Source organism: Arhodomonas sp. KWT2, from assembly GCF_041949875.1.
Taxonomy (GTDB): domain Bacteria; phylum Pseudomonadota; class Gammaproteobacteria; order Nitrococcales; family Nitrococcaceae; genus Arhodomonas; species Arhodomonas aquaeolei.
The window spans coordinates 1-53,345 of sequence record NZ_JBHFPQ010000053.1 but is presented as its reverse complement, the minus strand read 5'-3'; the positions used below and the strand labels follow the sequence as shown (position 1 = coordinate 53,345).

The 53,345-nt window shown below is 70.3% G+C and carries 59 protein-coding genes (1 of these 59 running past the window's edge); 28 read left to right on the top strand and 31 right to left on the bottom strand.

Annotated features, from left to right (window positions below):
• The 4 genes from ACEZHJ_RS17805 to ACEZHJ_RS17790 form a co-directional block, all read right to left on the bottom strand.
• A protein-coding gene (locus ACEZHJ_RS17805; protein ID WP_375036748.1) for a ribonucleoside triphosphate reductase crosses the window boundary here: on the bottom strand, positions 1–1,264 show its 5' portion. It extends 812 nt beyond the left edge of the window; 1,264 of the gene's 2,076 nt are visible here — the first part of the coding sequence; its start codon is at positions 1,262–1,264; its stop codon lies beyond the left edge, outside the window.
• Between the two features lie 147 nt (positions 1,265–1,411).
• On the bottom strand, positions 1,412–2,293 hold the full coding sequence (gene ubiA, locus ACEZHJ_RS17800; RefSeq protein WP_259202322.1) for a 4-hydroxybenzoate octaprenyltransferase: 882 nt from the start codon (positions 2,291–2,293) through the stop codon (positions 1,412–1,414).
• Positions 2,290–2,844: a chorismate lyase gene (locus ACEZHJ_RS17795; protein WP_259202323.1), complete on the bottom strand. Its 555-nt coding sequence runs from the start codon at positions 2,842–2,844 to the stop codon at positions 2,290–2,292. The genes ubiA and ACEZHJ_RS17795 overlap by 4 nt, the downstream gene beginning before the upstream one ends.
• A 211-nt stretch (positions 2,845–3,055) precedes the next feature.
• Positions 3,056–3,778: a double zinc ribbon domain-containing protein gene (locus ACEZHJ_RS17790; RefSeq protein ID WP_163143394.1), complete on the bottom strand. Its 723-nt coding sequence runs from the start codon at positions 3,776–3,778 to the stop codon at positions 3,056–3,058.
• An 84-nt stretch (positions 3,779–3,862) separates the two neighbouring features.
• On the opposite strand from ACEZHJ_RS17790, the gene bioC reads away from it, so the two are divergent.
• The 5 genes from bioC (at position 3,863) to ACEZHJ_RS17765 (ending at position 8,980) form a co-directional block, all read left to right on the top strand.
• Positions 3,863–4,735, top strand: coding sequence for a malonyl-ACP O-methyltransferase BioC (bioC, locus tag ACEZHJ_RS17785; RefSeq protein WP_259202325.1), 873 nt, complete (start codon positions 3,863–3,865; stop codon positions 4,733–4,735).
• 123 nt (positions 4,736–4,858) lie between these two features.
• Complete coding sequence (locus tag ACEZHJ_RS17780; RefSeq protein WP_259202326.1) at positions 4,859–5,362, top strand: DUF2244 domain-containing protein; 504 nt, start codon at positions 4,859–4,861, stop codon at positions 5,360–5,362.
• A gap of 40 nt (positions 5,363–5,402) precedes the next feature.
• On the top strand, positions 5,403–6,278 hold the full coding sequence (gene coxB / locus ACEZHJ_RS17775) for a cytochrome c oxidase subunit II (RefSeq protein WP_259202327.1): 876 nt from the start codon (positions 5,403–5,405) through the stop codon (positions 6,276–6,278).
• Positions 6,279–6,297: 19 nt separating this feature from the next.
• A complete protein-coding gene (gene ctaD / locus ACEZHJ_RS17770; RefSeq protein WP_163142817.1) occupies positions 6,298–7,878 on the top strand; it encodes a cytochrome c oxidase subunit I in 1,581 nt (526 codons plus the stop codon).
• A 238-nt stretch (positions 7,879–8,116) separates the two neighbouring features.
• Complete coding sequence (locus tag ACEZHJ_RS17765; RefSeq protein WP_259202328.1) at positions 8,117–8,980, top strand: cytochrome c oxidase subunit 3; 864 nt, start codon at positions 8,117–8,119, stop codon at positions 8,978–8,980.
• Between the two features lie 28 nt (positions 8,981–9,008).
• On the opposite strand, the gene ACEZHJ_RS17760 is transcribed toward ACEZHJ_RS17765, so the two are convergent.
• Complete coding sequence (locus tag ACEZHJ_RS17760; protein ID WP_163144086.1) at positions 9,009–9,227, bottom strand: twin transmembrane helix small protein; 219 nt, start codon at positions 9,225–9,227, stop codon at positions 9,009–9,011.
• A gap of 111 nt (positions 9,228–9,338) precedes the next feature.
• Between ACEZHJ_RS17760 and ACEZHJ_RS17755 the strand changes: the two genes are divergently transcribed.
• The 7 genes from ACEZHJ_RS17755 to gcvT all read left to right on the top strand — a co-directional run bounded on the left by ACEZHJ_RS17755 (position 9,339) and on the right by gcvT (position 17,841).
• On the top strand, positions 9,339–10,067 hold the full coding sequence (locus tag ACEZHJ_RS17755) for an SURF1 family protein (RefSeq protein ID WP_259202329.1): 729 nt from the start codon (positions 9,339–9,341) through the stop codon (positions 10,065–10,067).
• Positions 10,054–10,686 carry a hypothetical protein gene (locus tag ACEZHJ_RS17750; RefSeq protein WP_163143784.1) on the top strand — a complete coding sequence of 211 codons (633 nt, stop codon included), beginning with the start codon at positions 10,054–10,056 and terminating at the stop codon, positions 10,684–10,686. The genes ACEZHJ_RS17755 and ACEZHJ_RS17750 overlap by 14 nt, the downstream gene beginning before the upstream one ends.
• Positions 10,687–10,718: 32 nt before the next feature.
• Positions 10,719–11,726: a heme A synthase gene (locus tag ACEZHJ_RS17745; protein ID WP_163141639.1), complete on the top strand. Its 1,008-nt coding sequence runs from the start codon at positions 10,719–10,721 to the stop codon at positions 11,724–11,726.
• A complete protein-coding gene (gene cyoE / locus ACEZHJ_RS17740) occupies positions 11,723–12,664 on the top strand; it encodes a heme o synthase (RefSeq protein WP_163141636.1) in 942 nt (313 codons plus the stop codon). The genes ACEZHJ_RS17745 and cyoE overlap by 4 nt, the downstream gene beginning before the upstream one ends.
• A 169-nt stretch (positions 12,665–12,833) precedes the next feature.
• On the top strand, positions 12,834–13,694 hold the full coding sequence (locus ACEZHJ_RS17735) for a LysR substrate-binding domain-containing protein (protein ID WP_018718697.1): 861 nt from the start codon (positions 12,834–12,836) through the stop codon (positions 13,692–13,694).
• A gap of 128 nt (positions 13,695–13,822) precedes the next feature.
• Entirely contained in the window at positions 13,823–16,726 is a 2,904-nt protein-coding gene (gene gcvP, locus ACEZHJ_RS17730) for an aminomethyl-transferring glycine dehydrogenase (RefSeq protein WP_163141633.1), read from the top strand.
• On the top strand, positions 16,723–17,841 hold the full coding sequence (gcvT, locus tag ACEZHJ_RS17725; RefSeq protein WP_375036747.1) for a glycine cleavage system aminomethyltransferase GcvT: 1,119 nt from the start codon (positions 16,723–16,725) through the stop codon (positions 17,839–17,841). Before gcvP ends, gcvT begins: the two co-directional genes overlap by 4 nt.
• A gap of 61 nt (positions 17,842–17,902) precedes the next feature.
• Here the strand turns inward: gcvT and lipA are convergent, their stop codons facing one another.
• From lipA to ACEZHJ_RS17710, 3 genes are all read right to left on the bottom strand, one after another.
• On the bottom strand, positions 17,903–18,907 hold the full coding sequence (gene lipA / locus ACEZHJ_RS17720) for a lipoyl synthase (RefSeq protein WP_259202331.1): 1,005 nt from the start codon (positions 18,905–18,907) through the stop codon (positions 17,903–17,905).
• 122 nt (positions 18,908–19,029) lie between these two features.
• The gene (locus tag ACEZHJ_RS17715; RefSeq protein WP_375036746.1) at positions 19,030–20,385 is read right to left on the bottom strand and encodes a TrpB-like pyridoxal phosphate-dependent enzyme; all 1,356 of its coding nucleotides are present in this window, start codon (positions 20,383–20,385) and stop codon (positions 19,030–19,032) included.
• Between the two features lie 303 nt (positions 20,386–20,688).
• Positions 20,689–20,853: a hypothetical protein gene (locus tag ACEZHJ_RS17710; RefSeq protein WP_018718702.1), complete on the bottom strand. Its 165-nt coding sequence runs from the start codon at positions 20,851–20,853 to the stop codon at positions 20,689–20,691.
• A 92-nt stretch (positions 20,854–20,945) separates the two neighbouring features.
• Between ACEZHJ_RS17710 and ACEZHJ_RS17705 the strand changes: the two genes are divergently transcribed.
• Positions 20,946–21,179, top strand: a complete 234-nt coding sequence (locus tag ACEZHJ_RS17705; RefSeq protein ID WP_018718703.1) for a sulfurtransferase TusA family protein — start codon at positions 20,946–20,948, stop codon at positions 21,177–21,179.
• On the opposite strand, the gene ACEZHJ_RS17700 is transcribed toward ACEZHJ_RS17705, so the two are convergent.
• Positions 21,166–22,113, bottom strand: a complete 948-nt coding sequence (locus ACEZHJ_RS17700; RefSeq protein ID WP_169509151.1) for an alpha/beta fold hydrolase — start codon at positions 22,111–22,113, stop codon at positions 21,166–21,168. The two genes, ACEZHJ_RS17705 and ACEZHJ_RS17700, sit on opposite strands and share 14 nt — an antisense overlap.
• Before the next feature lie 262 nt (positions 22,114–22,375).
• Here ACEZHJ_RS17700 and ACEZHJ_RS17695 point away from each other — a divergent pair, with 262 nt between their 5' ends.
• Positions 22,376–22,954 (top strand): ankyrin repeat domain-containing protein, encoded by a 579-nt coding sequence (locus ACEZHJ_RS17695; RefSeq protein WP_163141621.1) that lies wholly within the window; start codon positions 22,376–22,378, stop codon positions 22,952–22,954.
• A 76-nt stretch (positions 22,955–23,030) separates the two neighbouring features.
• Here the strand turns inward: ACEZHJ_RS17695 and ACEZHJ_RS17690 are convergent, their stop codons facing one another.
• Entirely contained in the window at positions 23,031–23,264 is a 234-nt protein-coding gene (locus ACEZHJ_RS17690) for a hypothetical protein (RefSeq protein WP_018718706.1), read from the bottom strand.
• A 139-nt stretch (positions 23,265–23,403) separates the two neighbouring features.
• Here ACEZHJ_RS17690 and purE point away from each other — a divergent pair, with 139 nt between their 5' ends.
• The 3 genes from purE to rdgC all read left to right on the top strand — a co-directional run bounded on the left by purE (position 23,404) and on the right by rdgC (position 26,006).
• Positions 23,404–23,895, top strand: coding sequence for a 5-(carboxyamino)imidazole ribonucleotide mutase (gene purE / locus ACEZHJ_RS17685; RefSeq protein ID WP_018718707.1), 492 nt, complete (start codon positions 23,404–23,406; stop codon positions 23,893–23,895).
• Positions 23,892–25,028 (top strand): 5-(carboxyamino)imidazole ribonucleotide synthase, encoded by a 1,137-nt coding sequence (locus ACEZHJ_RS17680; protein ID WP_375036745.1) that lies wholly within the window; start codon positions 23,892–23,894, stop codon positions 25,026–25,028. Before purE ends, ACEZHJ_RS17680 begins: the two co-directional genes overlap by 4 nt.
• A 69-nt stretch (positions 25,029–25,097) precedes the next feature.
• The gene (gene rdgC / locus ACEZHJ_RS17675; protein ID WP_163141615.1) at positions 25,098–26,006 is read left to right on the top strand and encodes a recombination-associated protein RdgC; all 909 of its coding nucleotides are present in this window, start codon (positions 25,098–25,100) and stop codon (positions 26,004–26,006) included.
• Positions 26,007–26,044: 38 nt separating this feature from the next.
• Here the strand turns inward: rdgC and ACEZHJ_RS17670 are convergent, their stop codons facing one another.
• Positions 26,045–26,674, bottom strand: coding sequence for an arylesterase (locus ACEZHJ_RS17670; RefSeq protein WP_163141612.1), 630 nt, complete (start codon positions 26,672–26,674; stop codon positions 26,045–26,047).
• Here ACEZHJ_RS17670 and ACEZHJ_RS17665 point away from each other — a divergent pair.
• The 4 genes from ACEZHJ_RS17665 to fabI all read left to right on the top strand — a co-directional run bounded on the left by ACEZHJ_RS17665 (position 26,673) and on the right by fabI (position 31,149).
• The gene (locus ACEZHJ_RS17665; RefSeq protein ID WP_259202337.1) at positions 26,673–27,368 is read left to right on the top strand and encodes an ABC transporter ATP-binding protein; all 696 of its coding nucleotides are present in this window, start codon (positions 26,673–26,675) and stop codon (positions 27,366–27,368) included. The two genes, ACEZHJ_RS17670 and ACEZHJ_RS17665, sit on opposite strands and share 2 nt — an antisense overlap.
• Positions 27,365–29,854 (top strand): ABC transporter permease, encoded by a 2,490-nt coding sequence (locus ACEZHJ_RS17660; RefSeq protein WP_375036744.1) that lies wholly within the window; start codon positions 27,365–27,367, stop codon positions 29,852–29,854. The genes ACEZHJ_RS17665 and ACEZHJ_RS17660 overlap by 4 nt, the downstream gene beginning before the upstream one ends.
• Positions 29,855–29,918: 64 nt before the next feature.
• Positions 29,919–30,347 carry a MaoC family dehydratase gene (locus ACEZHJ_RS17655; protein WP_259202545.1) on the top strand — a complete coding sequence of 143 codons (429 nt, stop codon included), beginning with the start codon at positions 29,919–29,921 and terminating at the stop codon, positions 30,345–30,347.
• Positions 30,348–30,375: 28 nt separating this feature from the next.
• Complete coding sequence (fabI, locus tag ACEZHJ_RS17650; protein ID WP_259202542.1) at positions 30,376–31,149, top strand: enoyl-ACP reductase FabI; 774 nt, start codon at positions 30,376–30,378, stop codon at positions 31,147–31,149.
• 14 nt (positions 31,150–31,163) lie between these two features.
• Here fabI and cysQ read toward each other — a convergent pair whose 3' ends face one another.
• Together cysQ and nudE are read right to left on the bottom strand one after the other, a co-directional pair.
• Entirely contained in the window at positions 31,164–31,991 is an 828-nt protein-coding gene (gene cysQ, locus ACEZHJ_RS17645) for a 3'(2'),5'-bisphosphate nucleotidase CysQ (RefSeq protein WP_163142858.1), read from the bottom strand.
• 12 nt (positions 31,992–32,003) lie between these two features.
• A complete protein-coding gene (nudE, locus tag ACEZHJ_RS17640; protein WP_163142861.1) occupies positions 32,004–32,552 on the bottom strand; it encodes an ADP compounds hydrolase NudE in 549 nt (182 codons plus the stop codon).
• A gap of 175 nt (positions 32,553–32,727) precedes the next feature.
• Between nudE and ACEZHJ_RS17635 the strand changes: the two genes are divergently transcribed.
• Positions 32,728–33,459: a hypothetical protein gene (locus tag ACEZHJ_RS17635; RefSeq protein ID WP_375036743.1), complete on the top strand. Its 732-nt coding sequence runs from the start codon at positions 32,728–32,730 to the stop codon at positions 33,457–33,459.
• A 3-nt stretch (positions 33,460–33,462) separates the two neighbouring features.
• On the opposite strand, the gene ACEZHJ_RS17630 is transcribed toward ACEZHJ_RS17635, so the two are convergent.
• From ACEZHJ_RS17630 to ACEZHJ_RS17600, 7 genes are all read right to left on the bottom strand, one after another.
• Positions 33,463–34,428, bottom strand: a complete 966-nt coding sequence (locus ACEZHJ_RS17630) for a histone deacetylase family protein (protein WP_163143101.1) — start codon at positions 34,426–34,428, stop codon at positions 33,463–33,465.
• Between the two features lie 40 nt (positions 34,429–34,468).
• A complete protein-coding gene (locus tag ACEZHJ_RS17625; RefSeq protein ID WP_163143103.1) occupies positions 34,469–34,900 on the bottom strand; it encodes a DUF4426 domain-containing protein in 432 nt (143 codons plus the stop codon).
• Between the two features lie 75 nt (positions 34,901–34,975).
• Positions 34,976–35,572 carry a methionine biosynthesis protein MetW gene (metW, locus tag ACEZHJ_RS17620; protein ID WP_040409539.1) on the bottom strand — a complete coding sequence of 199 codons (597 nt, stop codon included), beginning with the start codon at positions 35,570–35,572 and terminating at the stop codon, positions 34,976–34,978.
• Positions 35,573–35,577: 5 nt separating this feature from the next.
• Entirely contained in the window at positions 35,578–36,732 is a 1,155-nt protein-coding gene (locus ACEZHJ_RS17615) for a homoserine O-acetyltransferase (protein ID WP_018718721.1), read from the bottom strand.
• A gap of 192 nt (positions 36,733–36,924) precedes the next feature.
• Positions 36,925–37,500 carry a YggT family protein gene (locus ACEZHJ_RS17610; protein ID WP_018718722.1) on the bottom strand — a complete coding sequence of 192 codons (576 nt, stop codon included), beginning with the start codon at positions 37,498–37,500 and terminating at the stop codon, positions 36,925–36,927.
• A complete protein-coding gene (gene proC / locus ACEZHJ_RS17605; RefSeq protein ID WP_018718723.1) occupies positions 37,500–38,327 on the bottom strand; it encodes a pyrroline-5-carboxylate reductase in 828 nt (275 codons plus the stop codon). The genes ACEZHJ_RS17610 and proC overlap by 1 nt, the downstream gene beginning before the upstream one ends.
• A 22-nt stretch (positions 38,328–38,349) precedes the next feature.
• On the bottom strand, positions 38,350–39,048 hold the full coding sequence (locus ACEZHJ_RS17600) for a YggS family pyridoxal phosphate-dependent enzyme (RefSeq protein ID WP_018718724.1): 699 nt from the start codon (positions 39,046–39,048) through the stop codon (positions 38,350–38,352).
• Between the two features lie 91 nt (positions 39,049–39,139).
• Between ACEZHJ_RS17600 and ACEZHJ_RS17595 the strand changes: the two genes are divergently transcribed.
• A complete protein-coding gene (locus ACEZHJ_RS17595; RefSeq protein WP_018718725.1) occupies positions 39,140–40,177 on the top strand; it encodes a type IV pilus twitching motility protein PilT in 1,038 nt (345 codons plus the stop codon).
• A gap of 59 nt (positions 40,178–40,236) precedes the next feature.
• Entirely contained in the window at positions 40,237–41,355 is a 1,119-nt protein-coding gene (locus ACEZHJ_RS17590; protein ID WP_018718726.1) for a PilT/PilU family type 4a pilus ATPase, read from the top strand.
• A 12-nt stretch (positions 41,356–41,367) separates the two neighbouring features.
• Here ACEZHJ_RS17590 and ACEZHJ_RS17585 read toward each other — a convergent pair whose 3' ends face one another.
• Genes ACEZHJ_RS17585 through gshB form a run of 11 tightly spaced genes read right to left on the bottom strand, consistent with a single transcriptional unit; the run spans position 41,368 to position 49,680 of the window.
• Entirely contained in the window at positions 41,368–42,069 is a 702-nt protein-coding gene (locus tag ACEZHJ_RS17585) for a hypothetical protein (protein ID WP_163141362.1), read from the bottom strand.
• A complete protein-coding gene (locus ACEZHJ_RS17580; protein ID WP_018718728.1) occupies positions 42,066–43,355 on the bottom strand; it encodes a dihydroorotase in 1,290 nt (429 codons plus the stop codon). Before ACEZHJ_RS17580 ends, ACEZHJ_RS17585 begins: the two co-directional genes overlap by 4 nt.
• Positions 43,355–44,323, bottom strand: coding sequence for an aspartate carbamoyltransferase catalytic subunit (locus ACEZHJ_RS17575; RefSeq protein WP_018718729.1), 969 nt, complete (start codon positions 44,321–44,323; stop codon positions 43,355–43,357). The genes ACEZHJ_RS17580 and ACEZHJ_RS17575 overlap by 1 nt, the downstream gene beginning before the upstream one ends.
• Positions 44,320–44,829 (bottom strand): bifunctional pyr operon transcriptional regulator/uracil phosphoribosyltransferase PyrR, encoded by a 510-nt coding sequence (gene pyrR / locus ACEZHJ_RS17570; RefSeq protein WP_163140874.1) that lies wholly within the window; start codon positions 44,827–44,829, stop codon positions 44,320–44,322. The genes ACEZHJ_RS17575 and pyrR overlap by 4 nt, the downstream gene beginning before the upstream one ends.
• Positions 44,826–45,272: a Holliday junction resolvase RuvX gene (ruvX, locus tag ACEZHJ_RS17565; protein WP_163140873.1), complete on the bottom strand. Its 447-nt coding sequence runs from the start codon at positions 45,270–45,272 to the stop codon at positions 44,826–44,828. The genes pyrR and ruvX overlap by 4 nt, the downstream gene beginning before the upstream one ends.
• The gene (locus ACEZHJ_RS17560) at positions 45,265–45,828 is read right to left on the bottom strand and encodes a YqgE/AlgH family protein (protein ID WP_375036742.1); all 564 of its coding nucleotides are present in this window, start codon (positions 45,826–45,828) and stop codon (positions 45,265–45,267) included. Before ACEZHJ_RS17560 ends, ruvX begins: the two co-directional genes overlap by 8 nt.
• Before the next feature lie 53 nt (positions 45,829–45,881).
• A complete protein-coding gene (locus ACEZHJ_RS17555) occupies positions 45,882–46,790 on the bottom strand; it encodes an energy transducer TonB (protein ID WP_163141372.1) in 909 nt (302 codons plus the stop codon).
• Positions 46,777–47,331: a Gx transporter family protein gene (locus ACEZHJ_RS17550; protein ID WP_163141375.1), complete on the bottom strand. Its 555-nt coding sequence runs from the start codon at positions 47,329–47,331 to the stop codon at positions 46,777–46,779. The genes ACEZHJ_RS17555 and ACEZHJ_RS17550 overlap by 14 nt, the downstream gene beginning before the upstream one ends.
• On the bottom strand, positions 47,328–47,687 hold the full coding sequence (locus ACEZHJ_RS17545; RefSeq protein WP_163141378.1) for a NusG domain II-containing protein: 360 nt from the start codon (positions 47,685–47,687) through the stop codon (positions 47,328–47,330). The genes ACEZHJ_RS17550 and ACEZHJ_RS17545 overlap by 4 nt, the downstream gene beginning before the upstream one ends.
• Positions 47,684–48,730: an FAD:protein FMN transferase gene (locus tag ACEZHJ_RS17540; RefSeq protein ID WP_163141381.1), complete on the bottom strand. Its 1,047-nt coding sequence runs from the start codon at positions 48,728–48,730 to the stop codon at positions 47,684–47,686. Before ACEZHJ_RS17540 ends, ACEZHJ_RS17545 begins: the two co-directional genes overlap by 4 nt.
• Positions 48,730–49,680: a glutathione synthase gene (gshB, locus tag ACEZHJ_RS17535; protein WP_375036741.1), complete on the bottom strand. Its 951-nt coding sequence runs from the start codon at positions 49,678–49,680 to the stop codon at positions 48,730–48,732. The genes ACEZHJ_RS17540 and gshB overlap by 1 nt, the downstream gene beginning before the upstream one ends.
• A 267-nt stretch (positions 49,681–49,947) precedes the next feature.
• Here gshB and pilG point away from each other — a divergent pair, with 267 nt between their 5' ends.
• The 4 genes from pilG to ACEZHJ_RS17515 all read left to right on the top strand — a co-directional run.
• Positions 49,948–50,325: a twitching motility response regulator PilG gene (gene pilG / locus ACEZHJ_RS17530; RefSeq protein WP_040409542.1), complete on the top strand. Its 378-nt coding sequence runs from the start codon at positions 49,948–49,950 to the stop codon at positions 50,323–50,325.
• A 62-nt stretch (positions 50,326–50,387) separates the two neighbouring features.
• A complete protein-coding gene (locus tag ACEZHJ_RS17525) occupies positions 50,388–50,753 on the top strand; it encodes a PleD family two-component system response regulator (RefSeq protein WP_018718739.1) in 366 nt (121 codons plus the stop codon).
• Between the two features lie 7 nt (positions 50,754–50,760).
• Positions 50,761–51,306: a chemotaxis protein CheW gene (locus ACEZHJ_RS17520; RefSeq protein ID WP_018718740.1), complete on the top strand. Its 546-nt coding sequence runs from the start codon at positions 50,761–50,763 to the stop codon at positions 51,304–51,306.
• Between the two features lie 45 nt (positions 51,307–51,351).
• Positions 51,352–53,345, top strand: a 1,994-nt coding sequence (locus tag ACEZHJ_RS17515) for a methyl-accepting chemotaxis protein (RefSeq protein WP_375036739.1), incomplete at its 3' end; no start/stop codon positions are given.

Sequence of the window (53,345 nt, the reverse complement as noted above, 5' to 3'; positions counted from 1 at the left end):
CGGTCTGTTCCGCGCTGCCGAACAGGCCGTTGCCCCGCTTGAGCAGCTCGTTGAGATCGAGCTGGAGCCGGCAGCACATAGAGCGGACCATGTGCGGCTCGAGGTCGGAGTTGATGAAGTTCTGGAAATACGGCAGGCCGTACTTCGCGGTCATCGCGAACAGTCGTTCCGCGTTCTCCGATTCCCAGGGAAAGTCGTCGGTGATGTTGTAGGTGGGGATGGGGAAGGTGAACACCCGTCCGCGGGCGTCGCCAGCGGTCATGACCTCCATGTACGCCCGGTTGATCATGTCCATCTCGTCCTGGAGCTCGCCGTAGGTGAAGGGCATGGGCTCGCCGCCGATCACCGGTGTGTCCTCGCACAGGTCTGCCGGACAGATCCAGTCGAAGGTGAGATTGGTAAAGGGCGTCTGTGTGCCCCAGCGCGAGGGGACGTTGAGGTTGTAGACGAGCTCCTGTATCGCCTGCCGGACCTCGGGGTAGGTGAGGCTGTCCTTGCGCACGAACGGGGCCATGTAGGTGTCGAACGACGAGAACGCCTGGGCGCCGGCCCACTCGTTCTGCAGCGTACCCAGGAAGTTCACGATCTGGCCCACGGCGGAGCCTAGGTGCCGTGGCGGGCCGGCCTCGACCTTGCCGGGGATCCCGTTCAGGCCCTCATTGAGCAGGTTGCGCAGCGACCAGCCGGCGCAGTAGCCGGCAAGCATGTCCAGGTCGTGGATGTGGATATCGCCGCGGCGGTGAGCCTCACCGATCTCCGCGGGGTAGACATGGCTGAGCCAGTAGTTGGCTACGACCTTGCCGGAGACGTTCAGGATCAGTCCGCCGAGGGAGTAGCCCTGGTTCGCGTTGGCGTTGATCCGCCAGTCTTCGCGTCCGAGGTATTCGTTGATGGTCCGCTCGACATCGACGAGCGTGTGCCGGTCCCGCCGCAGCCGGGCGTGCTGTTCGCGGTAGGCGATATAGGCGCGTGCGGTGGTGAAGTGTCCGGTCCCGGCGAGTTCGCGTTCGACGGCGTCCTGGATGGTCTCGACGCCGATTTCGGCATCCCCGTCCCCTGTCTCCGCGAGCCGGGCGATCACTTCTCGAGTGAGGGTCGCCGCGGCCTCGTTGCCGAATTCGCCGGTTGCTGCACCGGCCTGGCGTATCGCCGTGTGAATCTTGTCGGGGTCGAACGGCGCGTGGTTGCCGTCGCGCTTGACGACGCGGGCCGCCGGGGACGCATCGCCGGAGTCCTTCCGGCCACAGCGCGGGTGTTGGGGCATGAGTGATCTCCGCCGTGTCGGACGATGGGTCGAGCATGGCGGCAATCAATATGTGGCACATTGACTTGTGTCAGAGCACTATATGTAGTTACTCGTGGCCGGCGTGGTGCGGGGGTCTCACGCGCAGCGTCTCCGCGGAGACCGTGCTCAGCGGTACATGTAGTGCAGCACGATCCCCACGAAGATCACGCCGCCGTACCAGTTGTTGTTCAGAAAGGCCTGGAAGCAGGGGCCGCGCTCGCGCTCGCGGATCAGCCACTGCTGGCGGACGAACAGCAGCGCACCGAGGGCCACCGACGCGTAGTAGATCGCCGATAGCTGTGCGGCGATGCCGATACCGACGAGCGTGACCGTCATCAGCACCTGCAGCAGGCCGATGATCATGCGGTCCTGGTTGCCGAACAGGATCGCCGTGGAGCGCACGCCGATGCGCAGGTCGTCATCCCGGTCGACCATGGCGTACTCGGTGTCGTAGACCGTGGCCCAGATCACCGCGGAGAGGAACACCAGCCACGCCAGCGGCGGCAGCGCGCCGGCCTCGGCGGCGAAGGCCATGGGCACTGCCCAGCCGAACGCCGCCCCCAGGTGGACCTGGGGCAGGTGGGTGTAGCGCTTGGCGAACGGGTAGGTCGCCGCGAGGGCCGCGCCGGCGAAGGCCAGCGCGATGGTGAGGCCGTTCATGGTCAGCACCAGCGCGAAGGCGACGGCGCAGAGCACGGCAAAGACCCCCAGGGCCTCGCGCTCGCCCACCCGGCCGGTCGCCAGCGGCCGTTCCTGCGTCCGTTTGACGTGACCGTCAAAGTCGCGGTCGGCGAAGTCGTTGATCACGCAGCCCGCCGCGCGCATCACCAGCACCCCCGCGATGAACACCGCGAGCACGAGGGGGCGCGGCGGACCCTCGGCGGCGAGCCACAGCGCCCAGAGCATCGGCCAGAGCAGCAGGAAGTTGCCGATCGGCCGGTCGAACCGGGCCATGCGTGCATAGTCGTGCAGCCGGGTCAGCCATCCAGTGGGCGTGTTCGTGCTCATCCTGCATCCTCCTCGGCGCGAAGGAGCGCCGGCAGAAAGACCTCGGCGACCAGCAGGGCGCGTCCGCCGGCACGGAATACCGAGCGGCGCGCCCATTGCGCGGGGGCCTCGCCGTGGTGCTCGGCATCCCGGCGCAGGCCGTCCCCGGGGCGCAGCCGGGCGACCTCGATGGGACCGCGGCGCAGGGGGTAGCGCCCGAAGAGCACGCGGCCCAGGGGCGTGTGCCCGAGGGCGCGGAGCCGGCGCAGGGTGCCGCCGAGGGTGGCGGTCGGGATGATGCTCCGGGCGTAGATCCACGGCGTGTCGCCGTTGCAGAGCATGACCTCGCGGACCCAGGCCAGGCGGTGCTCGCGGACCCCCACGGGGCGGCGTTCGTCCCGCCAGGGGCGCTGCCAGTACTGGCCCACGACCTCCACGCGGAAGGCACCGTCGCAGCGCCGGCGCATGCGGGCGGTCAGCGATCCCGGGGTCTCGATCCAGGGTCTCAGCGCCGGCGGGACGTGGCCCCCGGCCGGGGCGCCGATGGGACGCCAGTTACGCGCTCCAGGCAAGCCGTTCCTCCCTGCGGATCCGTGCACGACCGCCGGGGCGTCTCCGGTGGCGGTCGTGTGCCGCCCGGCGGGGTCGTCTAGTGCGCATGTAGGTCGCGGGGCCGTTGGTGCCGGCGCCCGGGGCCGGTATTCTGGCACGCCGGTGGCGGGGCGGCCAGTGAGCCCGCGGAGCGGGCCGCCAGCGGGTGGCCATAGTGGACCGCGCCGGCATTCAGCGGCGGTTTCGTGCGCCGTCGGGGAGCGTTCGTGCCGGGGCGCAGACCCAGACCGTCCCGACGCCGGCGCGGCGGAGTGCCTCTGTGACCGCCGTGAGGGTGGCAGCGGTGGTGACGACGTCGTCGACGACCAGGACCCGCCGCGGCAGGCGCCGCGGATCGGCGACGAAGGCGCGACGCACGTTGGCCCGGCGGCGCCTCGCGTTGCCGCCGCGCTGGTCCGGTCCGGGGGCCGGGCGCTGGAGCGATCCGTGCAGGGTGCGGCCGGGCAGGCGCCGCGCGATCTCTGCGGCCTGGTTGAAGCCCCGTTCGCGCAGCCGGCGCCGGTGCAGGGGGACGGGCAGGATGGCGCCCGGGCATTCCGACGGCAGGGCGCCGGCGAGCAGGTCCGCGAGGAGGCGGCCGGCGGCTAAGTCGCCGTCGTCCTTGAAGGCGTGGACGAGGCCGCTCACCGGTGGCGTGTAGGCGAGCGGGGCGATCAGGCGCTGCCACGGGGGCGGCCGGCGGAGGCAGTGCCCGCAGGGCGCGTCTGGTCGTCCCGGCGGTAGCGGCAGGCCGCAGCCGGGGCAGGGCGGGTCGATCCACGGCAGCGCGGCGCGGCAGTCGCGGCACAGCTCCGCGGCGGCCTCGGGCGGCTCGCCGCAGAGCCGGCAGGGAGCGGCCATGAGGTGCCGCCCGATACCCTCCCACAGTGCCGCGAGGTCCATGCCCGGTATCATGACGGCCTCCCTGCCGTGCCCGTAATGACCGCATCATACGGTAGGATGGCGGCGGTTCGCAGCGCCGGAGAGGACAGTACAGTCATGGCCGAGACCGACCACGGGGTGCGGGTGCGGGCGGCACGTTTCGATGCCGCGGCCGCCCATTACGACGAGGCCGCCGTCCTGCATCGCGAGGTAGGGGCGCGCCTGGTCGAGCGCTTCGAGCTCATCCGCATGGAGCCGGCCACGGTGCTGGACGTCGGTGCCGGTACCGGCGCGGTGACCCGCGAGCTGATGACGCACTACCGCAAGGCGCGCTTTACCGCGCTCGACCCGGCGCCGGCGATGTTGCGCCTGGCGCGGGGGCGGGCGCCGCGGTGGCGCCGCCTGCGCGGCGTCGCCGGTCGTGCCGAGTCGCTGCCCATCGCCGACGATACCTTCGACGTGGTGTTCTCGAACCTCGCGTTGCAGTGGGTCACGGACCTGCCGGCGGCGTTCGCCGAGGTCCAGCGCGTGCTGCGCCCGGGCGGCGTGTTCATGTTCTCGTGCTTCGGTCCGGACACGCTTGCCGAGCTCAGGGCGGCCTGGGCCGGTGCCGACGCCCATGCCCGCGTGAACACCCTGGTGGACATGCACGACATCGGCGATGCGATGGCCCGCGCGCGGCTGGCGGAGCCGGTGATGGACATGGAGTACTTCACGCTCACCTATCCGGAACCCCGCGCCCTGCTCCGGGAGCTACGCGCCCTCGGTTCCCATGCGATTGATCCGGGCCGTCCCCGCGGGTTGACCGGGCCGGGCCGGCTCCGCGCGATGATTGCCGCCTATGAGGCCGGGCGGGACGACGAAGGCCGCATCCCCGCCACCTACGAGGTCATCTACGGCCATGCCTGGGGTACCGGCAATATCTTCCGTGCCGGTGAGCGGGCCGCCGCGCAACCGGCCGCCGGTACACCCGGCAGCTCCGCGACTTGATCCAGATCATTGCAGCGACGAGAATTGAGTCCGGAGCGACGGCTTGCGCGTCCATCGCGATTCCCTAGAATACGGTGCGGTTCGCGGTAGGCCGGCTCCGTCACGGCTCGGGAGGTGCGCGTGATGGCGGTGACCGCAGACCCTGTCGGCACCGACGGTGCCCGGCGGTTTGTCCTCAAGCCGGCGTTTGGCGGACACTGGCACGAAACGGTTGCGGTGTTCCGTGCCGTCGCCGCGGTCAGCCTCGGCATCGCCTTGGTATTAACGTGGTACGGGCTCTGGCCGGTGCTGCCGTTCGCGGGTCTGGAGCTGTCACTGCTTGGCTGGGCTCTGTACGTCTCGGCACGGCGGGCGCTGGACACCGAGGTGATCACGGTGTCCGATGACTGGGTGTGCATAGAGAAGGGGCGCGGCCGGCCTCAGAGGTGGTGGCGGTTCGAGCGCTACTTCAGCGAGGTACGTGTGCCGGCGCCGGATGCGCCGGGGCCGCGGCTGATGATCCGTTGCCGCGATGAGTGCGTCGAGCTGGGGGATTTCCTGGCGGCCGGCGAACGCCGGCAACTGGCCCGGGAGCTGTACCGCTGCATCGGGCCGGTGGCTGCCGGCGGAATGCGCCCGGCCGCCTGAGCGCGATAGCGGTCTCAATCGATTCGGGAGACTTCGAGGGATGATTCGAAAAAAGCTTAACGCCGTCATCGGCTGTGTTCTGGCGATGGGGCTCCTGGCCCTGGCGCCCCCGGTGCTGGCCGACTGGGCGTTGAACATGACGGAGGGGGTGACGCAGACCAGCCACGACGTGTATGGCCTGCACATGACCATCTTCTGGATCACGGTGATCATCGGCATCGTGGTCTTTGGCGCGATCTTCTACTCCATCTTTGCGCACCGGAAGTCCCGGGGTGTGAAGCCGGCGAAGTTCCATCACAACACCGCGGTGGAGATCGTCTGGACGGTGATACCGCTGCTGATCCTCGTCGGCATGGCCATCCCTGCCACCGGTGTACTCATTGACATGGACGACACCGGCGAGGCCGAGATGACCGTCAAGGTCACCGGCTACCAGTGGAAGTGGGGCTATGAATACATGGGCGAGGGCGTGAGCTTCTACAGCGAGCTCGCCGAGAGCAGCAACAAGGCCCGGCAAAGGGGCTCCGGCGTGGACCCCGCCTCGGTGAACAATTACCTCCTCGAGGTCGACAACCGCCTCGTGGTGCCCACGGACACCAAGATCCGCTTCATGATCACCTCCGCGGACGTCATCCACTCCTGGTGGGTGCCCGCCCTCGGCTGGAAGAAGGACGCCATTCCGGGCTTCATCAACGAGACCTGGACCCGGATCGACCAGCCGGGTGTGTACCGGGGTCAGTGCGCCGAGCTCTGCGGCCGCGGCCATGCCTTCATGCCGGTGGTGGTCGAGGCCGTCAAGCCGGAGGAGTTCAAGCGCTGGCTTGCGGAGCACAAGAGCGACGGTGGCGCCGACGGGGCGCAGACCGCCGGGGCCGGGGATGCGGGCGAGCCCGTGGTCGCCTCGGCTAACGAATGATCGCTAGGAGGACGATTTCATGAGTGCGACATCACACGACGTGGCGCACGGACACGAGCACAGCCAGGGGTTCATCCGGCGCTGGCTGATGTCCACGAACCACAAGGACATCGGCACCCTCTACCTGGTGACCGCGCTGATCGCGCTGTTCTCCGGCGGCACCATGGCCATGGTCATTCGTGCGGAACTCTTCCAGCCGGGTATCCAGCTGGTGGATCCGTACTTCTTCAACCAGATGACCACCATGCACGGCCTCATCATGATCTTCGGCGCGGTGATGCCGGCGTTCGTGGGCCTGGCCAACTGGATGATCCCGATGATGGTGGGCGCGCCGGACATGGCGCTGCCGCGGATGAACAACTTCAGCTTCTGGCTGCTGCCCGTGGGCCTGCTGCTCATCGCCTCTACGCTGCTGATGCCCGGCGGCGCGCCGGCCGGCGGCTGGACGATGTATCCGCCGCTGGTGCTGCAGACCGGCCAGGCGTTCCCGTTCCTGATATTCGGCATCCATATCCTCGGCATCAGCTCGATCATGGGCGCGATCAACGTCATCGCCACCGTGCTCAACATGCGTGCGCCGGGCATGACGCTTATGAAGATGCCGATGTTCGTGTGGACCTGGCTGATTACCGCGTTCCTGCTGATCGCCGTGATGCCGGTGCTCGCGGGCGCGATCACGATGCTGCTCACCGACCAGTACTTCGGTACGACCTTCTTCAATGCCGCCGGCGGCGGTGACCCGACGCTCTACCAGCACGTGTTCTGGTTCTTCGGCCACCCCGAGGTCTACATCATGATCCTGCCGGCGTTCGGGATCATCTCGGAGATCGTGCCGACGTTCGCGCGCAAGCCGCTGTTCGGCTATGCCTCGATGGTCTACGCCACGGCCTCGATCGCGTTCCTGTCGTTCATCGTATGGGCGCATCACATGTTCACCGTGGGCATGCCGCTGGCCGGTGAGCTGTTCTTCATGTACGCGACCATGCTCATCGCCGTGCCCACGGGCGTGAAGGTGTTCAACTGGGTGGCCACGATGTGGCGCGGGGCGATGACCTTCGAGACGCCGATGCTCTTCGCCATCGGCTTCATTATCCTGTTCACCATCGGTGGCTTCTCCGGGCTGATGCTTGCGATCGCCCCGGCGGACTTCCAGTACCACGACACCTACTTCGTGGTGGCGCACTTCCACTACGTGCTGGTCACCGGTGCGCTGTTCTCCATCATCGCCGCCGTCTACTACTGGCTGCCCAAGTGGACCGGTGTGATGTACAACGAGCGTCTGGGCAAGACGCACTTCTGGCTGTCCGTGATCTTCGTGAACGTGCTGTTCTTCCCGCAGCACTTCCTCGGGCTGGCCGGCATGCCGCGGCGGATCCCGGACTACTCGGCCCAGTTCGCCGACTGGAACATGATCTCCAGCATCGGCGGCTTCGGCTTCGGCCTCACGCAGCTGCTGTTCGTCTATCTCGTGATCCGCAGCATGAGCGGCCGTGGCGAGCCCGCGACGGCGGGCGTCTGGGAGGGCGCGAAGGGCCTGGAGTGGGAGGTGCCCTCGCCGGCGCCGCACCATACCTTCGAGACCCCGCCCGAGGTACGCTAGCGCTACGGGGTGCCGCCTTCCGCGGGAGGCGGCACCGTGAACGGATCAGGGAGAGCGCGTTCCATGCAGGAAGGCGATAACCAGGCCAGACGCCGGCGCGGGGTGCGAATCACCGTGTTCGTGCTCGCGGTGGCGGCACTGGCCGCCTACGTGGGGACCTTCGTCGCGAACATGTAGAGGCGCACCGCGGTCGCGCCGGCGCGACGGGTCGTTACTGGACGATTAGAGGATGGGATCGATGGCACACGCACAGGGTGGGGGGTATTACGTCCCCGACTACAGCTACTGGCCGCTGGTGGCCAGCGCCGGACTGGCCTGCATGGGCGCCGGCGGGGCCGGCTACCTGCAGAGCCTCTCGTGGGGGCCGTATGCGCTTGGCATCGGCCTGGCGATCATGGTCGTGGTCTTTTTCGGGTGGTTCGGCAGTGTCATCCGCGAGGGGCTGTCGGGGCTGTACAGCGACCAGGTGGACATCTCCTTCCGCTGGGGGATGATCTGGTTCATCTTCTCCGAGGTGATGTTCTTCGGCGCGTTCTTCGGCGCGCTGTTCTATGCGCGGATGCTCTCCGTGCCGTGGCTCGGCGGTGCCGACCCGGCCACCAGCAAGGTCCTGTGGGATTCGGTGGCCCTCAACTGGCCGACCGCCGGCCCGGGCATGACCGGGCTCGAATTCGAACCCATGGGTGCGTGGCCGCTGCCGAGCATCAACACCATCATCCTGCTGACCTCCGGCGTGACGCTGACTATCGGTCACCACGCGCTCAAGGCCGGTGAGCGCGGCAAGCTGGTGCTGGCGATGATCGCCACCATCCTGCTCGGTGCCTCGTTCGTGAGCCTGCAGGCCTACGAGTATTTCGAGGCCTGGACCCACATGAACCTGCAGCTCGGTACCGGTATCTACGGTTCGACGTTCTTCATGCTCACGGGCTTTCACGGCGCTCACGTGATCATGGGCACGATCATGCTCACCGTGATCGCACTGCGCTGCATGCGGGGCCACTTCAATCCGGACCAGCATTTCGGCTTCGAGGCGGTGGCCTGGTACTGGCACTTCGTGGACGTGGTCTGGCTGGGGCTGTTCGTGTTCGTCTACATACTCTGAAAAGCGCCGTGCCCGGGCGCGGGCCCGCTCACGACAGCGGGCTTGCGTTCGGGTGCAGGACCCCGGTGAACAGCGCCAGCAGGATCAGCGCGAACAGCACGACCGACAGGGTGATGCGCACCGTCAGCGCGTTGAGCGTGCGCCGGGTGCGGCTACCGTCACGGATGAGGAAGAACAGGCCGGAGCCGAGACTGGCGATGATGGCCAGCATGGTGATAACGATTCCCGCCTTGATGAACAGCGTCATTGGCAGCTCCCGCTGGTTGGCGTCTCGGATCGCGGCTGCCGACAGCTGGCGCGCGAGTGGGTGCCGTCCCTATTCTACGCGAGATGCCGGAGCGCCGGGGCGCACCGCCTGATGCGTGTCGGTCCGTTCGTCTTCCGGCCGGGGCGCTGGCCGACGCTGGTCACCCTCGTGCTCCTGCCGGTGCTGATCGCCCTGGGCTTCTGGCAGATCGATCGGGCGCACCAGAAGGAGGCGCTGATCGCCGCCCGGGAATCGGCGGCGGCCGCGCCGGTGCTGGCGCTCAACGCCGGTTTGCCCACTCCGGAGGCGGGGCTGCACCGGCTGGCACGCGCGCGCGGGCGCTACGACGCCGGGCATCAGTTCCTGCTGGATAACCAGACGCGGGACGGCGTGCCCGGCTACCGGATCATTACGCCGCTGCGCCTCGAGGGCACCGACGCCGCCGTGCTGGTGGACCGCGGCTGGGTGGCCGCGCCGCCGCGCCGCTCGCAGCTGCCGGACATCGCGGTGGCGGCGACGCCGCGCACCGTACGTGGCCGTCTCGGTGACGGTCCGTCCGTGGGCCTGCGTCTCGGCGAGGCGTATCATGGCGACGGCAGCTGGCCGAGGCGGATCCAGTACCTGGACTTCGATGTCCTGGCGAAGGCCCTGCCGTACCCGGTGACGCCCTATCTCCTGCGCACCGGGGCGGCGGCGGAGAAGGCGCGTCCGGAGACGATGCGCTTCGGACCGCGTCGTCACTACGGCTACGCCGTGCAGTGGTTCGCGCTGGCTACCGCGCTGCTGGTGATCTACATCGGCGTCAACACCCGATTGAAGGGCAGGCATGAACGCGACTGAAACCCGTCGTTCCGGGTCGCGCTGGCCGATCATCGTGCTGGCCGTGATGTTCTTCGGCCCGGCCATCCTGGCCTGGGTCATGGTGATCAATGGCTGGCAACCCGGGGCGACCACCAACAATGGCGTGCTCGTGGATCCGCCCGTGAGCCAGGGGCACGAAGGCTGGCGCATGGCGAATGGCCGGGCGATGCCGGCGAAGTGGTTCGAGGGCTACTGGACGTTGCTCGTCCCCGTCGACGGGGACTGCGGGGCGGAGTGCCGCGCCATGCTCGACGAGCTCCGGCGTGCGCGCGTTGCGCTCAACCGCGATGCGGACCGGGTGCGCGTGCTGCTGCTTCAGCCGCGGGATGCCGCGCCGTTACCCGCCCGCCAGGCCTTCGGCGGGCTCGTGCGGGCGAGTGCGCCGCGCGAGCGTGTCACGGCCCTGCTGGACGATGTCCCGGGGGGCGGCGACGCCGGCCGCGGGGTCTTCATCGTCGATTACCTGGGCTTCCGGATGATGGGGTATCCGGTCCCGCTGGACGGCTCGGGGCTGCTTGACGACATGGAACGTCTGCTCAAGGCCGCCGAGGAGCGTATCGAGGACCATCTCCAGCACAGCAAGCCCGACGCCGGCTGACGACGCCAACCGTCAAGCAAGAGGAAATCCGCGTGTCCCGTTCCCCGTGGTTCCGGCGACTGTCCCTCATCGCGACCCTGCTGACCCTCGTCGTGGTCGTGCTCGGCGCCTACGTGCGCCTCTCCGACGCCGGTCTCGGCTGTCCCGACTGGCCGGGCTGCTACGGCCAGATCAGCGTCCCGGACGCCCCGGAGGAGATCGCGAGCGCCAACGCCGCCTACCCGGACCGGCCCGTGGAGGCGGCGAAGGGCTGGAAGGAGATGGTTCACCGCTACGTGGCCGGCACACTCGGGCTGCTGGTCTTCGCGCTCGCGGTCCTGGCCTGGCGTAACCGGCGCGAGCCCGGCCAGCCCCTGGCCGTGCCGCTGGCTCTGGTGGCCGTGATCGTCTTCCAGGCACTTCTGGGCATGTGGACCGTGACCTGGAAGCTCAAGCCGCTGATCGTCATGGCCCATCTGCTGGGCGGGCTCACGACCCTGTCGCTGCTCACCTGGCAGACCCTGCGTGTGTTTGGCGGTGCCGGCGCGCTGCGCCTGCCGCGGGGCTGGCGCGTCGCCCTGGTGGCGGCGCTCGCGCTGCTCGCCGGCCAGATTGCCCTGGGCGGCTGGACCAGCGCGAACTACGCCGCGCTCGCCTGCAACGAGTTCCCGGCATGCACGCCGGGTGAGGTCTGGCCCGAGGTAGCGGACTTCCCGGCCGGCTTCGACCCCTGGCACGGAATCGGGCCCGATTACGAGTATGGTACCCACCTCAGCCGCGGGGCCAAGGTCGCGATCCACTTGGCCCACCGGGCCGGGGCGGTGGTGGTCTTCCTCGCTCTGTTCGGCCTGGGGCTGGCGCTGATCCGCCGGGGCGGCCTCGCCGCCGCGGGCGGGGCCGCGCTCGCCGCGGGCGTCACCGCGCAGTTCGCCCTGGGGGTCAGTAACGTCCTGTTCAGCTTGCCCCTCGGCGTGGCCGTGGCGCACAATGCAGGCGCCGCGATACTGCTCGCGGTGCTCGTCGCGCTGAATCACTTCGCACATCCGAGCCGACTGTCATGAATCACACCGCCTCCGTCGCCGCCAGCGAGGATCTACCGGTGCATCGCCACCTCATCCGTCACTGGCGGGACTACTACGAGCTCTGCAAGCCCGGCGTGGTCGCGCTGATGGTGTTTACCGCGGTGGTCGGCGAGCTGCTGGCGGTGACCACCGAGGTGCCCTGGCGGGCGCTGACGATCGGCAACCTGGGCATCGCGCTCGCCGCCGCCTCGGCGGCGGCGGTGAACCACCTGGTCGATCGCGGCATCGATGCGCGCATGGCGCGCACCCGCGGCCGGCCCATCCCCAGCGGCCACATCCGGCTGCCCCACGCGATCGCCTTCGCCGCGCTGCTCGGCGTCGCCGGCCTCGGCCTGCTGTACTACCTTGTCAATCCGCTCACCGCGCTGCTGACCTTCGGCTCGCTGCTCGGCTACGCGTTCGTCTACACGATGTTCCTCAAGCGGGCGACGCCGCAGAACATCGTCATCGGCGGCGCGGCGGGTGCCGCGCCGCCGGTGCTTGGCTGGACGGCGGTGACCGGCAGCGTCGATCCCAACGCGCTGCTGCTGTTCCTGATCATCTTCACGTGGACGCCGCCGCATTTCTGGGCGCTGGCCATCCACCGTCAGGCGGACTACGCCCGCGCCGACATCCCGATGCTGCCGGTCACCCACGGCGACCGATTCACCCGCTGGCATGTGCTGTTCTACACCCTGCTGCTGGTGGCGGTGACGGCGCTGCCCTTCGCGACCGGGATGAGCGGCTGGCTGTACTTCGTCGGTGCGATGGTCCTTGGCGTGGTGTACCTCGGCTACGGCGTGGCCATGCTGGTGAGCGATTCGGCCTCGCTGCCGATGCGCTCGTTCGGCTACTCGATTATCTATCTGATGGCGCTGTTCGCGCTGCTGCTGCTGGATCACTACCTGCCGATCATGGCGTCCGCGCTCGGCGGCTGACCGCCGCCGGGCGCCGTTACGACCGCTGTCCGCGGCGGAGGATGTACTAGTCTTCCCTCGACGGCGTTGCGTTTGCTTGACGTGAGCCCCGCCACGCCGGCGCGAACGCGCCTTGCCCCCGAACCGCTCCGGCGTTCTGACACACGGCAATCCCTCTGGGAAGATGAGTATGGATTACATCCCCACCGAGCTGCTGCGCAGCTTCGTGCTGGTTGCCGAGGCCGAGGGCTTTACCCGCGCGGGCGAGCGCCTGGGCCGCTCCCAGCCGGCGGTCAGCCTCCAGATGAAGCGCCTCGAGGAGCTCACGGGCCAGTCGCTGCTGGTGCGCGACGGCCGCCGCCTGCGTCTCACGCCGGCCGGGGAGACGCTGCTCGACTATGCCCAGCGGATCCTCGCGCTCAATCGCGAGGCAATGGGGCGGCTGGCCACCCCGGAGCTTGCGGGCACGGTCCGCCTGGGGGTGCCCAACGAGTTCGCCAGCTCCTTTCTCCCGGAAATCCTCGGCAAGTTCGCCAAGGCCCATCCGAACGTCACCCTGGAGGTTACCTGCGACCTCAGCAACCGGCTGCTTGCCCGGCGCGAGCGCGAGGAGCTGGACCTGGTCTTCGCGCTGCACGCCGATGCCGAGGACGTCGCCTCCGGAGCGGGCTGGACGGAGGAACTCGTGTGGGTCACGAGTCCCCGTCACGACAGCCACGTGCGCACGCCGGTGCCGCTGGTGGTGGCCCCGGAGGGCTGCGTCTACCGCGGCCGGATCCTCTCGCACCTGGAGCGTGAGGCGGTGCCGTGGCGGGTGGCCTACACCTGCGCGAGCTTCGGGGGGATCCGCGCGGGCGTACTCGCCGGTCTCGGCGTGACGGTGCTCGCACGCAGCATCGTCCCGAACGGACTGCGGGCGGTGACCGCCGCCGAGCATCTGCCCCGCCTCCCGCCAGTGCAGGTGCGCCTGCACTATGACCCGGCGCGCACCACCGAGGCCATCGACGCGCTGGTGGCCTATATGTCCGCCAACCTCGAGAGTCGCCTGTAGTCGCATTTGAGAAATTTATGCGACCATTGGGAGTATTGATTTAACAAATCGATATGCCCGGGCTACGGTTGCGGGACTGATCGCTCCCGGCAGCGCATTGCCGCCACGATAGAGAGTGAGGCGACCCCATGAGCGAACCGCATACCCCCCTGACGGCCCTGGAGGGCCACGACGAGTTCCTCGGCCGGCACATCGGGCCGGACGCCGGGGAGCGCCGGCGTATGCTGGAGACCGTCGGCGCCGAGGGCATGGAGGCGCTCATCGCCCGGGCGCTGCCCGAGGACATCCGTATGGACGCCCCGCTGGCGCTGGATGGTCCGCGCAGCGAGGCGGAGGTGATTGACGAGCTCGGCCGGATGGCCGCGCGCAACGAGGTCAAGCGCTCCTTCATCGGCGCGGGCTATTACGGCACCCACACCCCGACGGTCATCCAGCGCAACGTGCTGGAGAACCCGGCATGGTACACGGCGTACACGCCCTACCAGCCGGAGATCTCCCAGGGCCGGCTCGAGGCGCTGCTGAATTTCCAGACCATGGTGATGGACCTCACTGCCATGGAGATCGCCAATGCGTCGCTGCTCGACGAGTCGACCGCGGCGGCGGAGGCAATGACCCTGTGCCAGCGTGTGAACCGGCGCAATCGCGGCAACGTCTTCATCGTGGACGCCAACTGCCATCCGCAGACCATCGATGTCCTGCGCGGCCGCGCGGCGCCCCTGGGCATCGAGGTGGAGGTCCGGGATCCGGGGCAGGGCCTGCCCGAGTCCGGCTTCTTCGGCGTGCTGCTGCAGTACCCGGGGACCGACGGCGCCGTCCGTGACCCGAGCGCCGCGATCGAGGCGGCCCACGCGGCCGACGCCATGGCCGTGGTGGCTACGGACCTGCTCGCGCTGACCCTGCTCACGCCCCCCGGCGAGATGGGGGCGGACGTGGTTGTCGGCAGTGCCCAGCGCTTCGGCGTGCCGCTGTTCTTCGGCGGTCCGCACGCCGCCTTCATGGCCACCCGCGATCGCCACAAGCGGGCCCTGCCCGGGCGGCTGGTGGGCGTATCCGTGGACGCCCACGGCGACCCCGCCTACCGCCTGGCGTTGCAGACCCGCGAGCAGCACATCCGCCGCGAGAAGGCGACCAGCAACATCTGCACGGCGCAGGCCCTGCTCGCCGTCATCGCTGCGATGTACGCGGTCTACCACGGCCCCGACGGGCTGACTCGCATCGCGCGCCGGGTGCACCGCCTGGGTGCCATCCTCGCCCAGGGCCTGCGCGAGCTCGGCTGGGGCGTGGTGGACGCGCCGTTCTTCGATACCATCGCGGTCGACGCCGGTGACGCCGCCGACGGCCGCCTCGCGGCGGCGATGGATGCCGGCTACAACCTGCGCGACCTGGGTGCGGGTCGGATCGGCATCGCCCTGGATGAGACCGCCACCCGCGAGGACGTGGCCGCGCTGCTGGCGGTGTTCGCGGACGACGCGGCGGTCCCGGAGGTCGCGGCGCTCGACGAGCGCGTGGCCGATGCGCTGCCCGCCGGTCTGGCGCGGCAGAGCGCATTCCTCACCCACCCGGTGTTCCACCGCTATCGCTCCGAGACGGAGATGCTGCGCTACCTGCGCCGCCTGGCGGACTACGACCTGGCGCTGGACCGGGCGATGATCCCGCTGGGCTCGTGCACCATGAAGCTCAACGCCACCACCGAGATGCTGGCCGTCTCCTGGGCGGCGTTCAGCGGGATTCACCCCTTCGCCCCCGCGGCGCAGACCGGGGGCTACCGCGAGCTGTTCGCCGACCTGGAGCGCATGCTCTGTGCGGTCACCGGCTACGACGCCGTGTCGCTGCAGCCCAATGCCGGTGCCCAGGGCGAGTACGCCGGGCTGCTCGCGATCCGCGACTATCACCGCGACCGTGGCGAGCCGGAGCGCGACGTCTGCCTCATCCCGTCGTCCGCCCACGGCACCAACCCGGCCTCCGCGCAGATGGCCGGGATGCGCGTGGTGGTGGTCCGCTGCGACGGTGACGGCAACATCGACATGGATGACCTGCGCGCCCGGCTCGCCGAGCACGGCGAGCGCCTGGCCGCGATCATGATCACCTACCCGTCCACCCACGGGGTGTTCGAGACCACCGTGCGCGAGGTCTGTTCACTGGTCCACGAGCACGGCGGGCAGGTCTACATCGACGGCGCCAACCTCAACGCCATGGTGGGCCTGACCCAGCCGGGCGAGTTCGGCGGCGACGTCTCCCACGTCAACCTGCACAAGACCTTCTGCATCCCCCACGGCGGGGGCGGTCCGGGCGTCGGCCCCATCGGTGTGCGCGCCCACCTGGCGCCGTACCTGCCCGGGCACCGCTACGGCGGGGTCGAATCCGGTGGCGTGCCGGTGGCGGCGGCGCCCTGGGGCAGCGCCGGCATCCTGCCCATCTCCTGGGCCTACATGCGGCTGATGGGGGCCTCGGGTCTCACCGACGCCACCGAGGTGGCCATTCTCAACGCCAACTACATTGCCGCACGACTGCGCGATGCCTACCCGGTGCTCTACACCGGGCGCGATGGGCTGGTCGCCCACGAGTGCATCATCGACCTGCGCCCGATCAAGGACGAGACCGGCGTCACCGTGGACGACGTCGCCAAGCGCCTGATCGACTACGGCTTCCACGCCCCGACCATGTCTTTCCCGGTGGCGGGTACGCTGATGATCGAGCCCACGGAGAGCGAGTCCCAGGCCGAGCTCGACCGCTTCTGCGACGCCATGCTGGCGATCCGCGAGGAGGTGCGGGCCATCGAGCGTGGCGACCTCGCGGCGGACGACAGCCCGCTGCGTCATGCCCCGCATACGCCGGCGGACCTGGTGGGCGAATGGGACCGCGCCTACTCCCGGGAGAGTGCAGTCTTCCCGATGGCCGGGCAGCGCCAGGGCAAGTACTGGTCGCCGGTGGCGCGGATCGACAACGTCTACGGCGACCGCAATCTCGTCTGCGCCTGCCCGCCGATGAGCGAGTACATGGACGAGCCGCAGCGCGAAGGGGTTGGGTCATGAGCGACGATACGGATCTCCGCCGGGTGCCGCTGGATGCCCTGCACCGGGAGCTCGGGGCCAGGATGGTCCCCTTTGCGGGATACGCCATGCCCGTGAGCTACCCGCTCGGGGTGATGAAGGAGCACCTGCATACCCGCGAGCGTGCCGGGCTGTTCGACGTCTCGCACATGGGGCAGGTCTGCCTGTACGGCGCCGACGCCGCCGGGATGCTGGAGTCGCTGACCACGGGCAACATCGCCGGGCTCAAGCCCGGGCGCCAGCGCTACACGCTGTTCACCGACGAGCGCGGCGGCATCCTCGACGACTTCATGGTCTGCAATGCCGGTGATCACCTCTACCTGGTGGTCAACGCGGCCTGCAAGGATGACGACCTTGCCCACCTGGAGGCCCACGCGGGCGCCGGGGTCCGTGTCGAGTCCCGCTTCGACCGGGCGCTGCTTGCCCTGCAGGGGCCGGCTGCCGCGGAGGTCATGGCCGAGCTCGCCCCGGACAGCCGGGAGATGGTCTTCATGGATGCCCGGCCCCTCGAGGTTGCCGGCGTGCCGTGCTTTGTCACTCGCTCCGGCTATACCGGCGAGGACGGTTTCGAGATCTCCGTGGCCGCGGAAGACGCGGACACCCTGGCCCGGCGCCTGCTCGCCTACGAGGCGGTGGAGCCCGTCGGCCTGGGGGCCCGCGACTCGCTCCGCCTGGAGGCAGGGCTGTGCCTGTACGGGCACGATATGGATACCACCACCACGCCGGTGGAGGCCGCGCTGGAATGGGCCGTCTCCAGGGTCCGCCGGCCCGGGGGCCGCCGCGAGGGCGGTTACCCCGGCGCCGACGTCATCGCCGGGCAGCTGCGTGACGGCGTCGACCGCCGCCGCGTGGGCCTGCGCCCGGAGGGGCGGGCGCCGGTGCGCGAGGGTGTGGAGCTGCAGGACGGCGACGGCCGCGGTGTCGGCCGGGTGACCAGTGGCGGTTTCGGTCCCAGTGTCGGGGCGCCGGTGGCGATGGGCTACGTCGAGACCGGTTTCGAGGCGGTGGGCAGCCGTGTCACCGCCCTGGTGCGCGGACGTGGGATCCCGGTGACCGTGGCGGAGACGCCGTTCCTGCGCCCGGGCTACCGCCGCTGAAACGACAAGGCCCCCGCCGGAGCGGGGGCCTTTCTTACGGATGCCGGGGCGGCCGCCGGCCTCAGCCGGAGGCGGCCTCGTCCAGCCCGCAGTTGTTCTTCTCCAGTACCCGCTCGGCACGGTAGCTCGAGCGCACCAGCGGCCCCGAGACCACCTCGAGGAAGCCCTTCTCCAGGCCCCACTCGCGATACTGTGCGAACTGCTCGGGCGTGACGTAGCGCTCCACCGGCAGGTGGTTGGCCGTCGGCCGGAGGTACTGCCCGAAGGTGACGATATCCACGCCGATGGCGCGGAGGTCGTCCATGGTCTCCAGGATCTCCTCGTCGGTCTCGCCGAGGCCCACCATCAGGCTGGTCTTGGTCAGGACCTTCGGGTTGTGGTGCTTGGCGTGCTCGAGCACGTCAAGGGTGCGCTCGTAGCTTGCCCGTGGGTCGCGCACCGGGTGGGTGAGCCGGCGCACGGTCTCCACGTTCTGCGCGAAGACCTCCAGGCCCGCGTCGATGACGCGCTCCACCCACTCGTGAACGCCCTGGAAGTCCGGCGTCAGGGCCTCGACGGCCGTTTCCGGCGTGCGCTCCTTGATGGCGCGGATGCACGCCGCGTAGTGGCCGGCGCCGGCGTCGTCGAGGTCGTCACGGTCCACGGAGGTCAGCACCACGTACTTCAGGCCCATGAGCTCGACGGTCTCGGCGGTCTGAACGGGCTCCTCGTGGTCAAGCCAGCCGTGGGGGTTGCCGGTGTCCACCGCACAGAAGCGGCAGGCACGGGTGCAGGTGTCGCCCATGAGCATGATGGTGGCGGTGCCGTGGCCCCAGCACTCGGCGATGTTGGGGCACATGGACTCCTCGCACACCGTGGACAGGCGGTGCTCGCGCACGGTCTGCTTGACCCGGCTGTAGCCCTTGCCCGTGGGGATCTTCACGCGCAGCCAGTCGGGCTTGTCGCCGCGGGCGACGGGGGCGTTGTCCCGGCGTGCCTTGATGCCGTTCTTCACGGCGCGGAAGCCGTGGGGCTTGTCCACCTTGCTGCCGCTGACGACGACGGGGATTCCCTTGAGTTCACTCATTGCTGCCATCCCGGTGGGTGACTGTGACGGCCCAGTGTAACAGCCTCCGGCGTGTCGGGCCGCTCACAGGGGTGCTGAGCTCTGGTTGAAAGTGCCGGCGGTCCGCGCGCCGCCGGCACGCCTCATCCGCCGATTTGCGGGAGGTTGTCCAGCGCCCGGTGGATCGCCGCCTCCGGGTACTCGTAGTTCTCCAGCTCGCCGGCGAAATAGCGGTCGTAGGAGGCCATGTCGAAGTGGCCGTGCCCGGAGAGGGTGAACAGGATGGTGCGCTCGCGCCCCTCCTCCTTCGCCCTTAGGGCCTCGTCCACCGCGCCGCGCACGGCGTGGCAGGATTCCGGCGCCGGGATGATCCCCTGGGTGCGGGCGAACAGCACACCGGCCTCGAAGGTCGCGAGCTGCGGCACCGCCACCGCCTCCAGCACGCCGGCGTCGTAGAGCTGGGAGACCAGCGCCGAGTCGCCGTGGTAGCGCAGCCCGCCGGCGTGGATGCCGGGGGGCATGAAGTCGTGGCCGAGGGTGTACATCTTCATGATCGGCGTCAGCCCGGCACTGTCGCCGTAGTCGTAGGCGTAGTGGCCGCGGGTCAGCGTCGGGCAGGAGTCGGGCTCAACCGCCACCAGGCGCAGGTCCCGGCCCGCGGCCTTGTCCGCGAGGAACGGGAACATCATGCCGCCGACGTTGGAGCCGCCGCCGCAGGGCGCGAGGATGACGTCCGGGTAGGCCCCGGCGATCTCCAGCTGGCGCTTCGTCTCCTGGCCGATAACGGTCTGGTGCAGCAGCACGTGGTTGAGTACCGAGCCCAGGGCGTAATTGGTGTCCTCGCGGCCGGCGGCCTCCTCGACCGCCTCGGAGATCGCCAGGCCCAGCGAGCCCGGGTTGTCCGGGTCGTCGGCGAGGGCCTTGCGGCCGGTCTCGGTGAGCGGCGAGGGGCTGGGAATGACCTCGCCGCCCCAGGTCTGCATCATCGAGCGCCGGTGGGGCTTTTGCTCGTAGCTCACCCGGACCATGTAGACCCGCACGTCCAGGCCGAAGAGGCTGCCCGCCAGCGCCAGTGAGCTGCCCCACTGGCCGGCGCCGGTCTCGGTGGTCAGCCGGGTGATGCCCGCCTCGCGGTTGTAGTAGGCCTGGGCTACCGCGGAGTTGGGCTTGTGCGAGCCCGCCGGGGAGACCCCTTCGTACTTGAAGAAGATCTTCGCCGGTGTGCCCAGGGCCTCCTCCAGCCGGGTGGCGCGGATCAGTGGCGAGGGTCGCCACAGCCGCAGGGCCTCACGCACCGGCTCGGGGATGGCGATCCAGCGCTCGGTGCTGACCTCCTGCTCGACGATCGCCGGCGGGAATATGGCGGTCATCGCCTCCGTCGGCACCGGCTGGCCGTCGGGGCCGACGTACGGCGCCAGCGGACCGGGGAGGTCCGGGATGACGTTGTACCAGTGGGTCGGGATGTCCGATTCCGGAAGCAGGATCTTGGTGTCGCTCAAAACGGGGCCTCCAAGGGGGTACTGATCTTCTCAGAGGTATTGCCATGCGTCAGCCGGTCTGTGTGTCGATGGGGCAAGGCGCGAGGCGCACGGTGTAGCCGGCACCATAAGCGGCGAGCAACGCAGCCCCATCGGCGCACAGAGCGGCCCAAAGGGAGCGCCAGAGCGCTCCGGTTGCGGCGTTGCGCTCGCATGAAGTGACCCGGCCACACCGGCACGAGCGCGCCTTGCCGCCCGAACCGCTCTGGCGCTCTGACACAGGACAATACCTCTGAGAAGATTGGTATGTCGGCGGGCGGTCGATCAGTCCTTGCCGTAGTCGTTGTCGAGCACGCTGAACCAGTCCTGGTGGGTGCGGTCGGCCTGGTCGCGCCAGTGTCGCACCTGCTCGCTGGTGTATTCCTCGCGCAGCTCGCTGTCGGTGACGGGGCGCGGGTCGAAGTCCGCGTCCGGCTGCTTGTCGCTCATCGCTCCCTCCATCGCCCGCGTGGCCTTGCCGCCGCCGGGCTTAGTAGAATCCCTGATGTCAGGGCCGATAGTGTAACGCGTCAGGATATCCCATGGCTCACCCGTTCGATTCGGATCTGGACGTGCGCGGGCTCAACTGCCCGCTGCCGATCCTCAAGACCAAGAAGGCGCTGATCCCGCTGCCCGCCGGTGCAGTGCTGCGGGTGCGCGCGACGGATCCGCACTCGGTGATCGACTTCACCGCCTTCTGCGACAAGACCGACAACACTCTTGTCGCCCGGGACGAGGACGACGGTGTGCACACGTTCTACGTCAGCAAGGGCTGATACCCGGCCCGTCCTCCGCCAGGAACCCCGTCACCGCGTCGCCGAATGCCGCCGGTGCCTCCTCCGGGGGCAGGTGCCCGACGCCGGCCAGGGGGTGCACGCGGGCGTGGGGCAGCAGCGTGCGCCAGTGTCCCAGCACCCGCGCGCCCAGTGCCGGGTCGCGCATACCCCAGGCCAGCAGCGCGGGCGTGTCACCAAGGCGTGGCAGGTGGTCCCGCAACGCCGCCAGCCACGCCCGGGCGGCGAGCATCTCCCGGGGCAGCGCGGCGAAGCCGTCGCGCGCCGCGGGCGTGGCGCGCACCGTCCGATAGCACCGATGGGCCGTGGCGGACAGCCGCTGCCGGTCGCCGACGGCCAGCGGCAGGGCGCGGACGAGGGCGTCGTGGTGCCGGATCAGCCATCGGCCGGGCGGTCCGCCGGCCAGGGCGGCGAAGGCCGCCAGGCGGGGATCCCGGTGCACCGGCCACGCCCAGGTGTTACTGAGCACCAGCGCGGCGACGTTGTCGGGGCGGCTCGCGGCGTAGGCGAGCGCCACCGGTCCGCCCCAGTCGTGACCGACCAGGACGATCCGCCGCAGGCCGAGGGTCTCGACCAGCCGGGCCAGGTGTCCCGCGTGCTCCGCGGGGCGGCAGGGACGATCCGCCGGTGTGCCGGAGAGGCCGAAGCCGAGGTGGTCCGGTGCCACGCAACGGTGCGTCGCCGACAGCCGGGCGACGAGGTCGCGGAAGAGGAACGACCAGGTCGGGTTGCCGTGGACCATGATCACCGCGGGTCCGTCGCCGGCGTCGAGGTAGTGCATCGGGCCGGCGGGCAGGTCGAGGCGACGTCCCGCCCCGGGGAGGACGGTTGTGGCGGCGGGCGGTGCCGCTGGTGGGGGAAGGTGCCTGCTTCCGGGCATGACCCCGAGCAGCGGGTCGGTGTGTCGTCCCGCCATTGCCGCCCTCCGAGCACCGTACTGGCTGACGATGCCCCAGTTTCCCGGCCATTCCGCCATGGCGGCAACCATCGCCGCCACGGCGTGATCTGGGTCATGGATGACCTCCATGCGGGGTCTAGCATCGACACGGATGAATGGCTCCGCGGATGAGGCAGACCATGAGCCGGAACCGCCTTCTCTCCAGAACCGCCTTTCGCCCGACCGATGGCAGGGCGGAACCGTGAGTACCCGCTGGCGCCCCGGTCCCCTTGGATCGGGGATGCTCGCGGCCGCTGCGCTAGTGGCGGCGATCGCCGGTGCGGGGTACTGGCTCGCCGGGTCCCGGGGTGGTGCGCCGGCCGGTGAGCCGCCTCTCATCGCCGCCGCCCGGGACGGCGACCTGGCGCGGGTGAATGCGCTCCTTGACCGTGGTGCTGCAGTCGATGGCGAGGACGCCTGCGGCTGGACGCCGATGATGCGGGCGGCGGCGATGGGCCACCCGGCGGTGGTGACGCGGCTGCTGGAGGCCGGGGCCGACCTCCATGCCCGTGACGAGCTCGGCTATACGGCGCTCCACGCCGCGGCCATCAGTGGCCGGCCGGAGGTCGCGGGACTGCTGCTCGCCCGGGGGGTGGCGGTGGATGTCCGCGAGACGGAGGCGGGGCGCACGCCGCTCATGTGGGCGGCGCGGGAGGGCCACACCGGAGTCGTGCGGGTGCTGCTCGACGCCGGCGCATCGGTGAACCTCCGCGACCACGATGGACGCACGGCGCTGGATCACGCCGGCGATAACGCCCGCCGCGACGTGGTCGAGCTACTTCAGGCGCGGGGTGCAATGTCGATGGACGGCATGGACTGAAGGGCGTGCCGCCGGTTGCGAGGCGGCAATGGAAAAGGGGGACGGGTGCCGCGGTGGTTTGAGCCGCGGGCGGGGCTCAGGCGCGGGTATCGATCAGCGAGCCCGACGTTTCGTCGGCCGCGCGTACCACCTGTGTCGCCGCGGCGGCCTGATTCTCTGCCGTCACCGCCTCGACCAGCGCGGTCTCGACCGTGCGGTCCTCCGCCAGCCCGCCACTGCGCCGGGCGATGGTCTCGGCGCTGCGTGCAGCGGTCTGGTTGGCGTTCTGAAACCCGCGGAGCCCTGAGTTGAAGGCGCTGTTAATGTCCACGGCCGATCCTCGGCTGTCACCCGTATGTATGAAATCATAGCAGAACCACCGGCGGTGTGAGTGGTCACTCGTCGCACAGGGCTGCGCCGCTGCCCGCTGCAGGTGGTAGACTCCGCGGTTTTCCCTCGGGAGGAGCACCATGGACGAGGCACAACCCCTGGTAGGGGTGATCATGGGCAGCAAGTCCGACTGGGAGACCATGCGTCACGCCGACGAGGTGCTGAGCGACTTCGGTGTCGCCCACGAGTGCCGCATCGTCTCCGCCCATCGCACGCCGGAGCTCATGCGCGACTATGCCCGGGAGGCCGAGTCCCGCGGGCTGCAGGCGATCATCGCGGGCGCCGGCGGCGCCGCCCACCTGCCGGGCATGGTCGCGGCGCAGACGCTGCTGCCGGTGCTCGGCGTGCCGGTGGAGAGCCGTGCCCTGCAGGGCATGGACTCGCTGCTGTCCATCGTGCAGATGCCCGGCGGCGTGCCCACGGCGACCTTCGCCATCGGGCGCTCCGGGGCACGCAACGCCGCCCTTTTCGCCGTGGCCATGCTCGCCCGGGAGCGCCCGGCGCTGCGTGATGCGCTGGAGGCCTTCCGTGAGCGTCAGGCCCGCAAGGCCGTGGAGGATGAGCTCAAGTGACCGGCCCGATCCTGCCCGGGGCCACCCTCGGGGTGCTCGGCAGCGGCCAGCTCGGCCGCATGTTTGCCATCGCCGCACGGCGCATGGGTTACCGTGTGCACACCCTGTCGCCGGCGTCCGGCACGCCCACCGGCCAAGTCGCCGACCGCGAGGTGGTGGCGGCGTATGACGACCTCGACGCCGTCGCCGACTTTGCCCGGCGGGTGGATGCGGTGACCTTCGAGTTCGAGAACGTGCCGGTTGCCGCCGCGGACTGCGCCGCGCAGCACTGTCCCGTGCGCCCCCGCGGCGAGGTCCTGCACATCGCCCAGAACCGTCTGCGCGAGAAGCGTGCCCTGGCCGAGGCGGGGTTCCCCACCGCGGCCTTCGAGCGCGTGACCGGGTCGGAGGAGCTGGTGCAGGCGCTGACGCGCATTGGCACGCCGGCGGTGCTCAAGACCGCCGGTTTCGGCTACGACGGCAAGGGCCAGGCGGTCATCCGCGAGCCCGGCGAGGCGGCCTCCGCCTGGGCCGAGGTCGGTGGCGGCGAGGCCGTGCTGGAGGCGTTCGTCGACTTCGAACGCGAGGTCAGCGTGGTCGCGGCCCGGGGCGTGGACGGCGCGTTCGTGCACTACGGGGTCACCGAGAACCGCCACCGCAACCACGTCCTCGACGTCTCCCTGCCCGGCACGGTGCTCGCCGGCGGTGGTAACGGGCGGGCGGTTACCATCGCCCGGGACATCCTCGAGGCGCTGGACGTGGTCGGCGTGCTCTGCGTGGAGTTCTTCGTCACCCGCGACGGAGACCTGCTGGTCAACGAGCTCGCCCCCAGGCCCCACAACTCCGGGCACTTCAGTGTGGATGCCAGCGTGACCTGCCAGTTCGGCCAGCAGGTGCGCGCCCTGTGCGCGCTGCCCTTCGGCAGCACGGCGCTGTTGCAGCCCGCGGCCATGGTCAACCTGCTCGGCGATCTCTGGTCACAGGGGGAGCCGGACTGGGCCGCGGCCCTCGCCGACGACCGGGTCAAGCTCCACCTCTACGGCAAGGACGAGGCCCGGCCCGGGCGGAAGATGGGCCATATCACCGCCTTCGGCGACGACGCCGACGACGCGGCCCGCCGCGCGGAGGCCGCCCGCGAGCGCCTCGTCGGCTGAGCACGTCGTCCGCCACCCGCCCCGCCGGGGCGGGACCCGAACAACCGAATACCGATCCGGGGAAGCTTCATGTGGTTCCGTAACCTCTGCGTCTACCGCCTCAACGACACCTTCGAGCACAGCGCCGAGGAGCTGGCCGCGCGGCTGGCGGACTTCGCGTTCCAGCCCGTCGCCAGCACCGAGGCCCTGTCCCGGGGCTGGGTGCCGCCGGGCCCGGACGGCGAGGGTCTGGTCTATGCCACCGGCAGCCAGTACCTGGTGTGCCTGCAGGAGGAGTCCCGGCTGCTGCCGGCGTCGGTGATCCGTGAGGCACTGGACGAGCGGGTCGCCGAGCGGGAGGCCGCGGAGTACCGCAAGCTCGGGCGCAAGGAGAAGAACCGCCTCAAGGAGGAGATCACCCTGGAGCTGCTGCCCCGGGCATTCACCCGGGCTAAGCGGCTGTATGCCTGGATCGACACCCGCAACGGCACCCTCGTGGTGGATACGGCCACCTGGCGCCAGGCCGAAGAGGTCACCGAGCTGCTGCGCGCGGCCCTCGGCAGCCTGCCCATCCAGCCGCTGACGGCGGCGAGCAACCCCCAGCCGCTGATGACCGAGTGGCTCTCCCGCCAGAGCGAGCCCTCGGACGTGGAGCTCGGTGACGAGGCGGTCTTCGAGGACCCGCAGAACGAGGGTGCGGAGGTGCGCTGCAAGCGCCTGGATCTGCATGCCAGCGAGATCACTGCCCACATCACCGCGGGCAAGCTGGTGCGCCGCCTGGCCCTGACCTGGGACGAGCGCATGAGCTTCGTGCTCGACGCCGACCTGTCGGTGAAGCGGCTGAAGTTCCTGGACGTGGTCCAGGAGGGGCACGAGGACTTCACCCCGGAGTCCGCCGCCGAGCGCTTCGACGCGGACTTCGCCATCATGACCCTGGAGCTGGGGCGGCTGCTGCCGCGGCTGACGGGGATGTTCGGCGGCGAGCCCGCCACCGGCTGAGGCCTCCCCTCCCGCCTGGGGAAACGCCGGGTGTCTCCCTAGCCGGAGCCGGCGGCGTCCGCCCCCAGCAGCGGCGCGAGCGCCGGCCAGACGTTGTCGAGCAGCCGCGGCTGCGCCTGCGCGTTCGGGTGGATGCCGTCCGCCTGCATGAGCTCCGGGCGCTCGCCGACGCCGGCGAGCAGCTTCGGCACCAGCGGCACGTCCGCGCCGCTGGCCACATCCCGGAAAACCTGCTGGAATCGCTCGATGAATGCCGCGCCGTAGTTGGACGGCAGGCGCACCCCGATGAGGAGCACACGGGCCCCGGCCTGCCGGGCACGCTCGACCATCGCCTCGAGGTTGCGCCGGGTCTCGGCCAGCGGCAGCCCGCGCAGGCCGTCGTTGCCGCCGAGCTCGATGATCACCACGTCGGGGTCGTGGGTCTCCAGCGCCTTCGGCAGGCGGGCGCGGCCGCCGCGGGTGGTGTCGCCGCTGATGCTGGCGTTGACCACCCCGGCGTCGATCCCGCGGGCGGCCAGGCGCTTGCGCAGCAGCGCGACCCAGCCATCCGCCGGGTCCAGACCGTAGGCGGCGCTCAGGCTGTCGCCGACGACGAGTATCGTCGTCTGTGCCGCTGCGGCGGGCGCGGCGGCGAGGAGCATCATCGCAAGAAGGAGTCTGCGGATCATGACGGCCAATCCCGATGGCTGTGTGCTGGTCGCCGAGGGCCTGGGCATGCGCTTCCGCTCGCCGGAAGGCACGATCACGCTGTTCAGCGACGTGGATCTTAACATCCGCCACGGCGAGGCCGTGGCCGTGCTCGGTGCCTCCGGCTCCGGCAAGTCCACCCTGCTGGGGTTGCTCGCCGGTCTGGACCAGCCCAGCGAGGGCCGTGTGCTGCTCGACGGCCACGATCTCTCCCGCCTGGACGAGGACGACCGTGCCGCGGTGCGCGCGGGCCGGGTCGGCTTCGTGTTCCAGGCCTTCCATCTGCTGCCGGGCATGACCGCGCTGGAGAACGTCATGCTCCCGGGCGAGCTGGCCGGGAGCGGCGGTGTGCGCGAGCGCGCGGCGGCGGCCCTGGAGCGGGTCGGGCTCGCCGGGCGCGGCAGCCATTACCCGGCCCAGCTCTCCGGCGGCGAGCAGCAGCGGGTGGCGCTGGCGCGGGCGTTCGTCGACGAACCGCGGGTGCTGTTCGCCGACGAGCCCACGGGCAACCTCGACCGGCATACCGGCGAGCACATCATCGACGCCATGTTCGCGCTCAACCGCGATAACGGCACCACCCTCGTGCTGGTTACCCACGACCCGGCGCTGGCCGGGCGTTGCGGACGGATCATCCACGTGGAGGAGACCGGGCTACGCGAGGAGGTGGCGGCGTGATCCTGGCACTGCTCTGGCTGTGGCGGGACTGGCGCGGCGGCGAGCTGCGGCTGCTCGCCCTGGCGGTGGTGGTCGCCGTGGCCGCGGTGACCTCGGTGTCCTGGCTGGCGGAGCGCGTCGGTGCCGCCACCGAGGCGCGTGCGGCGGACCTGCTCGCCGCGGACCGGGCGGTGGAGCGCCCCGAGCCCATTCCCGGCGGCTGGGTGCGCCGGGCCCGCTCCGAACACGGCCTTGCCACCGCGCGGACCGCGGAGTTCCCCAGCGTGGTGGTTGCCGGTGAGCGCACCCAGCTCGTCTCGGTGAAGGCGGTCACGCCGGGCTACCCCCTGCGCGGGGAGTTGCGTGTGAGTGACGGACTCGACGGGGCCGAGCGGGCGACCACGGAGACACCGGCACCGGGGTCGGTCTGGGTCGCCCCGCGGCTGCTGCGCCTGCTGGGGCTGTCGGTCGGTGACCGCCTGGCCCTCGGGCAGGGGGAGTTCCGCATCGCCGGGGTGATCACCCTGGAGCCGGATCGTGGGAGCTTCTTCAACAGCCTTGCCCCGCGGGTCCTCATACCCTATGCGGACCTGGAGGGGACCGGCCTCATCGGACCGGGCAGCCGGGTTCGCTACAAACTGCTGGTGGCCGGTGACCGCGCGGCGGCGACCGCGTTTACCGACGCCCTCGCCGCGGAGCAGGGCAACGCGGTGGAGATCGAGACACCGGAGGACCAGGGGCGCGGCGTCGGCGAGGTGGTGGACCGGGCCCGGCGTTTCCTGGGCCTGGGGGCGCTGCTCACGGTGGTGGTCGCCGGTGTGGCGGTGCTGCTGACCGTCCGCCACTATGCTGAGCGCCAGGTGCTCGCGGTTGCCGTGATGCGGGCTGTGGGGGCGCGGCGCCGGCGTCTGACGGCGCTGTTCGTCGCCCGGCTGTTCTGGCTGGCCCTGTTCGCGGGGGCCGTCGGAGCGGCGCTCGGGTTCGTGGTGCATGCCGGGATGCTGGCACTGGTGGCCGACCTCATCGGCCGGGATATCCCACCGCCGGGCTGGCGGCCGCTGGCGGTGGGGTGGCTCACAGCCGCGGCGGCGCTGTTCGGCTTCGCCCTGCCCACGCTGCTGCGGCTGCGTGATGTCCCGCCGATGCGGGTACTCCGGCGCGAGGCCGCGGCGGGTCTGCTGCGCGCGGGTGTGCCGGTGGCCGTGGCCGCGGTGGTGGTTTTCGCGCTAATGGGCTGGCAGGCCGGGGATTGGCGTTTGGCCGCCTACGTGGTCGCCGCGCTCGCCGCCACCGTTGCGCTGCTGGCGGTTGCGGCTAGGGCGAGCATCGCCGGTGTACGTGCGCTGGTGCGCCGTCGTGGTGGCCGGCTGCTGTGGCTCAGCGGCTTCACCCGGCGGCCGTGGACCGCAGTGGTGCAGATCGTCGGCGTGGGCACGGGGCTGATGGCGCTGTTCCTCCTCGCCGTGGTCCGCAATGATCTCCTGGATGCCTGGCGGGACCGGATCCCGGACGATGCCGCCAACCAGTTCCTGATCAACATCCAGGCGGACGAGCGCGCTGGCGTCCGCGAGCGTCTGGCGCAGGCGGGCATCGATGCCGGGTTCGCGCCCATGGTCCGCGGGCGGCTGGTGGCGCTCAACGGCGATCCCGTGGCGGAGGCCGCGGACGAGCCGGCGGATGACGACGTGGGCCGACGCCGGGGCCGGCGGGAGTTCAATCTCACCTGGTCGGCCGAGCCCCAGCAGGGCAACGAGGTGGTTGCCGGCGAGTGGTGGGGTGCGACGGGGGATGCCGGCGAGCTGTCGGTGGAGACCGGCTTCGCCGAACGCTACGGCATTGCCCTGGGTGACCGTCTGACCTTCGATATCGCCGGCCGGCAGGTGAGCGCACGGGTAACGAACCTGCGCGAGGTGGACTGGGAGAGCTTCCGGGTGAACTTCTTCGTGGTCGCCTCACCCGGCACCCTGGACGGACTGCCGGCCACCTGGCTGACGAGCTTTCATCTGCCGGACACCCGCGAGGGCGTGATCGTGGATATCATTCGGGACTACCCGAGCGTGACCGCGATAGATGTCACCACCATCCTGCGCACGGTGCGCTCGATCATGGACCAGGGCAGCAGCGTTGTGGAGCTGATGTCGCTGCTCACCCTCGCCGCGGGCGTGCTGGTGCTGCTCGCTGCATTGCAGATTACCGGCGAGCAGCGACGCTTCGAGGGTGCACTGCTGCGGGCCCTCGGGGCCAGCGGACGGCGAGTCCGGCGGCTCGCGCGCTACGAGTTCTGGCTGCTGGGTACCGTGGCCGGCCTGATCGCCGGCGGAGTGGCCACCGGTGCCGGGGTGTTCGTCGCCGAAGGGTTGTTCGGCCTGACGTACCCGTTCCGCCCGGTGACGCTTCTCGCTGGTGCGGCGGTGGGGGCGGTGACCGTCTGGGGGGCGGGCGGGCTGGCCGCCCGCCGCTACGAACGCAGCTCGCCCATGCGGCTGCTGCGTGAGGGCGCCGACTGAGCGGCGCCGTGGGTGATCCGCACCGTATGCGGGCCCGTAAGACTGGACAACGGCCGGGGGATTGATGGACGGCTACTGCCTGGAAGACCTGAGCGAGGGGATGACCGCGCGACTGCGCAAGACCGTCACGGAGGCGGATATCGGGCTGTTCGCCGGTGTGACCGGCGACTTCAACCCGCTGCACGTGGATGCGGAGTACGCCGGGGAAACCCCGTTCGGCGGGCGCATCGCCCATGGCATGCTCACTGCCGGGCTGGTCTCGGCAGTGCTCGGCACGCGGCTGCCGGGGCCCGGATCGATCTACGTCAGCCAGTCGATGCGCTTCCGTGCCCCGGTCTACCCCGGGGACACGGTCACTGCGGAGGTCGAGGTCCTGTCCATCGAGCGCGACCGTGGCTTCGTGACCCTGGAGACACGGGCGCGTGTCGGCACCCGGGCAGTGCTCTCCGGCGAAGCGGTGCTCAAGACCCCGTCCCGCAGCGATATGCAGTGACCCGGAACAGCGTGAGAGGACATGAGCGATGAGCCAACCGTTTTCACTCGAGGGCAAGCGCGGGCTCGTGATCGGCGTGGCGAACGAGTCCTCCATTGCCCACGCCTGCGCCAGGGCCTGTCATGAGCTGGGTGCCCGGCAGATCCTGACCTATCTCAACGACCGGGCCTATCCCCACGTCGCGCCCTGCGGTGAGGCGGTGGCGGCGGAGCGCCTGCTGCCCTGCGATGTGCGCGAGCCGAACCAGCTCGAGCGGGTCTTCGAGGCGGTGGCCTCGCACTGGGGCGGGCTCGACTTCCTCATCCACTCCATCGCCTTCGCGCCCCGGGAGGACCTACACGGCCGGGTGACCGACTGCTCCCGGGAGGGGTTCATGGAGGCCATGGACGTCTCCTGCCACTCCTTCATCCGCATGGCCCGGCTCGCCGAACCATTGATGACGGCGGGCGGCAGCCTGCTCACGGTGAGCTTCTACGGCGCGGAGAAGGTGGTGGCCCACTATAACCTCATGGGCCCGGTGAAGGCGGCCCTGGAGGCGAGTGTGCGCTACCTCGCCGCCGAACTCGGCGACGGCGGCATCCGGGTGAACGCGCTCTCGCCCGGGCCGCTGCGCACGCGGGCGGCCTCGGGGATCGACCGTTTCGACGAGCTCCTGGAGCGGACGGTCTCGCGCACCCCCGAGGGCCGGCTCGCCGATCCGGACGACGTCGGCGCCCTGGCGGCGTATCTCGCCGGTGATCGTGCCCGCACGGTCACCGGCGAGGTGGTCCACGTGGATGCCGGCTACCACGTCATGGGCTAGGGCCTGTTACCGGCCTAGCGCTCGTTGACGGGAAAGCCCTCGAACAGCGCCGTCCAGTCCACGCCCGGGTCGCCCACGGCGACGAAGTCCGGGTTGAGCAGCGAGGCCTTGCGATTGTAGACGAGGGGCGAGGCGTCGAGGCGCAGCACCGCACCGCCCGCCGCCTCGACCACGCACTGCGCCGCGCCGGTGTCCCACTCCGAGGTGGGTCCGAAGCGGGGGTAGAGGTCGGCGCTGCCCTCGGCGACCAGGCAGAACTTCAGCGAGCTGCCCATGGAGGTGGTTTCGAAGCCCGGCAGGCGCTCGAGCAGGGCGTCGACCTGCTCGCCGCGGTGGGATCGGCTCACCACCGCGGTCCAGGGGCCGGGCCCGGCCGGGCGGGTGTGCACCGCCCGGCGCCCGTGGCCGTCCTCGCGGAAGGCACCGACGCCCTCGATACCGATCCAGCTGCGCTCGAGCACCGGTGCGTGGACCACGCCCAGCACCGGCCGGCCGTCGGCGATCAGCGCGACGTTGACGGTGAACTCGCCGTTCTTCTTGATGAACTCCCTGGTGCCGTCCAGGGGGTCCACCAGCCAGTACGCCGACCACTCGCGCCGGCTCTCGAACGCGATGTCGCCGCCCTCCTCGGAGAGCACCGGCAGGGCCGGCTCGAGCTCGGGCAGGGCAGCGGCGAGGTGCTCGTGGGCGGCGCGGTCCGCCTCGGTGAGCGGCGAGTCGTCGTCCTTGCTGGTGACGTCGAAATCCCGTGCATAGACGCGCAGGATGCGCTCGCCGGCCTCACGGCAGAGGGTGAGCACGGCCTCGGCGAGGCGCTCGCGGGTGGCGCGGTCAGGGGTCACTGGCAGTTCTCCTCAGTCTTCGCCGCGCAGCCGGTTGAGGGCCAGGAATATGGCCGCGATGCTGCGCGCCTCGGTCAGGTCGGGCTGGGTGAGCAGCTCGTCGAGCTCGGCGATGGGCCAGGGCACGACCTCGATGGGCTCGGGCTCGTCGCCGGGCAGCGGTGCCTCGTAGAGGTCCCGGGCGAGGATGATGTCGGTGCTGTGGGCCATGTAGCCGGGGGCCAGGGTGAGCTCGTGGAGGGGCTCCAGGCGATTGGCCCCGAAACCGGTCTCCTCGCGCAGCTCCCGGTTGGCGGCGGCGAGCGGGTCCTCGCCGGGCTCGACGCGCCCCTTGGGCAGGCCGAGCTCGTAGCGGTCGGTGCCCGCGGCGTACTCCCGGATCAGGACCAGTTCCTCGCCGCCGGTGACGGCGACCACCAGCACGGCGCCACCCATCCCCGTGGCCAGGCGCTCGAAGGCGACCTCGGTGCCATTGTTGAAGCGCAGGTCCAGCTGCTCGACGCGGAACAGCCGTGAGCGTGCCACCGTCTTCGCTTGCAGGGTCTCGGGTTTTCGCGCCATGGTCCTCTCCGTTGCCCGGGCCGTGCACCGGCATCCGGGTATTGTACAGGTACGCGGTGGCGCCGCGCCCGGTGCCCGTCGACGTGGTGCGGCGCGGATTCGTGCTACCTTCCAAGTGCGGCCGTGTCGACGGCAAGGGCCATACAAAGGCCACAGGGGGAGGTCACAAGGGATTATGCAGGACCTACATGAGCGCATCCTCCGCGCCCATGGGGGCGAGTCCCGCTGGCGTAGCCTGGCACGGGTGGCCGCCACCGCCGACGGCGGCGGCTCGATGTTTCTCGCCCATATGCAGCCACGCCCTTTGCGGGAGGCGGACATCGTCGTCGAGCCGGCCCGCTTCCGCGTGACCATCGCCCCGTTCGAGCGCGAGGACCGTGTCGGCGTGTTCGAGCCGCGCCGCGTCTGGGTGCAGGAACGCGACGGCCGCCTGGTCGGCGAACGCGGCGCCCCCGGCACTGTCACCCGTTCGCTGCGTCACTGGATGGTCTGGGACAACCTGGATCTCCTGTTCGTGCTGGGCATCAGCCTGTGGCAGGCGCTGCTGCTGCCGATGATGCTCTGCCGCTCAGGGGTGACCGCGACGCAGGGGAGCGACCAGGACAACTGGCTGGACGTGACACTGCCGGGGGACCTGCCGGTGCCGGCCCCCGAGCAGCGCCTGCACGCGGACGCCAAGGGCGCACTGGTACGTGCGGAGTACGCGCCGGTCGCCTGGGGGCGGACCATGCGCGTGGCGCAGCTCATGGAATCCCTCGAGGGCGTGAACGGACTGGTGTTCGCCACCCGGCAGTCGCTGGTCCCGTGTTTCCCCGGCGGCGCGCCGGTGCGCGGGATGCCGCGACTGGCCTGGCTGGAGTTCAGCGACCTGTCCGTGGAGCTGGCGGAGCCGCCGCCCCGGGAATAGTCGTTAAACGACCGGCTCGGTGCGGGTGCAGGCGTCGTAGCGCAGCCCCAGGAGCGCGGCGACGTGGGCTGCTGCGCTCGAGGCCAGGGCGTCGAGGTGATAGCCGCCCTCGAGCATGGAGACCAGCCGCCCACCACAGGTGTAGTCCGCTACCGAGGTCAGCTCCTCGGTCGCCCAGTGGAAGTCCGCCTCGCAGAGCTCCAGTCCCGCCAGGGGGTCGAGCCCGTGGGCGTCGAACCCCGCCGATACCAGCACGATATCGGGTTCGAAGCGCATGAGTGCGGAGATGACCTCGTTGTGGAAGTGCTCGCGAAAGAGCTCCGAGTCGCAGCCCTCGATCAGCGGGATGTTGTAGAGCGCGCCCTCGCGGTTGTCCTGACGCCGCCCGGTGCCCGGGAACAGCGGGCGTTGATGAGTGGAGGCGTACATGAACCCCTCGCGCGCACCGAGCATGGCCTGGGTGCCGTTGCCGTGGTGGACATCGAAATCCACCACCGCGACGCGCTGCAGGCCGTGTGCCGCGCGGGCGTGGGCCGCGGCGACGGCGATGTTGTTGAACAGGCAGAAGCCCATCGCCTGATCCGGCTCGGCGTGGTGTCCCGGGGGGCGGACCGCGCAGAACACCCGCCTCGCGTCGCCGGCGAGCACCGCGTCCACCGCCTGACAGCCGGCGCCGGCGGCATGGAGGGCGGCTTCGCCACTGCCGGCGCTGATCACCGTGTCGCCGTCGAGGCTGCGCCGCCCCTCTGCGGGGATGGCTGCCAGGGTCGCGGCGACGTAGTCCGCGTCGTGCACGCGCTCGAGCTGTTCCCGGCTGGCCGGGGTGGCCTCATGGCGCTCCAGGCCGGCGAACTCGTCGGCCTGGAGCGCGCGCAGGATGGCGCGCAGGCGCTGGGCGTTCTCCGGGTGGCCCGGGCCGGTATCGTGCTCCAGGCAGGCCGGGTGGGTGATCAGCCAGGTCTGGCTCATGGGGCGCTCTCCTTGGCGGGGCCACGGGGTGCGGCCGTTGTCATTCCTCGGGGAAGAAGGACTGCTCGAAGCTGAGCGTGTAGCTCGCGTCCGTGGTGTCCCGGGGCCGGACCTCCAACTCTACCCGCAAGCGGTCTGGCGGGTCGATCCGCGCGGTGGCGATGTAGTAGATGCCCCCGCCCTCGCGCACCTCCCGGAGACTCAGGCCCTGGGGCTGGCCGGCGTCGTTGATGGCGTTACCCGTCATCCTTGCGGGCACCGAGCGGCCGTCGCGGAGGACGGTGACGGTCACCAGGGCCCGGCCGCGGCTGCGGGCGACGTCATAGGCGCGGGCGACCTCGGGGGCGAGCATTGCCGTGGGGATGGCGTTGTAGTGGATCTCGTAGTCGCCGAAGCGCTCGCTGCGCTGTGCCTGGGCGGTGGCGCAGGTCAGGGCGAGTGCCGCGGCAAGAATGGGGCGCAGCAGCTTCATGACGGGACTCCTCCGTGTTCGTCCTGCCCCGAATTATACGCGCCCGCGTCGCGCTGCCTATCGCACGGCCGGTTCTCAGCCGGCGCGGCGGAAGCGGTACAGCGCGATCTCCGCGAGGAGGTTGGGCATCACCCCGGCCAGGCGCGGGCGGCGCAGATCGTGGGAGAGAGTGCTGCGCTCGATGATGTCGATGTGCCGTTCCGTGCACAGCGCCTCGAAGTCGTGGAGCGTGCACAGGTGGATGTTCGGGGTGTCGTACCACGTGTAGCTCAGCGCACCGCTCATGGGCATGCGGCCGAAGAAGCCGAGGTAGCCGCGCAGTCGCCAGTGGCCGAAGTTGGGAAAGGTAACGATCCCCTCCCGGCCGACCCGCAGCATCTCCTCGAGGAGGCGGTCGGGGCGGCGCACCGACTGCAGCGTCTGGGTCATGACGACGTAGTCGAAGGAGTCCGCGTCGAAGTCAGAGAGGCCGCGGTCGAGGTCGCGCTGGATGACGTTGACGCCGCGCTCGACGCAGTGGGTGATCTTCTCCGGGTCGATCTCCAGGCCGTAGCCCGTCACCCCCCGGGTGGCGGCCAGGCGCGCGAGCAACGAGCCGTCGCCGCAGCCGAGGTCGAGCACGCGGCTGTCGGGGGCGATCCAGTCGGCAACCAGCTGGAGGTCGTTTCGCAGCGCGTTCATGCCCCGATCTCCCGGGCGATGCGGCCCATGTAGCCGGCGAAGACGTCGCGGTACTGCGGGATAGGCATGAGGAAGGCGTCGTGGCCGTGGTCCGCCTCAATCTCGGAGTAGCTGACGTCCTTGTTGCCGTCGAGCAGTGCGCGCACGATCTCCAGCGAGCGCGCCGGCGGGAAGCGCCAGTCGCTGGTGAACGCCAGCACCAGGAAGCGTGCCTGCACACCGGCGAGCGCCCGGGCGAGATCCCCGCCGTGGGCGGCCGCCGGATCGAAGTAGTCGAGCGCCTTGGTCATGAGCAGGTACGTGTTGGCGTCGAAACGGTTGATGAACGCACGCCCCTGGTAGCGCAGGTAGCTTTCGACCTCGAACTCCACGCCGTAGTGGAAGTCGTAGTCGGGCTTGCCCTCACGCAGGTCGCGGCCGAACTTCTCGTGCATCGCCTCGTCGGACAGGTAGGTGATGTGTCCGAGCATGCGCGCGAGCATCAGCCCGCGGCGGGGCACGGTGCCCATGGCCTGGTAGCGCCCCTCGTGGTAGTCCGGATCACCCCGGATGGCCTGGCGGGCGACCTCGTTGAAGCCGATGTTCTGCGCCGACAGGCGGGGTGCGGCGGCAACAGTCACCGCGTTGGCCAGCCGGTCGGGGTAGTCGATGGCCCACTGCAGGGCCTGCATGCCGCCGAGGCTGCCGCCCACCACCGCCGCCCAGCGATGGACGCCCAGGTGATCGGCGAGCCGTGCCTGGCTGGCGACCCAGTCGTGGACGGTAACCATCGGGAAGTCCGGCCCCCAGGGCTCGCCGGTGGCCGGGTTGACCGTCGCCGGGCCGGTGGAGCCGTGACAGCCGCCGAGGTTGTTGCTGCACACCACGAAGAACCGGTTGGTGTCCACGGGCTTGCCCGGTCCGATGATCGCCTCCCACCAGCCGGGTTTGCTGTCCTCGAGGGTATGGTAGCCGGCGGCGTGGTGGGTGCCCGAAAGGGCGTGGCAGATCAGTACGGCGTTGCTGGCGTCCGCGTTCAGTGTGCCGTAGGTCTCGTAGACGAGCTCGAAGCCGGGCAGCTCGCGCCCGCATTCCAGTGCCAGCGGTTCGTCGAAACGTGCGTGGCGTGGCGCCACCAGGCCGACGGAGTCGGACGGAATGGTCTTCGGCATGGGCTCGCTGCTATCCGGGACAATGCTCGCCGATACTAGGAGTCTGGGCGGCAGAAATCCAGAGGCTGGTCTCGTGCCCCCTTCGGGCGGCATTGAGGTGCCCGACCGGCCGCGTCGCGGTGTCCCCTGGATTGCTGGCGCCCGGACGGCTGGCGGCAGCATCGGGCGGGGCATGCATTGCCCCGCGTGCCATCAGAACAGCGGCGGGGCGATGTGGTTGAGCGGCTGCATCACCAGCATCTTCAGCACCTGGAGCAGGATCAGCGCCACCAGCGGTGACAGGTCGATGCCGCCGATCAGGGGCACGAGCTGGCGTATCGGCCGCAGCACCGGTTCGGTGAGGCTGTAGAGCAGGGTCTGTGCCGGGTGGTACTGACCCGGCTGGATCACCCAGGAGAGGATCGCCTGGGCGATGATGGCGATGAAATAGAGATTGAACAGCAGCGAGAGCAGCTCCGCGGGGGTGCGCACGAGGATGTAGCCGGCCCGCGGCATCACCCCGTAGATGAGCATCACCAGTGCCAGTGACACCGCCTGGAGCAATACCATCAGCACCACTGCGGAAAGGTCCAGGCCGGCCATGCCGGGGATGACCCGGCGTAGCGGGCGCAGCACCGGCTGGGTGACGCGCACCAGGAACTGCGAGATCGGGTTGAAGAAGTCCGCCCGCGTCCACTGCAGGAGGAAGCGCAGCATCACCGCCAGTATGTAGAGGCTGAACAGGGTGTGGACCAGGAACGCGAGCGGGTTCGCGACATAGCCGCCCATTACTGTTCTCCCAGCTGGTCACCGAGTTCCCGTGCCCGCGCCGCGCCTGCTTCCAGCGCCTTGCGGTAGAGCGTGCGCACGTCGCCGTCCTCCAGTGCCGTGACCACCGCGTGGGTGACGCCGTTGGGCGAGGTGACGCGCTCGCGCAGCCGCGCCGGCGTCTCCTCGCTCTCCAGCGCCATCCGCGCCGCGCCGAGGGCCGTCTCAAGGGTGAGCAGCCGGGCCTTTTCCCGGGGCAGGCCGAGCTCGGTGCCCGCGTCCTCCATCATCTCCATGAGCAGGAAGAAGTACGCGGGGCCGCTGCCGGAAATGGCGGTGACTGCGTCCATCAGCGCCTCGTCGGAGAGCCACTCGGTCACGCCCACCGCGCGCAGCAGCGATTCCGCGAGGTTGCGGCCGTGCTCGGTCACGTGCTCGTTGGCGTACAGCGCGGTGGCGCCGGTCTGGACCAGTGCCGGGGTGTTGGGCATGGCCCGCACCACGGCCACGCGGCCGCCGAGCCAGCGGCTGAGATCCGCCTCGCGCACGCCGGCGGCGATCGAGATGGTCAGGGTGTGCTGGGCCCGCAGCTGCCCGCCGAGGGATTCGGCGACGTCCCTGATCACCTGGGGCTTGACCGCGAGGACCACCGCGTCCGCGCCGTCGACGGCCTCGGCATTGTCGCCGGTGACAGTGACGCCGAAACGGCCGGCGAGCTCGTCGCGGCGCTCCTCGCTGGGATCGGCCACGCGGATACGGGCCGCCGGATAGCCGTCGGCGACGAGGCCGCCGATCAGGCTGCGGGCCATGTTGCCGCCGCCGATAAACGCGATCGTGTGCTCGTTCATAGGTTCATCTCCATGACCGTGGTCAGCCACCATGGGGATACCGGCGCGGACCGAACAGCGCGGTGCCGATGCGCACGACGGTCGCACCCTCGGCGATGGCCGCCTCCATGTCCGCGGACATCCCCATGGACAGTGTGTCCAGTGACAGGCCCTCGCCGCGGAGGTCCTCTAGCAGCCCCCGCAGCCGGGCGAAGGGGCGGCGCTGGGCCTCCGGGTCGGCCTCGGGGGCCGGCAGGGCCATCAGTCCGCGCAGCGCGAGCCGCGGCAGCGCGGCGACCTCGCGGGCGAGCGCGGGCACGTCCGCCGGTGCGACGCCGGACTTGCTCGGCTCGCCGCTCACGTTCACCTGGATGCAGCAGGCGAGCGGCGGGAGGTGATCCGGCCGCTGCCCGGAGAGCCGGCGGGCGATCTTCAGCCGCTCGATGGTGTGGACCATGTCGAAGGACTCGGCGACCGCGCGGGTCTTGTTCGACTGCAGCGGGCCGATGAAGTGCCACTCCAGCCCCAGTCCGGCGAGGGCGTCGATCTTCTCGTGGGCCTCCTGGAGATAGTTCTCGCCGAAGGCCCGCTGGCCGGCCGCCGCCGCTTCGCGGATGGCCTCCACCGGCTGGGTCTTGCTCACTGCGAGGATGGAGACGCTGCCCGGCTCGCGCCCGCAGCCGATCTCCGCAGCGCGAACGCGTTCACGCAGGTTGTCGAGCCGATCAGCGATGGTGTGCATGTTGCCTGTTATCCAGCCGATCTGTAGCTTTTAGTTCAACTGCCGGATGCTTGACCCGAGACCACGGGAATCGCCAGTCCAAGGGGGATGGATGGACATCGCAGACCTGCTCGCCTTCGGCGTTAAGAATAACGCCTCCGATCTGCACCTCTCCGCGGGCCTGCCGCCAATGATACGTGTTGACGGTGATGTGCGTCGAATCAACCTCCCGCCGATGGAGCACCAGGAAGTTCACGGCCTCATCTACGACATCATGAACGACAAGCAGCGGCGTGATTTCGAGGAGTACCTGGAAACGGACTTCTCCTTCGAAATCAAGTCGCTGGCCCGGTTCCGCGTCAATGCGTTCAACCACAACCGCGGTGCCGGGGCGGTATTCCGGACCATCCCCTCGACGGTGCTCACCCTGGATGACCTCGGTGCCCCCGAGGTCTTCAAGACCATCGCCGACAGCCCGCGGGGGCTGGTGCTGGTGACCGGGCCCACGGGCTCCGGCAAGTCCACGACGCTCGCCTCGCTGGTGGATTACCGTAACGAGAACTTCCACGAGCACATCCTCACCATCGAGGACCCGATCGAGTTCGTCCACGATTCGAAGAAGTGCATCGTCAACCAGCGCGAGGTCCACCGCGATACCCTGGGCTTCTCGGAGGCGCTGCGCTCGGCGCTGCGCGAGGACCCGGACGTGATCCTGGTCGGCGAGCTGCGCGACCTGGAGACCATCCGCCTGGCGCTCACCGCCGCGGAGACCGGCCACCTGGTGCTCGGCACGCTGCACACCAGCTCCGCGGCCAAGACCATCGACCGTATCGTCGACGTCTTCCCCGGTGCGGAGAAGGCGATGGTGCGCTCGATGCTCTCCGAGTCGCTGCGCGCGGTGATCTCCCAGAGTCTGCTCAAGAAGACCGGCGGCGGACGTATCGCGGCCCATGAGATCATGATCGGCACGCCGGCGATCCGGAACCTGATCCGCGAGGACAAGATCGCGCAGATGTACTCCGCCATTCAGACCGGTCAGGGATCCGGAATGCAGACCCTGGACCAGTGTCTGCAGCGGCTCGTGGCCAGCGGCCAGATCTCGCGCCAGGAGGCGAGGACCCACGCGAGTGCCAAGGAGAGCATCTCCTGAGGCACGCCGCGCCGGCAGACCGCGCGGCACCATTGCAACGAGACAGAGGGTGAATCGGGATGGATTTCAACTCGCTGCTGGAGCTGATGGTCCAGAAAAAGGCCTCGGATCTGTTCATCACGGCGGGACTCGCGCCGAGCATGAAGATCTCCGGGCGGATCATGCCCGTCACCAAGACCAAGCTCTCCCCGGACCAGGCGCGCCAGGTGGTGCTGTCGGTGATGACCGACCGCCAGCGCAGCGAGTTCGAGGCGAACCACGAGTGCAACTTTGCCATCAGTGCCCGCGGGCTCGGGCGCTTCCGTGTCAGCGCGTTCTTCCAGCGCAACCAGCCGGGGATGGTGCTGCGCCGCATCGAGACGGAGATCCCCACGGTGGAGCAGCTGCGCCTGCCGCCGATCCTCAATGACCTGTCCCTGACCAAGCGCGGGCTGATCATCTTCGTCGGCGGCACCGGCACGGGCAAATCGACCTCGCTGGCGGCAATGCTCGGCTACCGTAACGAGCACTCCACGGGCCATATCATCACCATCGAGGACCCCATCGAGTACATCCACTCGCACAACAACTGCATCGTCACGCAGCGCGAGGTGGGGCTCGACACGGACTCCTTCGAGGTGGCATTGAAGAACACCCTGCGCCAGGCGCCGGACGTGATCCTCATCGGCGAGATCCGCTCGCGCGAGACCATGGACTACGCCATCGCCTTCGCCGAGACGGGGCACCTGTGCCTGGCCACGCTCCACGCCAATAACGCCAACCAGGCGCTGGACCGGATCATCAACTTCTTCCCGGCGGACCGCCGGGACCAGCTCTTCACCGACCTGTCGCTCAACCTGCGCTCGATCATCGCCCAGCAGCTCATCCCCACGCCGGACGGCCAGGGCCGGGTGCCGGCCGTTGAGGTGCTGATCGGTTCGCCGCTGGTGCAGGACAAGATCCACGAGGGCGAGGTCCACGAGCTCAAGGAGATCATGAAGCGCTCCACCGAGATGGGGATGCAGACCTTCGACCAGAACCTCTACCGGCTCTACCGCGACGGCATGATCTCCTACGAGGAAGCACTCCGCCACGCCGACTCGCAGAACGAGGTGCGGCTGATGATCAAGCTCGGCGACGAGGGCAGCCGAGGCAAGATGGAGGAGGCCGCGGAGAGCATGACCCTCAAGGACGAGTAACCGTCGCCGCGGCTATTGCCCGTCCCCCGGCGGCAGGCGGGCGAGCTCGACGCCGGCCAGCACACCGCGCAGGCCGTCCACCTCCGTGGCGAGCGCTCCCGCCGGCAGACAGGCGGCCAGCGGGACGGCACGCGCCTCCTCCGGCGTGAGCCCGGCGAGGTAGTGCTGCAGCATCTCCATCACTTCTCCTTCGAAGCAGCCCGGCTCGCCGGCGCGGCTCGCGACCCGGGCCGGTATGCCGGCATCCTCCAGCGGCGCGATCCCGGCGATCGCCTCCGGCGGCAGGCCGGCGGTCAGGAAACGTGACGGGCACAGCCGGGCGGGCGGCGACTGCCAGCAGCCGATGAGCACGAGCCGCGGTGCGGGCCCGCACCGCTCGGCCAGGGCCAGCGCCGGCCCCGCGCCGATCCCCTCCGCGACGATCACCGGTGGGTCGGGGTACGAGGTCGCGAGGGCGTCTCCCTCGGGCGGATCCGCGGTGACCCGCGTGCCAGCGGCCGGCGGCGTTGCAAAGGCCCCCGGGGGCAGGAGCCCGCCGGTCCAGCCCTCCTCTGCACTGGCATGGCTGAGCGGGAGTACGCTCGGGCGGCCCGCATGGATGATGCGGCAGTACCGCCCGGGGGCGGCCTCGTCCGCCGGGATGCCGGTCAGGCGCAGCCACCACCAGCCCCCGGCCACGCGGTCGCAGCCGACGACTCGGCAGACGGTGCTCATGCCGTCGCGGCGTCGTCGCGGTGGACGAGCCGGCCGTCGACCAGCGTGTAGCGCACGCGTCCGGTCATCTCCCAGCCGAGGAACGGCGAGTTGCGCCCGCGGCTGCGGAGGGTCTCGCGCCGGCACCACCACACGGCGTCCGGATCGAACACGCAGATGTCCGCGGGGGCGCCCGGGGCCAGGGTGCCGGTATCCAGGCCCAGCACCGAGGCCGGGCCGCTGGTGGCCCGTGCGATCGCCTCGGGGAGCGGCAGGACCTCGGTCTCGACCAGCCTCAGAAGCAGGGGCAGGAAGGTATCCACGCCGCTTGCGCCGGGGCTGGTGGTGGCGAAGGGCCCGTCCTTGGCGTCGCCCCCGAGGGGGTGATGACCGGAGCAGATCACGCCGATGTCCCCCGTGGCCACCGCGCGGCGCAGTGCCTCGCGGTCGGCGAGGGTGCGCAGCGGCGGGCGCAGGTTGAAGCGCGCGTCGTAGCCGGTGAGGTCCTGCTCGGTGAAGAACAGCTGCGCGAGGGTGACGTCGGCGCTCACCCGCGCGCCGTCCGCGCGGGCCTGGCGCAGTAGTGTAAGCGCCTCGGCGGTGGAGAGGTGGCTGAAGTGCACGTCCGCCTCGCCCTCCGCGGCGAGGGCGAGGCAGCGGGCGATTCCGGCGGTCTCCGCCGCGGTGGGGATGCCCGGCAGCCCCAGCCGGGTGGCGACGGCCCCCTCGTGGGCGCAGCCCGCCGTGCCCAGGTAGGGGTCCAGCGGCGTGATCATCGCCGGCAGGCCGAAGGTCGCCGCGTACGCCAGGGCCCGGCGCAGCACCAGGGTGTCGGCCACCGGGTGACCGCCGTCGCCCACCGCCGGACAGCCGGCGGCGCGCAGGGTCGCCATCTCGGCGAGCTGCTCGCCGGCCAGGCCGCGGGTGAGCGCGCCCACCGGCAGCACGCGGGCGCCGCCGGCCTCGGCGGCACGGCGGTGGATGAGCTCCGCGACCGGCGGCGCGTCGATCAGCGGGTCGGTGTCCGGGGGGCAGACCAGGGTGGTGATGCCGCCGGCCGCCGCCGCATGGGCCTCGCCGGCGATGGTGTCCGGGTGCTCCGGGCCCGGTCGCCCGAGTCGGGCGCCGAGATCGATGAGCCCGGGGCAGACGATATGGCCGGCGGCCTCGAAGATCTCGTCTGCGGCGAACGTGTCGGGGACATCGCCGCAGTGGGCGACGTGGCCGTCGCTCACTGCGAGGTCGCCGGTGCGGTCCATGCCGCTGCGGGGGTCGATGATGCGTCCGCCGCGAATGAGTATGCGCATCACGCCTCCTCCCGCTGACTCTCGGTGCGGGCGCCGATGACCATGGACATCACCGCCATGCGCACGGCGATGCCGTTGGTGACCTGCTCCAGGATCACCGAGCGCGGGCCGTCGGCCACGTCGCTGTCGATCTCCACGCCGCGGTTGATCGGTCCGGGATGCATGACGATGGCGTCCGGCTTGGCCGCGGCCAGGCGGGCCTCGGTCAGCCCGTAGTGCTCGAAGTATTCCTCCTCGCTGGGCAGCAGCGCACCCTGCATGCGCTCGCGCTGCAGGCGCAGCATGATGACCACGTCCACGTCGCGCAGGCCCTCGTCCAGGTCGTGGTGGACGTGCACGCCGAGCTCGCCGATGTCGCGGGGCAGCAGCGTGCGCGGGGCGATCACGCGGACCTCGCCGGTACCCAGGCCGTTGAGGGCGTGGATCTGCGAGCGCGCCACACGGGAGTGGAGGATGTCGCCAACGATGGCCACACGCAGCGGTTCGAATGCGCCCTTGTGGCGGCGGATGGTGAAGGCATCGAGCATCGCCTGGGTGGGGTGGGCGTGGCGCCCGTCGCCGGCGTTGAGAACGGCCACGCCCTCGCCGAGATGGTCGGCGATGTAGTCGGCGGTGCCGCTCTCGCTGTGACGCACCACGAACATGTCCGCCTGCATCGCCTCCAGGTTGTGGAGCATGTCCAGCAGGCTCTCGCCCTTGGTCGTGGTGGTGGCGACGTTGACGTTGAGGACGTCCGCGGACAGCCGCTTGGCGGCGAGCTCGAAGGTCGTGCGGGTGCGGGTGCTGGACTCGAAGAACAGGTTGATCACCGTGCGCCCGCGCAGCAGCGGGACCTTCTTCACGGACTTGCCGATCACCCCGGTGAACGACTCCGCGGTGTCGAGGATGTCCTCCAGCAGCGCCCGCGGCACCCCCTCGGTGGTGAGGAAGTGGCGCAGCCGCCCCTCGTCGTCGATCTGTGCGCTCATTCGCCGTGCCGCTCGATGCTCAGGGTCAGGGGTTCGGGGCCGGACAGGCGCACGGCCTGGCCGGCGGGAAGGGTGATCCGGGTGCCGGCGACATCCGCGCACACCGGCAGCTCGCGGCTGCAGCGGTCGACCATCACCGCCAGGCGCACGGCGGCGGGGCGGCCGTAGTCGAACAGCTCGTTGAGTGCCGCGCGTACGGTGCGCCCGGTGTAGAGGACGTCGTCGACCAGTACGATGATGCGGTCGTCCACCTCGAAGGGCAGCTCCGAGGGGCGGACCCGCGGATGCATGCCGATACGCGAGAAGTCGTCGCGGTAGAAACCGATGTCCAGCCGTCCCAGCGGGGCGTCCATCCCCAGGGCATGGTGGAGGCGTTCGGCGAGCCACACGCCGCCGGTGTGGATGCCCACCATCGCCAGCCGGGCCGGATCGATGCCGGCGATGCATTCGCCGATGCCGGACTGCATCCGGGTCAGCAGCTCGCTGGCCGGGGGTAGCTGGGTCATGCGGTTCCTCCCTCGGCGAACCAGTGTTCCAGGATCACCGCCGCGGCGGTTGCGTCGATGCGGTGTTTGTCCCGACGCCCGCGCGCGGGGTGTCCGATAGCGTGCAGGCGCTGCCGGGCGGCCTGTGAGGTCATCGCCTCGCCGGTCCGGTGGACCGGCAGGGCGAAGCGCCCGGCCAGGCGGCGGGCGAAGCGGTCGGCGGCGCGGGCCACCGGTGACTCGGTACCGTCGGCGTGCTGCGGGGGGACGCCGACCACGAGTGCCAGCGGATGCCAGTGCTCGATCAATGCGGCGACCTCGTCCCAGTCCGGGGCGCCCTGTTGGGCCTGTAGCGTGGTGACACCCCGGGCGCCGCCCGTGATCGGCTCGCCCACGGCGACACCGATGCGCGCCAGGCCGAAATCGAAGCCCAGATAGTGCCCCTCGCGGGCCCGCTCAGGCATGGCCGGTCTGGGACGAGAGCCGGCTCAGGTCGACGCCGAGCAGTGCCGCGGCGGCGCGCCAGCGCTCCTCCAGAGGGTGCTGGAAGAGGATCTCAGGGGTTGCCGGGCCGTTGAGCCAGGCGTTCTCCGCCAGCTCCTCCTCGAGCTGGCCCTCGCTCCAGCCCGCGTAGCCGAGCGCGAGCAGCCAGTCTGCCGGCCCGTCGCCGCGGGCGATGGCCTCGAGGATGTCGCGGGAGGTGGTGATGGCGAGCTCGTCGGTGATCGCGCGGCTGGCCTCCCAGTTCCCCACCGGGCGGTGGAGAACGAAGCCCCGTTCGCGCTGCACGGGGCCGCCGGCGAATACGGGCCGGTCCGCGATGCCGGCGTCGCCGACCTCGATGTCCAGGTGCTCGAGGAGGTCGCCGACGCGGATCCCCGAGGGGCGATTGATCACGATGCCCAGCGCGCCTTCCCCCGTGTGCTCGCACAGATAGGTGACACTCTGCGCGAAATTGGGGTCCGCGAGGCTCGGCATGGCGATCAGCAGGTGGTTGGTGAGATCGCTTCCTTTGCCCATGGCTGCACAGTATCCGCCATGGCTCTCGCCCCCCACAAGCCCCGGGCCCGGCGTCAGTGGGTGCTGAAGTTCTGTCCCCGGCTGAACTCCCAGGTGCGCGTGATCACCAGCAGGTCGTTGCCCTTGAGCACGCGCTCCGGTACCGGCGCGAAAGGGGCAGCGAGGTCCACGATGCGCTGTGCCGCCTGATCCAGGACCGGGTAGCGGGAGGGCTCGAGGACGTCCACGCTCACCACGCTGCCGTCGGGGCGCAGGGTGACCTCCAGGATCAGGCGGCCGCCGAGCCCGCGCCGCCGTGCCTCCTCCGGATAGTTCATGTTGCCGATGCGTTCGATCTTGTCGATCCAGCTCCGCATGTAGGCCGCGGCGGCGTGCTCCCGGGTGCTTGCGCTGATCCGTCGTTTGTCCGGGAAGTCGGATTCCCCCGGCGAGCGTGAGTGGGAGAACGACTCGTTGGCGGCCACCTCCTGGCTGCTGCGCAGGATGTCGGTGGCGGAGAGCTCGCGTTTCGGGGGCTTCTCCGGCTGTGGTTCGGGCTCGGGCGGCGCCGCCTTCTCCTCGGCCTTGCCGGCGACCTCGGGCTTCTCCGGCGGCTCGGGGCCCGGCTCCGGGGCCGGCGCCGGTTGTGGCGAAGGCTGCGGTTCCGGCGCGGGCTCGGCGGGCGGTGGCGATGCCGGCGGCTTCGGGGCCGGTGGCTGCGGCGTCACCGGCTCGCGGCGGCCGGCGGCCGTCTGCTCACCGCCGCCGCTGCGGTCCGCGTTGGCGATGAATTCGGGTTTCTCGGGGGGCGGTTCGGGCTCCGGTTGCTCGCGGACCAGGGCGATGTCGAGCATCGGCTGTGCGGACCGGGGGTGAGGCGGCTGCCAGGTGAATCCCACGGCCAGGAGCACGAACAGGTGTGCCCCTGCCGAGAAAAGGACCGCGAGGGTCAGTCGTCGCGTGCGCGTATCAGTCGCCGCCATGGCCGCTCCCGTGCGTTGCCGTGCCGCCGTCCTCCGCGGGCATCCGCTGCAGCACCGCGCGTGCGATTATACCGTTCACCAGTCCGAACACGACCGCCGCGGTCATCAGCCACGGCAGGAGATAGGGCAACGCCGGATGGGGCACCAGCAGCCCCCAGGCGAGCAGGAACTGGCCACCGGTGTGGGCGCAGGCCGCCAGCGTGCTGTAGCCGATCGCCCGGGTGCCCGGGAGCAGCCGCCCGACCCCCAGGCCGAGCACGGCGGCGGTGGCCCCGGCGGCGCTGAGCAGGAAACCCGGCGAGAGGAAGGTGCCGAGGACCAGCCCGGCGGCGAACACCCGCAGCACCGCCACCCAGGCGGCGGCGCGCCAGCCGTAGCGGCACACCGCGAAGACCGTGATCACGTTGGCCAGTCCCGGCTTGATCCCCGGCACCGGCGAGGGCAGCTGGGCCTCGAGGGCGTGGATCGCCGTCGCCAGGGCCGCCAGCCAGGCGATGCGCACGTCGGCGCGGGTGGCCGTGACCGTGGTCCCGCCGTTCACTGGTTGACCGCGTCCAGTCCCGGGCCGTCGCCCTCGACGGTCACCGTGACCCGGTTGGGCAGGCACACCGCCGTCTCCCCCGGGCGCGTGAGCCAGCCCGCGTGGACGCACAGCTTGCGGCGACCCGGTGAGTCGAGCACGCGGATCCGTCCGTCGCGCACGGCGATCCGGGTCTCGCCGAGGGCGCCGTGGACGGTGAGCTCGCTCTCGCCCTCCAGCGCCACGCGCCGGTGGTGGGCACCGCCCACCCAGATCTCGGCATGGGTGGCGTTGGCCGTCGATGGCGTGAGGCCGGCATGCAGTGCGGCCACCAGGATCACGGCGAGGCAGACGATCACGCCATCGGTCACGCTCATGGCGTCACCCGCTCGACCACGTCGGGTGCCGGGTCTCCCTGCAGCTCGATGCGCTTGGCCATGGCGTCGGTGAGGTGCACGCCGCCCCTGCCGTCGATCAGCATCGCGGCGGCGATACCGAGCCGCCGCGCGGTGGTGACCCAGTCGCCCGGGCCGGCCACGAACAGGGCCGTCGCCGCGGCGTCGGCCAGCCCGGGGTCGTCGGCGATGACGGTAACCGAGCGGACGCCGCGGGCGGGTCGGCCGGTGGCGGGGTCGATGATGTGGTGGTAGCGCTGGCCGTCGTACTCGAAGAAGCGCTCGTAGTCCCCGGAGGTGAAGATGGACTCGCCGGCGCGCAGCGTCACACGGGCGATAAGGCCCTCGCCGCGAGGGGAGCGGATGCCGATCCGCCAGGGCCGGTCGCCGGGCGTGCCGGCCGTGGCGATGTCGCCGCCGGCGCTGACCAGAACCGCATCGGCGCCGGCGTCGCGGAACAGGGTGCGCAGGCGCCCGGCAGCCACCCCTTTGGCAAAGCCGCCGAGATCGATGCGCACTGCCGTGTGGCCCGCCTCCAGCCGGCCGTCTCCGGGGCTCAGTGCGGACAGCGACGGATGCTTGTGAACCAGGTCCGTGACGTCGCCCGCCGGGGGTGGCCGGGAGGGCAGGTCCGTGGCCTCGTCGAAGCCCCAGAGCCGGACCAGGGCGCCGAGTCCGGCGTTGAAGTGTCCGCCGCTGCGGTGTTCCAGCCGCGCCGCGCGGCTCAGCAGGGGGCGCAGGTCCCTGGGCACGGTGGCGGCCTCGCCGGCGGCGAGCCGCCGGTTGAGCCTGGCGATGCCATCACCGCGCCGGGGGTGCCAGCGCCCGTGCCAGGTCTCCAGGTGCCGCCGCGCGTCGGTGACGGCATTGTCGAAGCCCGGACCGTCCAGCCCGTAGGCGGTGATGGTCACCCGCGTGCCGAAGGCATAGAGCCGGGCCTTGCGTGGTGGCGATCCCGTTCCGCTGCAGGCCGCCAGGAGCACGGCGGCCAGCAGCGCGGTCGCGGCCTGCCGCCGTATTGCCATCACCGCGGAAGCCGCGCCTCGATCCAGTCGAAGAGCTCGCCCGCGATGTTCATGCCGTAGAAGCGGTCGAGCTCGCGTACGCAGGTCGGGCTGGTGAGGTTGATCTCGGTGAGGTGCTCGCCGATGACGTCCAGGCCGGCGAACCAGATGCCCCGGGCCTTGAGTGCGGGCGCGACCTCGTCGACGATCCAGCGGTCGCGCTCGGTGAGCTCCACGCCCTCGCCGCGGCCGCCGGCGGCCAGATTGCCGCGGGTCTCGCCCGCCGCCGGGACCCGCGCCAGGGCGTAGGGGACCGGCTCGCCGTCGATGACCAGGATGCGCTTGTCGCCGGCGCTGATCTCCGGGAGGTAGCGCTGGGCCATGACATATCGGGTGCCCCGCTCGGAGAGCGTCTCCAGCACCACCGAGGTGTTGGGGTCGCCCTCGTCGAGCACGAACACCGAATCGCCGCCCATGCCGTGCAGCGGCTTGAGTACCGCGCGGCCGTGCTGGCGGATGAACGCGCGCAGCCGCTCGGCGTGCATGTCCACCAGGGTCGGTGCGCAGCACTGCGGGAAGTGCGTCGCGAACAGTTTCTCCTGCGCCTCGCGCAGCGCCGCCGGGCGGTTGATCACGAGCGTACCCTCGCGCTCCGCCGCCTCCAGGATGTGGGTGGCGTAGACGAACTCGTAGTCCACCGGCGGGTCCTTGCGCATGAGGATCACGTCGAGCTCGGCCAGCGGCGCGTCGCGGCCCTCGCCGAGCTCGAACCAGTGGTGGTTGTCGTCGTGGACGGTGAGCCGGCGCTGGTGGCCGTGGGCGACGCCGTCGTCCAGCCACAGGTCGCCGAGTTCCAGGTAGGCGATCTCCCAGCCGCGGCGCTGGGCTTCGAGCAGCATCGCCAGGGTGGTGTCCTTGTAGGGTTTGATCCGGGCGATGGGATCCATCACCACGCCGATGCGCACGCTCATGCTCCGTCCCTCAGGTGTTGGCGAGTGACCGGTGCCCCGGCCCGGCACCGTGTCCGGTCGGTATCGTGTCGATACGATCACAGAAAAATCCGGCCAGACGCCGATACTGGCGCTCAGGAAAAATTCGAAAAGCGCTTCGATTGTACCGCAGTGACCCAGTCATTAAACTCGATTCCAGCGTCGTCCGGGGGCGGCGGCGCGCACAGGGCGGTATAGTGAAGCAAGGCGTCCGGTGGGGGTCCGGTGGTGGATAACGACGAGCAGGACATGACCGGCCTGAAGGTCATGGTCATCGACGACAGCAAGACGATCCGGCGCACCGCGGAGACGCTGCTGAAGAAAGAGGGCTGCGAGGTGATCACCGCCACGGACGGATTCGAGGCGCTCGCGAAGATCGCCGATCACCATCCCGACGTGATCTTCATCGATATCATGATGCCGCGCCTCGACGGGTATCAGACCTGTGCGTTGATAAAGAACAATTCCTCTTTTCGTGGAACACCGGTAATTATGCTCTCGAGCAAGGACGGTCTCTTTGATCGCGCCCGCGGCCGGATCGTCGGTTCGGAGCAGTACCTGACCAAACCGTTTACCCGGGACGAACTGCTGGGCGCCATACGCCGCCACCTTTCGCGGGCCGCGTAGTCGCGTCCGGACCCGGAAAACAACAACTGGATGCACGACGCCTGTCTTGGGGGGAACGCGCAATGACCCGCATCCTTGTGGTGGACGACTCACCAACGGAAACCCACGTGCTCAAGACCATGCTCGAGAAGCATGGCTATGAGGTCAGCGTCGCCGAGGATGGCGATCAGGGCATGGACCGGGCGCGCAACGAGCGCCCCGACGTCATCCTGATGGACATCGTCATGCCGGGGATGAACGGCTTCCAGGCTACGCGCAAGCTCTCGCGCGACCCCGACACCAGCGCCATCCCGATCGTGGTGATCAGCACCAAGGACCAGGAGACGGACCGGATCTGGGCGAAACGCCAGGGGGCGATGGACTACATCACCAAGCCGGTTACCGAGGACGAGCTGCTGGACAAGATCGGCGCCGCGCTCGGTGGCTGAAACGGCCATGCAGGCAATCGCACCCTTCCCCGAGCTGCGCCGCCTCCAGCGTCTGGGGCTGGCCTCGCAGGCGGCGCTGCCCGCGCGCGAGGAGGCCCCCAGCGAATGGGCAGGGGTCGCGTTCCGGCTCGGCTCGCGTCACCTCCTCGCGCCCATGGACGAGGTCATGGAGGTGGTGACGCCGCCGGCGCTGGCGCGTGTGCCCCACGCGCAGGGCTGGGTGCTCGGGATCGCCAACATCCGCGGCACACTGGTGCCCGTCTCCGACCTCGGTGCCTTCCTGGGCCTGGGGGCCGCGGCGGACAGCCCGGTGGCGCGGGTGCTGGTTATCGCCCAGGGCGATGCCCAGGCGGGGGTGCTCGTGGATGAGCTCTACGGCATGCGCCATCTGCCGGCGGCGGCGGAGCGGATGCCGGGCGAGGACGAGCGCGCCGCCCAGGGCGCGGCGGCGGATTACATCACCGCGGTATTCGAGCAGGCCGGCAGTCGCTGGCCGGTATTCAGCATGAGTGCATTGGCCGGGGATCCCGCCTTTCTCAGGGCGTCGGCCTAGGTCGGCGTACGGGTCGGCAAGTCTTGCCAGGAGGAAACAGCGCATATGGCTAGGGAGGACAATCGGCAGGCATCCACCGGTCTCAGACGGGTGGCCGACCTGCTCACCGTCGTCGCGGCCCTGGCGATCGTCGCCATGATCGCCGCCTTCGCCCTGGTCGCCCATTATGGCGACATCGACCGGGCCTACATCAGCCGCGCCGACAGTGTGCGCGTGCAGTCGCAGAAGATCGCCAAGAACGCCCTCGAGGCGGCGAACGGCAAGACCGACGCGTTCGCCGAGCTCGGATCGGGGCGTGACGCCCTTCAGGCGAATATCGACGACCTCGTCGAGGGCGTCGATAAGGTCGGGCTGCCGCCCACCGCGCAGGCCTCCGACGAGGCCTCGGCGGCGCTCGGCAAGGTCGTGCGCGTCTGGCGGCAGATGCGCGAGGAGGTCAATGCCATCCTCGACCGCCGGGAGATGGTCGTGCGCGCCAATGTCGTCGCCGAGCGTTTCCGGGTGTTGCTGCCCCAGATCCAGGAGAGTGCCGCCGACCTGGCGGACGGCCTTGCCGGCGGTGGCGGCAGCGCGCGCCAGGCGGCCCTGGCCGCGGAGCTGAATACCGTTGCCGAACGTATCGGGCGTAACCTCTCGGGCATGGTGCGCGGCGGTTTCGGCAACACCGGCGCGGCCCGTCGGCTCGAGGACGCTTCCGATCGTTTCGGCCGGATCATCGACGGCCTGTCCCAGGGCAGCGAGGCCCTCGGGGTGAGCCCGGTCACCGGGGAGAACGCGCGCAGTGCCGTCTCGGCGATCGCCTCCGACTTCGAGGAGGTGCGCTCCAGCGTGGACGAACTGCTCTCCCAGTCGCCGGAGCTCTTCCGCGTTCGTGACGCGGCGGACGGTATCTACACGCTCTCCGAGCAGGTTCTGGCCACCGGCCAGCAGCTCACCGGTGCCTATCGCGATCTCTCGGGCTCGCGCTGGGTGCAGCCCTGGATGCCTTACGCGCTGGGTGCCCTGGCATTGATCGTGCTGATCGTGCGCGGCGCGGTTGCCTGGCAGATCGGGCGTCAGGCCGTGGCCCGTGCCGAGGCCCAGCGTGCCCGCGTCGACGAGGCCAACCAGCGTAACCAGCAGGCCATCCTCAATCTCCTCGACGAGATCGAGGACCTCAAGGAGGGCGACCTCACCATCGAGGCGTCGGTGGGTGAGGAGATAACGGGCGCCATCGCCGACGCCTTCAACGACGCCACGGACGCCCTGCGCCGGCTGGTGACGACCATCAACGATACCTCGGTACAGGTCTCCACCGCCGCCCAGCAGACCCAGGCGACGGCGATGCATCTCGCTGAGGCCTCCGACCACCAGGCGCACCAGATCACCTCGGCCTCGGCGGCGATCAACCAGATGGCGGTCTCCGTCGATCAGGTTTCCCAGAACGCCGAGGAATCCGCCCAGGTCGCGCAGCAGTCCGTGGAGCTCGCCACCCGCGGTGCCGAGACGGTGAAGCGGACCATCGAGCAGATGGACAGCACCCGCGAGCAGATCCAGGAGACGTCCAAGCGCATCAAGCGCCTCGGTGAGTCCTCGCAGGAGATCGGTAATATCGTTGAGTTGATCAACGACATCGCCGATCAGACCAACATCCTCGCGCTCAATGCCTCCATCCAGGCGGCCATGGCCGGCGAGTCCGGCCGGGGCTTCGCGGTGGTCGCCGACGAGGTCCAGCGCCTCGCCGAGCGTTCCGGTAATGCCACCAAGCAGATCGAGGCGCTGGTCAAGACGATCCAGACCGATACCAACGAGGCGGTGATCTCCATGGAGCAGAGCACCGCCGGCGTGGTGGCGGGCGGCCGCCAGGCCGAGGGGGCCGGGGCCGGGCGGCGCGTGTTCGCGAACGGCTCCCTGCGCGTTGAATTTATCTATCCCGCGCACCGCCCCTCCGGCCACCAGGGCCTGGGGGGCCCCCGCCACCACGCCGGCGGTGCTCTGCTCCATGGAGATCACCGCCTCGTTGGTATCGGTCTGGATCGTCTTGACCAGCGCCTCGATCT

What these genes read in the sequence shown, in the direction of transcription:
- ruvX (WP_163140873.1), bottom strand. Translation starts at nt 45,272, where the DNA reads ATGCCTGAGCGGGCCCGCGAGGGGCACTATCTGGGCTTCGATTTCGGC.
- ACEZHJ_RS17580 (WP_018718728.1), bottom strand. Translation starts at nt 43,355, where the DNA reads ATGCGCATACTCATTCGCGGCGGACGCATCATCGACCCCCGCAGCGGC.
- ubiA (WP_259202322.1), bottom strand. Translation starts at nt 2,293, where the DNA reads ATGAGCACGAACACGCCCACTGGATGGCTGACCCGGCTGCACGACTAT.
- ACEZHJ_RS17600 (WP_018718724.1), bottom strand. Translation starts at nt 39,048, where the DNA reads ATGCACACCATCGCTGATCGGCTCGACAACCTGCGTGAACGCGTTCGC.
- ACEZHJ_RS17615 (WP_018718721.1), bottom strand. Translation starts at nt 36,732, where the DNA reads ATGCCGAAGACCATTCCGTCCGACTCCGTCGGCCTGGTGGCGCCACGC.
- ACEZHJ_RS17525 (WP_018718739.1), top strand. Translation starts at nt 50,388, where the DNA reads ATGACCCGCATCCTTGTGGTGGACGACTCACCAACGGAAACCCACGTG.
- gshB (WP_375036741.1), bottom strand. Translation starts at nt 49,680, where the DNA reads ATGAGCGTGCGCATCGGCGTGGTGATGGATCCCATCGCCCGGATCAAA.
- nudE (WP_163142861.1), bottom strand. Translation starts at nt 32,552, where the DNA reads ATGGCGCGAAAACCCGAGACCCTGCAAGCGAAGACGGTGGCACGCTCA.
- ACEZHJ_RS17760 (WP_163144086.1), bottom strand. Translation starts at nt 9,227, where the DNA reads ATGACGCTGTTCATCAAGGCGGGAATCGTTATCACCATGCTGGCCATC.
- ACEZHJ_RS17665 (WP_259202337.1), top strand. Translation starts at nt 26,673, where the DNA reads ATGACGGCCAATCCCGATGGCTGTGTGCTGGTCGCCGAGGGCCTGGGC.
- ACEZHJ_RS17790 (WP_163143394.1), bottom strand. Translation starts at nt 3,778, where the DNA reads ATGATACCGGGCATGGACCTCGCGGCACTGTGGGAGGGTATCGGGCGG.
- ACEZHJ_RS17700 (WP_169509151.1), bottom strand. Translation starts at nt 22,113, where the DNA reads ATGGCGGGACGACACACCGACCCGCTGCTCGGGGTCATGCCCGGAAGC.
- gcvP (WP_163141633.1), top strand. Translation starts at nt 13,823, where the DNA reads ATGAGCGAACCGCATACCCCCCTGACGGCCCTGGAGGGCCACGACGAG.
- bioC (WP_259202325.1), top strand. Translation starts at nt 3,863, where the DNA reads ATGGCCGAGACCGACCACGGGGTGCGGGTGCGGGCGGCACGTTTCGAT.
- ACEZHJ_RS17750 (WP_163143784.1), top strand. Translation starts at nt 10,054, where the DNA reads ATGAACGCGACTGAAACCCGTCGTTCCGGGTCGCGCTGGCCGATCATC.
- lipA (WP_259202331.1), bottom strand. Translation starts at nt 18,907, where the DNA reads ATGAGTGAACTCAAGGGAATCCCCGTCGTCGTCAGCGGCAGCAAGGTG.
- ACEZHJ_RS17670 (WP_163141612.1), bottom strand. Translation starts at nt 26,674, where the DNA reads ATGATCCGCAGACTCCTTCTTGCGATGATGCTCCTCGCCGCCGCGCCC.
- purE (WP_018718707.1), top strand. Translation starts at nt 23,404, where the DNA reads ATGGACGAGGCACAACCCCTGGTAGGGGTGATCATGGGCAGCAAGTCC.
- ACEZHJ_RS17630 (WP_163143101.1), bottom strand. Translation starts at nt 34,428, where the DNA reads ATGAGCCAGACCTGGCTGATCACCCACCCGGCCTGCCTGGAGCACGAT.
- ACEZHJ_RS17590 (WP_018718726.1), top strand. Translation starts at nt 40,237, where the DNA reads ATGGATTTCAACTCGCTGCTGGAGCTGATGGTCCAGAAAAAGGCCTCG.
- ACEZHJ_RS17560 (WP_375036742.1), bottom strand. Translation starts at nt 45,828, where the DNA reads ATGGGCAAAGGAAGCGATCTCACCAACCACCTGCTGATCGCCATGCCG.
- cyoE (WP_163141636.1), top strand. Translation starts at nt 11,723, where the DNA reads ATGAATCACACCGCCTCCGTCGCCGCCAGCGAGGATCTACCGGTGCAT.
- rdgC (WP_163141615.1), top strand. Translation starts at nt 25,098, where the DNA reads ATGTGGTTCCGTAACCTCTGCGTCTACCGCCTCAACGACACCTTCGAG.
- ACEZHJ_RS17755 (WP_259202329.1), top strand. Translation starts at nt 9,339, where the DNA reads ATGCGTGTCGGTCCGTTCGTCTTCCGGCCGGGGCGCTGGCCGACGCTG.
- ACEZHJ_RS17655 (WP_259202545.1), top strand. Translation starts at nt 29,919, where the DNA reads ATGGACGGCTACTGCCTGGAAGACCTGAGCGAGGGGATGACCGCGCGA.
- ACEZHJ_RS17585 (WP_163141362.1), bottom strand. Translation starts at nt 42,069, where the DNA reads ATGAGCACCGTCTGCCGAGTCGTCGGCTGCGACCGCGTGGCCGGGGGC.
- proC (WP_018718723.1), bottom strand. Translation starts at nt 38,327, where the DNA reads ATGAACGAGCACACGATCGCGTTTATCGGCGGCGGCAACATGGCCCGC.
- pyrR (WP_163140874.1), bottom strand. Translation starts at nt 44,829, where the DNA reads ATGACCCAGCTACCCCCGGCCAGCGAGCTGCTGACCCGGATGCAGTCC.
- ACEZHJ_RS17635 (WP_375036743.1), top strand. Translation starts at nt 32,728, where the DNA reads ATGCAGGACCTACATGAGCGCATCCTCCGCGCCCATGGGGGCGAGTCC.
- fabI (WP_259202542.1), top strand. Translation starts at nt 30,376, where the DNA reads ATGAGCCAACCGTTTTCACTCGAGGGCAAGCGCGGGCTCGTGATCGGC.
- ACEZHJ_RS17575 (WP_018718729.1), bottom strand. Translation starts at nt 44,323, where the DNA reads ATGAGCGCACAGATCGACGACGAGGGGCGGCTGCGCCACTTCCTCACC.
- ACEZHJ_RS17625 (WP_163143103.1), bottom strand. Translation starts at nt 34,900, where the DNA reads ATGAAGCTGCTGCGCCCCATTCTTGCCGCGGCACTCGCCCTGACCTGC.
- ACEZHJ_RS17555 (WP_163141372.1), bottom strand. Translation starts at nt 46,790, where the DNA reads ATGGCGGCGACTGATACGCGCACGCGACGACTGACCCTCGCGGTCCTT.
- ACEZHJ_RS17520 (WP_018718740.1), top strand. Translation starts at nt 50,761, where the DNA reads ATGCAGGCAATCGCACCCTTCCCCGAGCTGCGCCGCCTCCAGCGTCTG.
- gcvT (WP_375036747.1), top strand. Translation starts at nt 16,723, where the DNA reads ATGAGCGACGATACGGATCTCCGCCGGGTGCCGCTGGATGCCCTGCAC.
- ACEZHJ_RS17705 (WP_018718703.1), top strand. Translation starts at nt 20,946, where the DNA reads ATGGCTCACCCGTTCGATTCGGATCTGGACGTGCGCGGGCTCAACTGC.
- ACEZHJ_RS17780 (WP_259202326.1), top strand. Translation starts at nt 4,859, where the DNA reads ATGGCGGTGACCGCAGACCCTGTCGGCACCGACGGTGCCCGGCGGTTT.
- ACEZHJ_RS17710 (WP_018718702.1), bottom strand. Translation starts at nt 20,853, where the DNA reads ATGAGCGACAAGCAGCCGGACGCGGACTTCGACCCGCGCCCCGTCACC.
- ACEZHJ_RS17540 (WP_163141381.1), bottom strand. Translation starts at nt 48,730, where the DNA reads ATGGCAATACGGCGGCAGGCCGCGACCGCGCTGCTGGCCGCCGTGCTC.
- ACEZHJ_RS17695 (WP_163141621.1), top strand. Translation starts at nt 22,376, where the DNA reads ATGCTCGCGGCCGCTGCGCTAGTGGCGGCGATCGCCGGTGCGGGGTAC.
- ACEZHJ_RS17735 (WP_018718697.1), top strand. Translation starts at nt 12,834, where the DNA reads ATGGATTACATCCCCACCGAGCTGCTGCGCAGCTTCGTGCTGGTTGCC.
- ACEZHJ_RS17545 (WP_163141378.1), bottom strand. Translation starts at nt 47,687, where the DNA reads ATGAGCGTGACCGATGGCGTGATCGTCTGCCTCGCCGTGATCCTGGTG.
- coxB (WP_259202327.1), top strand. Translation starts at nt 5,403, where the DNA reads ATGATTCGAAAAAAGCTTAACGCCGTCATCGGCTGTGTTCTGGCGATG.
- ACEZHJ_RS17610 (WP_018718722.1), bottom strand. Translation starts at nt 37,500, where the DNA reads ATGGGCGGCTATGTCGCGAACCCGCTCGCGTTCCTGGTCCACACCCTG.
- ACEZHJ_RS17765 (WP_259202328.1), top strand. Translation starts at nt 8,117, where the DNA reads ATGGCACACGCACAGGGTGGGGGGTATTACGTCCCCGACTACAGCTAC.
- pilG (WP_040409542.1), top strand. Translation starts at nt 49,948, where the DNA reads ATGACCGGCCTGAAGGTCATGGTCATCGACGACAGCAAGACGATCCGG.
- ACEZHJ_RS17595 (WP_018718725.1), top strand. Translation starts at nt 39,140, where the DNA reads ATGGACATCGCAGACCTGCTCGCCTTCGGCGTTAAGAATAACGCCTCC.
- ctaD (WP_163142817.1), top strand. Translation starts at nt 6,298, where the DNA reads ATGAGTGCGACATCACACGACGTGGCGCACGGACACGAGCACAGCCAG.